The organism is Paraburkholderia sp. RL17-373-BIF-A (genome assembly GCF_046030175.1).
Lineage (GTDB): Bacteria > Pseudomonadota > Gammaproteobacteria > Burkholderiales > Burkholderiaceae > Paraburkholderia.
Map to the genome: position 1 here is coordinate 1 of NZ_JARESO010000047.1, position 56,799 is coordinate 56,799.

The 56,799-nt window shown below is 63.5% G+C and carries 52 protein-coding genes, 2 tRNA genes and 1 pseudogene (1 of these 55 only partly in view); 33 read left to right on the top strand and 22 right to left on the bottom strand.

Translation table 11 applies throughout. The annotated features are described in order from the left end of the window. Window positions 1–3 precede the first annotated feature (3 nt). A complete protein-coding gene (gene iolB / locus P0D80_RS36585) occupies window positions 4–804 on the top strand; it encodes a 5-deoxy-glucuronate isomerase (protein ID WP_408180630.1) in 801 nt (266 codons plus the stop codon). A 41-nt stretch (window positions 805–845) separates the two neighbouring features. On the opposite strand, the pseudogene P0D80_RS36590 reads toward iolB, so the two are convergent. From P0D80_RS36590 to P0D80_RS36630, 9 genes and pseudogenes are all read right to left on the bottom strand, one after another. Next, window positions 846–1,055 (bottom strand): annotated as a pseudogene (locus P0D80_RS36590) (hypothetical protein); the annotation flags it as partial. Between the two features lie 191 nt (window positions 1,056–1,246). After that, complete coding sequence (locus tag P0D80_RS36595) at window positions 1,247–1,960, bottom strand: ABC transporter ATP-binding protein (RefSeq protein ID WP_408291107.1); 714 nt, start codon at window positions 1,958–1,960, stop codon at window positions 1,247–1,249. Continuing rightward, the gene (locus tag P0D80_RS36600) at window positions 1,957–2,709 is read right to left on the bottom strand and encodes an ABC transporter ATP-binding protein (protein WP_408291109.1); all 753 of its coding nucleotides are present in this window, start codon (window positions 2,707–2,709) and stop codon (window positions 1,957–1,959) included. Before P0D80_RS36600 ends, P0D80_RS36595 begins: the two co-directional genes overlap by 4 nt. Before the next feature lie 79 nt (window positions 2,710–2,788). Then, window positions 2,789–4,081: a branched-chain amino acid ABC transporter permease gene (locus tag P0D80_RS36605; RefSeq protein ID WP_408291111.1), complete on the bottom strand. Its 1,293-nt coding sequence runs from the start codon at window positions 4,079–4,081 to the stop codon at window positions 2,789–2,791. Then, window positions 4,074–5,012, bottom strand: coding sequence for a branched-chain amino acid ABC transporter permease (locus P0D80_RS36610; RefSeq protein WP_132373659.1), 939 nt, complete (start codon window positions 5,010–5,012; stop codon window positions 4,074–4,076). The genes P0D80_RS36605 and P0D80_RS36610 overlap by 8 nt, the downstream gene beginning before the upstream one ends. Window positions 5,013–5,016: 4 nt before the next feature. Next, a complete protein-coding gene (locus P0D80_RS36615) occupies window positions 5,017–5,466 on the bottom strand; it encodes an acyl-CoA thioesterase (RefSeq protein WP_132373658.1) in 450 nt (149 codons plus the stop codon). A 206-nt stretch (window positions 5,467–5,672) separates the two neighbouring features. Continuing rightward, window positions 5,673–6,203 (bottom strand): NUDIX domain-containing protein, encoded by a 531-nt coding sequence (locus tag P0D80_RS36620; protein ID WP_408291114.1) that lies wholly within the window; start codon window positions 6,201–6,203, stop codon window positions 5,673–5,675. Between the two features lie 202 nt (window positions 6,204–6,405). Beyond that, entirely contained in the window at window positions 6,406–7,437 is a 1,032-nt protein-coding gene (locus P0D80_RS36625; protein ID WP_408291116.1) for a threonine aldolase family protein, read from the bottom strand. A 122-nt stretch (window positions 7,438–7,559) separates the two neighbouring features. Further along, on the bottom strand, window positions 7,560–9,104 hold the full coding sequence (locus P0D80_RS36630; protein ID WP_408291118.1) for a YbfB/YjiJ family MFS transporter: 1,545 nt from the start codon (window positions 9,102–9,104) through the stop codon (window positions 7,560–7,562). Window positions 9,105–9,219: 115 nt separating this feature from the next. Here P0D80_RS36630 and P0D80_RS36635 point away from each other — a divergent pair, with 115 nt between their 5' ends. Further along, on the top strand, window positions 9,220–10,137 hold the full coding sequence (locus P0D80_RS36635) for a LysR family transcriptional regulator (protein ID WP_408291120.1): 918 nt from the start codon (window positions 9,220–9,222) through the stop codon (window positions 10,135–10,137). Window positions 10,138–10,244: 107 nt separating this feature from the next. Here the strand turns inward: P0D80_RS36635 and alaS are convergent, their stop codons facing one another. After that, window positions 10,245–12,869, bottom strand: coding sequence for an alanine--tRNA ligase (gene alaS / locus P0D80_RS36640; RefSeq protein WP_408291122.1), 2,625 nt, complete (start codon window positions 12,867–12,869; stop codon window positions 10,245–10,247). 305 nt (window positions 12,870–13,174) lie between these two features. Here alaS and P0D80_RS36645 point away from each other — a divergent pair, with 305 nt between their 5' ends. After that, on the top strand, window positions 13,175–14,395 hold the full coding sequence (locus P0D80_RS36645; RefSeq protein WP_408180639.1) for a CaiB/BaiF CoA transferase family protein: 1,221 nt from the start codon (window positions 13,175–13,177) through the stop codon (window positions 14,393–14,395). A 42-nt stretch (window positions 14,396–14,437) separates the two neighbouring features. Here P0D80_RS36645 and P0D80_RS36650 read toward each other — a convergent pair whose 3' ends face one another. Together P0D80_RS36650 and ggt are read right to left on the bottom strand one after the other, a co-directional pair. Beyond that, entirely contained in the window at window positions 14,438–15,007 is a 570-nt protein-coding gene (locus P0D80_RS36650; RefSeq protein WP_408291125.1) for an RBBP9/YdeN family alpha/beta hydrolase, read from the bottom strand. A 66-nt stretch (window positions 15,008–15,073) separates the two neighbouring features. Further along, entirely contained in the window at window positions 15,074–16,828 is a 1,755-nt protein-coding gene (gene ggt / locus P0D80_RS36655; RefSeq protein ID WP_408291127.1) for a gamma-glutamyltransferase, read from the bottom strand. A 553-nt stretch (window positions 16,829–17,381) separates the two neighbouring features. On the opposite strand from ggt, the gene P0D80_RS36660 reads away from it, so the two are divergent. Together P0D80_RS36660 and P0D80_RS36665 are read left to right on the top strand one after the other, a co-directional pair. Then, complete coding sequence (locus P0D80_RS36660; RefSeq protein WP_408291129.1) at window positions 17,382–19,091, top strand: glutamine--tRNA ligase/YqeY domain fusion protein; 1,710 nt, start codon at window positions 17,382–17,384, stop codon at window positions 19,089–19,091. A gap of 139 nt (window positions 19,092–19,230) precedes the next feature. Further along, the gene (locus tag P0D80_RS36665; RefSeq protein WP_408291131.1) at window positions 19,231–20,205 is read left to right on the top strand and encodes a transporter substrate-binding domain-containing protein; all 975 of its coding nucleotides are present in this window, start codon (window positions 19,231–19,233) and stop codon (window positions 20,203–20,205) included. A gap of 35 nt (window positions 20,206–20,240) precedes the next feature. Here P0D80_RS36665 and P0D80_RS36670 read toward each other — a convergent pair whose 3' ends face one another. Further along, window positions 20,241–20,690, bottom strand: coding sequence for an NUDIX hydrolase (locus P0D80_RS36670; RefSeq protein ID WP_408180644.1), 450 nt, complete (start codon window positions 20,688–20,690; stop codon window positions 20,241–20,243). A gap of 106 nt (window positions 20,691–20,796) precedes the next feature. Continuing rightward, window positions 20,797–21,186, bottom strand: a complete 390-nt coding sequence (locus P0D80_RS36675) for an RT0821/Lpp0805 family surface protein (RefSeq protein ID WP_408180645.1) — start codon at window positions 21,184–21,186, stop codon at window positions 20,797–20,799. Window positions 21,187–21,481: 295 nt separating this feature from the next. Between P0D80_RS36675 and P0D80_RS36680 the strand changes: the two genes are divergently transcribed. Continuing rightward, a complete protein-coding gene (locus P0D80_RS36680) occupies window positions 21,482–21,721 on the top strand; it encodes a hypothetical protein (protein ID WP_408291134.1) in 240 nt (79 codons plus the stop codon). Window positions 21,722–21,769: 48 nt separating this feature from the next. Here the strand turns inward: P0D80_RS36680 and P0D80_RS36685 are convergent, their stop codons facing one another. Beyond that, complete coding sequence (locus P0D80_RS36685; RefSeq protein WP_408180646.1) at window positions 21,770–23,164, bottom strand: cytochrome-c peroxidase; 1,395 nt, start codon at window positions 23,162–23,164, stop codon at window positions 21,770–21,772. A gap of 248 nt (window positions 23,165–23,412) precedes the next feature. Between P0D80_RS36685 and P0D80_RS36690 the strand changes: the two genes are divergently transcribed. From P0D80_RS36690 to P0D80_RS36760, 15 genes are all read left to right on the top strand, one after another. Then, window positions 23,413–24,990: an acid phosphatase gene (locus P0D80_RS36690; RefSeq protein WP_408291137.1), complete on the top strand. Its 1,578-nt coding sequence runs from the start codon at window positions 23,413–23,415 to the stop codon at window positions 24,988–24,990. Window positions 24,991–25,231: 241 nt separating this feature from the next. Beyond that, window positions 25,232–25,615 (top strand): DUF427 domain-containing protein, encoded by a 384-nt coding sequence (locus P0D80_RS36695; protein ID WP_408291139.1) that lies wholly within the window; start codon window positions 25,232–25,234, stop codon window positions 25,613–25,615. Between the two features lie 266 nt (window positions 25,616–25,881). Continuing rightward, the gene (locus P0D80_RS36700; protein ID WP_408291141.1) at window positions 25,882–27,153 is read left to right on the top strand and encodes a tyrosine-type recombinase/integrase; all 1,272 of its coding nucleotides are present in this window, start codon (window positions 25,882–25,884) and stop codon (window positions 27,151–27,153) included. A 107-nt stretch (window positions 27,154–27,260) separates the two neighbouring features. Then, a complete protein-coding gene (locus tag P0D80_RS36705; RefSeq protein ID WP_408291143.1) occupies window positions 27,261–27,458 on the top strand; it encodes a helix-turn-helix domain-containing protein in 198 nt (65 codons plus the stop codon). Continuing rightward, window positions 27,455–27,829, top strand: coding sequence for a hypothetical protein (locus P0D80_RS36710; protein ID WP_408291145.1), 375 nt, complete (start codon window positions 27,455–27,457; stop codon window positions 27,827–27,829). Before P0D80_RS36705 ends, P0D80_RS36710 begins: the two co-directional genes overlap by 4 nt. Beyond that, window positions 27,826–28,251: a hypothetical protein gene (locus P0D80_RS36715; protein ID WP_408291147.1), complete on the top strand. Its 426-nt coding sequence runs from the start codon at window positions 27,826–27,828 to the stop codon at window positions 28,249–28,251. The genes P0D80_RS36710 and P0D80_RS36715 overlap by 4 nt, the downstream gene beginning before the upstream one ends. A 72-nt stretch (window positions 28,252–28,323) precedes the next feature. Beyond that, on the top strand, window positions 28,324–30,360 hold the full coding sequence (locus tag P0D80_RS36720; RefSeq protein WP_408291149.1) for an AAA family ATPase: 2,037 nt from the start codon (window positions 28,324–28,326) through the stop codon (window positions 30,358–30,360). A gap of 197 nt (window positions 30,361–30,557) precedes the next feature. Next, window positions 30,558–30,833: a hypothetical protein gene (locus P0D80_RS36725; RefSeq protein ID WP_408291151.1), complete on the top strand. Its 276-nt coding sequence runs from the start codon at window positions 30,558–30,560 to the stop codon at window positions 30,831–30,833. Between the two features lie 23 nt (window positions 30,834–30,856). Beyond that, on the top strand, window positions 30,857–31,114 hold the full coding sequence (locus P0D80_RS36730; protein WP_408291153.1) for a hypothetical protein: 258 nt from the start codon (window positions 30,857–30,859) through the stop codon (window positions 31,112–31,114). Window positions 31,115–31,177: 63 nt separating this feature from the next. Then, window positions 31,178–32,011 (top strand): hypothetical protein, encoded by an 834-nt coding sequence (locus P0D80_RS36735; RefSeq protein ID WP_408291155.1) that lies wholly within the window; start codon window positions 31,178–31,180, stop codon window positions 32,009–32,011. Then, window positions 32,004–32,651 carry a hypothetical protein gene (locus P0D80_RS36740; protein ID WP_408291157.1) on the top strand — a complete coding sequence of 216 codons (648 nt, stop codon included), beginning with the start codon at window positions 32,004–32,006 and terminating at the stop codon, window positions 32,649–32,651. The genes P0D80_RS36735 and P0D80_RS36740 overlap by 8 nt, the downstream gene beginning before the upstream one ends. 11 nt (window positions 32,652–32,662) lie before the next feature. Continuing rightward, a complete protein-coding gene (locus P0D80_RS36745) occupies window positions 32,663–33,112 on the top strand; it encodes a Bbp16 family capsid cement protein (RefSeq protein WP_408291159.1) in 450 nt (149 codons plus the stop codon). Continuing rightward, window positions 33,109–35,100 (top strand): putative phage tail protein, encoded by a 1,992-nt coding sequence (locus tag P0D80_RS36750; RefSeq protein ID WP_408291161.1) that lies wholly within the window; start codon window positions 33,109–33,111, stop codon window positions 35,098–35,100. The genes P0D80_RS36745 and P0D80_RS36750 overlap by 4 nt, the downstream gene beginning before the upstream one ends. A 24-nt stretch (window positions 35,101–35,124) precedes the next feature. Continuing rightward, the gene (locus P0D80_RS36755) at window positions 35,125–35,946 is read left to right on the top strand and encodes a complement C1q domain-containing protein (protein ID WP_408291163.1); all 822 of its coding nucleotides are present in this window, start codon (window positions 35,125–35,127) and stop codon (window positions 35,944–35,946) included. A 3-nt stretch (window positions 35,947–35,949) separates the two neighbouring features. Further along, window positions 35,950–41,745, top strand: a complete 5,796-nt coding sequence (locus P0D80_RS36760) for an LPD22 domain-containing protein (protein WP_408291165.1) — start codon at window positions 35,950–35,952, stop codon at window positions 41,743–41,745. On the opposite strand, the gene P0D80_RS36765 is transcribed toward P0D80_RS36760, so the two are convergent. After that, window positions 41,742–41,972 (bottom strand): DUF4224 domain-containing protein, encoded by a 231-nt coding sequence (locus tag P0D80_RS36765; protein ID WP_408291167.1) that lies wholly within the window; start codon window positions 41,970–41,972, stop codon window positions 41,742–41,744. The genes P0D80_RS36760 and P0D80_RS36765 overlap by 4 nt on opposite strands. Before the next feature lie 316 nt (window positions 41,973–42,288). Here P0D80_RS36765 and P0D80_RS36770 point away from each other — a divergent pair, with 316 nt between their 5' ends. Further along, on the top strand, window positions 42,289–42,456 hold the full coding sequence (locus P0D80_RS36770) for a hypothetical protein (protein ID WP_408291169.1): 168 nt from the start codon (window positions 42,289–42,291) through the stop codon (window positions 42,454–42,456). 52 nt (window positions 42,457–42,508) lie between these two features. Here P0D80_RS36770 and P0D80_RS36775 read toward each other — a convergent pair. Continuing rightward, window positions 42,509–42,585: transfer RNA gene (locus tag P0D80_RS36775), tRNA-Arg, on the bottom strand. 288 nt (window positions 42,586–42,873) lie between these two features. Further along, window positions 42,874–43,704: an undecaprenyl-diphosphate phosphatase gene (locus P0D80_RS36780; RefSeq protein ID WP_132373630.1), complete on the bottom strand. Its 831-nt coding sequence runs from the start codon at window positions 43,702–43,704 to the stop codon at window positions 42,874–42,876. Between the two features lie 651 nt (window positions 43,705–44,355). Here P0D80_RS36780 and P0D80_RS36785 point away from each other — a divergent pair. The 3 genes from P0D80_RS36785 to P0D80_RS36795 all read left to right on the top strand — a co-directional run bounded on the left by P0D80_RS36785 (window position 44,356) and on the right by P0D80_RS36795 (window position 46,736). Further along, the gene (locus tag P0D80_RS36785) at window positions 44,356–45,264 is read left to right on the top strand and encodes an aldose epimerase family protein (protein WP_408180649.1); all 909 of its coding nucleotides are present in this window, start codon (window positions 44,356–44,358) and stop codon (window positions 45,262–45,264) included. Window positions 45,265–45,485: 221 nt separating this feature from the next. Then, the gene (locus P0D80_RS36790) at window positions 45,486–46,196 is read left to right on the top strand and encodes a peptidoglycan DD-metalloendopeptidase family protein (RefSeq protein WP_408180650.1); all 711 of its coding nucleotides are present in this window, start codon (window positions 45,486–45,488) and stop codon (window positions 46,194–46,196) included. A 213-nt stretch (window positions 46,197–46,409) separates the two neighbouring features. Further along, window positions 46,410–46,736 carry a hypothetical protein gene (locus tag P0D80_RS36795; protein ID WP_132373627.1) on the top strand — a complete coding sequence of 109 codons (327 nt, stop codon included), beginning with the start codon at window positions 46,410–46,412 and terminating at the stop codon, window positions 46,734–46,736. A gap of 466 nt (window positions 46,737–47,202) precedes the next feature. Here P0D80_RS36795 and P0D80_RS36800 read toward each other — a convergent pair whose 3' ends face one another. Both P0D80_RS36800 and P0D80_RS36805 read right to left on the bottom strand, forming a co-directional pair. Continuing rightward, window positions 47,203–47,526: a hypothetical protein gene (locus P0D80_RS36800; RefSeq protein WP_408180651.1), complete on the bottom strand. Its 324-nt coding sequence runs from the start codon at window positions 47,524–47,526 to the stop codon at window positions 47,203–47,205. A gap of 49 nt (window positions 47,527–47,575) precedes the next feature. Beyond that, a complete protein-coding gene (locus P0D80_RS36805) occupies window positions 47,576–48,304 on the bottom strand; it encodes a pentapeptide repeat-containing protein (RefSeq protein ID WP_408291173.1) in 729 nt (242 codons plus the stop codon). A gap of 108 nt (window positions 48,305–48,412) precedes the next feature. Between P0D80_RS36805 and P0D80_RS36810 the strand changes: the two genes are divergently transcribed. Both P0D80_RS36810 and P0D80_RS36815 read left to right on the top strand, forming a co-directional pair. Continuing rightward, on the top strand, window positions 48,413–48,721 hold the full coding sequence (locus P0D80_RS36810) for a DUF2288 domain-containing protein (protein WP_310814376.1): 309 nt from the start codon (window positions 48,413–48,415) through the stop codon (window positions 48,719–48,721). After that, the gene (locus P0D80_RS36815) at window positions 48,718–50,085 is read left to right on the top strand and encodes an MATE family efflux transporter (protein WP_408291176.1); all 1,368 of its coding nucleotides are present in this window, start codon (window positions 48,718–48,720) and stop codon (window positions 50,083–50,085) included. The genes P0D80_RS36810 and P0D80_RS36815 overlap by 4 nt, the downstream gene beginning before the upstream one ends. Window positions 50,086–50,407: 322 nt before the next feature. Here the strand turns inward: P0D80_RS36815 and P0D80_RS36820 are convergent, their stop codons facing one another. Then, window positions 50,408–50,578, bottom strand: a complete 171-nt coding sequence (locus P0D80_RS36820) for a hypothetical protein (RefSeq protein ID WP_168794759.1) — start codon at window positions 50,576–50,578, stop codon at window positions 50,408–50,410. A 183-nt stretch (window positions 50,579–50,761) separates the two neighbouring features. On the opposite strand from P0D80_RS36820, the gene P0D80_RS36825 reads away from it, so the two are divergent. The 5 genes from P0D80_RS36825 to P0D80_RS36845 all read left to right on the top strand — a co-directional run bounded on the left by P0D80_RS36825 (window position 50,762) and on the right by P0D80_RS36845 (window position 53,426). Then, a complete protein-coding gene (locus tag P0D80_RS36825; protein WP_165923803.1) occupies window positions 50,762–50,935 on the top strand; it encodes a hypothetical protein in 174 nt (57 codons plus the stop codon). Window positions 50,936–51,292: 357 nt separating this feature from the next. Further along, a complete protein-coding gene (locus tag P0D80_RS36830) occupies window positions 51,293–51,451 on the top strand; it encodes a DUF3309 family protein (protein ID WP_007181032.1) in 159 nt (52 codons plus the stop codon). Window positions 51,452–51,544: 93 nt separating this feature from the next. Next, window positions 51,545–51,621 (top strand) — tRNA-Pro (locus P0D80_RS36835). Between the two features lie 210 nt (window positions 51,622–51,831). Beyond that, the gene (gene sixA, locus P0D80_RS36840) at window positions 51,832–52,290 is read left to right on the top strand and encodes a phosphohistidine phosphatase SixA (RefSeq protein WP_132373622.1); all 459 of its coding nucleotides are present in this window, start codon (window positions 51,832–51,834) and stop codon (window positions 52,288–52,290) included. A gap of 323 nt (window positions 52,291–52,613) precedes the next feature. After that, window positions 52,614–53,426 (top strand): GNAT family N-acetyltransferase, encoded by an 813-nt coding sequence (locus tag P0D80_RS36845; protein WP_132373621.1) that lies wholly within the window; start codon window positions 52,614–52,616, stop codon window positions 53,424–53,426. 117 nt (window positions 53,427–53,543) lie between these two features. Here the strand turns inward: P0D80_RS36845 and ppx are convergent, their stop codons facing one another. Continuing rightward, window positions 53,544–55,169 carry an exopolyphosphatase gene (ppx, locus tag P0D80_RS36850; protein WP_408291179.1) on the bottom strand — a complete coding sequence of 542 codons (1,626 nt, stop codon included), beginning with the start codon at window positions 55,167–55,169 and terminating at the stop codon, window positions 53,544–53,546. Between the two features lie 202 nt (window positions 55,170–55,371). On the opposite strand from ppx, the gene ppk1 reads away from it, so the two are divergent. After that, a protein-coding gene (gene ppk1 / locus P0D80_RS36855; RefSeq protein WP_408291183.1) for a polyphosphate kinase 1 crosses the window boundary here: on the top strand, window positions 55,372–56,799 show its 5' portion. Its footprint extends 636 nt past the window's final position; the window shows 1,428 of its 2,064 coding nt (coding positions 1–1,428); it begins with the start codon at window positions 55,372–55,374; the stop codon falls past the right edge of the window.

A 56,799-nucleotide genomic window follows, 5' to 3' on the forward strand; every position in this document is an offset into this window, starting at 1 on the left:
AGCATGAGTTTATTGGTGAAGGCGCAGCGCGAAGGCCAGACGATCGCGCGAGTGACACCCGAGTCGGCGTGCTGGCGGTACGTCGGTTTTGCCGCTTACCGGCTGGGAGAGAACGAGGTCGTGCACGTGTTCGAACCGTCGCGTGAAGTGTGCATCGTCGTGCTCACGGGTGCGGTGGATATCGAAACCGCGGACACTAAATGGAGTTCGCTGGGTTCGCGCGACAGCGTGTTCGAGGACGCCGCACCGTACGCGGTGTATTTGCCGCCGAACGTGCGGGTGACGGTTCGCGCTTGCCGCGACGCCGAAATCGGCGTGGCGAGTGCACCGGCCAAAGGCGAATTCCCGGCGAGGTTGATCGAGCCTGGTTCGATGAAGCGCTCGACCCGCGGCAAAGGACTGAATACGCGATACGTCTGCGATATTCTTCCTCAGACCGAGCCTGCGGAGTCACTGTTGGTGGTGGAAGTCAGGACGCCTGGTGGACACGCTTCGAGCTACCCGCCGCACAAGCACGACACCGACAATGTCCCGCACGAGAGTTCGCTCGAAGAGACTTACTATCACCGGCTCGATCCGCCGCAAGGGTTTGCGTTTCAGCGCGTGTACACCGACATGCGCGACATCGACGAATCGATGGCCGTCGAGAATCACGACGTCGTGATGGTGCCGCGTGGCTATCATCCCGTGATCGTGCCGTACGGGTATGACTCGTATTATCTGAACGTGATGGCAGGTGGGCAACGAGTCTGGCATTTCCGCAATGATCCGGCGCACGAGTGGATCATCAATAAGGACGCTTGATCTTGCAGCCTGCGCGGCGCTTTCCAAAAGCACCGCGCAGGCTACTGTCTAACGGCCAGATCGACCTCCAGGCCGCCGTCCTCGCCCATCTTCACCGTTCCCTTCGCCACGTCCTTGCGATAGCCGTACAGATCGAACTTCATCACGCCGGGGTTCGAACTGTCCCTGATGAACGTGCGCGTATTCGTCACCAGCGAGTTGAACATCTTCACGTCGCCGGGCTCGATCCAGACGAAGCTCTTCGCTGCGGCAAGTGAGTGGAAAGCCGCGTGCGCGGGGCGTGAGCGGCGTGTCGACAAATGAGATTCAAACGCCATGATTGGCGCGATCTGGGCACAGAGCGCGGGGCACGCGACTCTGCCGACGCGTGAGGGATTTACCTCGACAGCAAATCGATCACCAGGCCGCCACGTCGCACCTCAATAGAGCACCGCGCGTAGGCTCAACCGACGCCGAGCCATTCCCGCATCACGTCGGTCCGCAGCAAGAACGACGCGAGCGCACCGTCGAACACGATTTCGCCGTGCCCCATCACCGCGACGCGGCTGGCGATGTCCTGCGCGATCACCAGACGCTGCTCGATCAGCAGCATCGCCACGCCGCGATCGCGCAGCGTCCGTAAGCATCGGGCGACCTGCTCCATCACCAGACTCGCGAGACCCTCGCCGGGTTCGTCGATGACGAGCAGATCGGGGTCGCCGAGCAGCGCGCGGGCAAGCGTCAACATCTGCTGCTCGCCGCCCGACAGCGCACCCGCGCGCGTGCGCTTCCGTTCGCTCAGCACGGGGAAAAGCGCGTATGCATCGTCGATGGTGAAGCGCGGCGAGCGGCCGCGATCCTGTGGCGCGACACCGAGTTGCAGATTCTCGTGCACGCTCAGCGTCGGAAAAACGTCGCGATGCTCGGGCACATAGCCGAGGCCGAGGCGCGCGATCTCGAAGGTGCGCAGGCCACCGAGCGCGTGTCCCGCGAACCGCAACTCGCCTTCGCTCCGTACAAGACCCATGATCGCCCGCGCGAGCGTGGAGCGGCCCGAACCGTTACGGCCGACCAGTGCCAGCACTTCGCCCGCCTGGATGCTCAGCGTGACGCCGTGCAGCGCCTGGCTCGCGCCGTACCACGCGTTCAGCGCGCGAATCTCGAGCAAGGCGCTCATGAGCCGAACCCTTCGCCGAGATACGCGGCGCGCACCGCCGCGTCCGCGCGAATCGCCGCCGGCGTGCCGCTCGCGATGATGCGTCCTTGCACGAGCACTGAAATGCGATCGGCGATCGCGAAGACCGCGTCCATGTCGTGCTCGACCATTAGCAGCGTGCGGCCCGCCGTGGTCTCGCGAATCAGTTCGATGGCGCGCGCCGCTTCCGCGCGATTCATGCCGGCCGTCGGCTCGTCGAGCAGCAAGGTATGCGCGCCGCCCGCGAGCGCGATGCCGAGGTCGAGCGCGCGCTGCTCGGCATAGCTGAGCGTGCCGGCCTGAACGTGGCGACGCGCGCTCAAGCCCACCGCGTCGAGCACTTGTGAGGCGCGCGCGTCGACCGTACGCGAGCCGCTGAAACGCTGCCACCAGCGCGTGCGGTCACGCTCGGCCAGCATCGCCGCACAGCGGAGGTTGTCGAACACGGAGAGCCGCGTGAACACGCTGGTGCTCTGGAAGCTGCGCGCGAGGCCGCGACGCGTGATCGCGGCCGGCGCGAGGCGCGTGATCTCCGCGCCGAACAGATCGATGCGCCCCGCGTTCGGCCGCGTGCCGCCAGCGATCAGATTGAAGAGCGTCGATTTGCCCGCGCCGTTCGGACCGATCAGCGCGTGACGCTCGCCGGGTTGAATCGCAAGATCGACGCCGCGCAGAATCTGCGTGGCGCCGAAGCGTTTTTCGACGCCGTAGAGCGCGAGCGCGGGGATCATTGCGAGGCTCCGGTGGTGTGCGTGGTGTTCGAGCGTGTGGCCGCGAGAAGCGTTTGCGCGCGAATCACAAGCGTCGGGATCATTGCGAGGCTCCGGTGGTGTGCGTGGTGTTCGAGCGCATGGCTGCAAGAAGCGTTTGCGCGCGAATAGCGTAATGCGCGGAGAGTCCTCCCAACACGGCCAACACAAAGATTGTGGCGCCGAAGTAAAGCGGAGACGCGTTGATCCATGAGGGCACGCCGGGCACGTTGAACACCGCGCCGTCGTCCGCACCGAATTGCGCCGCGTAGGCCCATTGCACGGCGAGCACAGCGGCCACAGTCCACAACAATGCGGCAGCCATGCCCCACACGTACGCCGCGCGGCACCGGCGCCAGCCGTGCGCGGCCACACTCGCCGTAAAACGCCCCATGAAGCCCGCCAATCCATCTGGCGAAATCACCACGACCACGATGAAGAACAGCCCCAGATAGAACAGCCAGGCCCGAGTCACGCTCGCCACCGCGACACTGAAAAACGTCAGAACGACCGCGCCCGCGACCGGCCCGAAGAACGCCGCCGTCCCGCCTATCACCGTGGCGATCAACACCGCGCCCGAGCGCATCATGCCGACGCTCTCCGTCGACACCAGTTCCACATTGATCAGCGCCAACGTCCCCGCGATACCCGCGAAAAACGCCGACATCACCACTACGCCACAGCGAATGCGACGCGGGTAGCAACCGATCGCTGCAGCCCGCACCGGGTTGTCGCGTACGGCGTTGGCAAGGCGCATGAATGGCGTACGCGAAAGCACGAACATCGCCGCGCACGCGAGCAGGCACCACACGGCGATCAGCGCATAAGCCTCGCGCGCCGGGCCGAAGGTCCAGCTTCCCAGCAACGGTCCGCTCGCGCGATCGATCGCCACGCCCGCTTCGCCGCCGAACCAGTCCGGCAGCGTCCACGCGGCGGCCGCCACGAGTTCGCCGAGACCGAGCGTGATCATCGCGAAGGCCGTGCCGGCGCGCCGCGTCGAGATGAAACCGAACAGCACGCCGCACAGCGCGCCGCCGATCCCGCCGACCAGCGGCAGCAGCACGAGCGGTACGCCGATCCGGTTGAACACCTGCGCGGCCAGCAGCGCGCCGAGGCCGGAGTAAGCGGCATGGCCGAACGACAGCAGTCCCGTCTCGCCGAGCAGCAGGTTGTATGAAAGGGCGAACACGATCATCGTCGCGGTCTGCGCGAGGTAGGCGAGCAACCAGCTTTGCGGCCAGATGAAAGGCGGCACCGCGAGCAACAGAATGAGCGCAAGCCACGGCGCAAGCATGCGCCACAGCGCGCGCGGCGCGGTCACGGACGGCGCTGGCGATTCGTCGGCCTCACGCATGGTCGTCGCGCCGCCCGAAAAGCCCGCGCGGGCGCAGCGCCAGCATCGCCACCAGCAGCAGATACGGAATCAGCGGCGCGAGTTGCGCGAGCGTCAGTGCGTCCCATTCGACGGGCAGCGTGGCGTCGAATATCGACAGCACGTCGCCCAGCGACACGCTGCTCGCCACGGCCAGCGTCTGCACGCAACCGACCAGCAGCGACGCCACCAGCGCTCCGCTCAGCGAACCCAGTCCGCCGATCACGACCACCACGAACACGATCGAGCCGAGCGACTCCGCCATCCCCGGTTCGATCACGAAGAGCGGCGCGCCGATCACGCCGGCCAGCGCGGCGAGCGCCGTGCCCGCCGCGAATACGCCGGTGAACACGCGCGGCACGTTGTGGCCGAGCGCTTCGACGGCGCTCGCGTGCGTCAGCGCGGCGCGCACGATCAGGCCCGCCTTCGACACGCGCAACACCGCGAACAGCACGCCCAGCATGGCGAGCGACACCGCCATCATGAACGCCCGGTAGCGTGCGAACGCCGCGCCGTAGACGGTGAAGAGCGGCCCGTCGAGCACGGCGGGCACGGTCGCGGACAGCGGGTTCAAGCCCCACCCGAGCTTGACCAGTTCGCCGAGCAGATACGCGGCGCCGAACGTCAGCAGCAACTCGGCAAGATGGCCGTGCCCACGCACGCGCCGCAACAGCCACCGCTCCAGGGCCGCACCGATCAGTCCGACGACAAGCGGCGCCACGACCAGCGCGCTCCAGAACCCCGCGCGCGCCGCCACCGAAAACCCGACGTAAGCGCCGAGCATGTAGAAGCTCGCGTGCGCGAAATTCAGCACCCCGAGCATGCTGAAAATCAGCGTCAAGCCCGCCGACAGCATGAACAGCAGCAGGCCGTAACTGATGCCGTTCAGCAGGTTGATGACGAACGACTGCACGCGCCTAGTCCGGCTGTTCTGCGACGCTCAACGGTTCGAGCGCCGCGCGCAATTCGGCGGGCAGATTCACCGGGCGCCTTGTGACACGATTCACATACACGTGCACGAAGTGTCCTTGCGCGGCGGGTTGATCCTCGCCTTCCTTGAAGAGACCGACCTGATAGCGCACGCTCGACGTGCCGAGCCGTATGACGCGCAGACCCGCGTCGATCCGGTCGGGAAACACCAGCGGCGCGAAGTAGTTGCATTGCGTCTCGACCACGAGACCGATCGTCTCGCCCTGCTCGAAATCGAGCACGCCGGTGCGGATCAGATACTCGTTCACCACGGTGTCGAAGTAGCTGTAGTAGACGACGTTGTTCACGTGACCGTAGACGTCGTTGTCCATCCAGCGGGTGGGAATCGTCAGGAAATGCGGGTAGGCGCTGCGCAAGGCGGATGCGGGTTTGTTCATGCTGGTGTGGTTGTCTCGGGCGTGGTTGTCTCGGGCGTTATCGTGAACGTTGTGTGGCCGGTTGTTTTGGTCAATGCCACTCGGTCAGCATGCGGCACGAGCGCCTTTGCTACCGGCGCACGGTCGGACAGGAAATATAAGCCATGCCGCGCTCCTCGCTGAGCGTGGGTTCATCGCACCGCTCATCGACGTGTTTGTCGGCTGGCTCACTGCCCCGGTCTTTCGACGAACTCGAACGGCAGGCCGCGCCGCCGCATCCATTCGCCGAGCGCCTGGCCGGTGCCCGCGCGCCAAGGCCGCAGCTTGGCCGGCTCGACCAGCCGGTACTCCAGCAATTCCGGCGACAACGCAATCGTTCCGTAAGCCTTCACGTGATACGCAATGATCAGTTCGTTCTTGCGGATGAATTCGTACACGCCGATCAACTCGACCGTCTCCGCGTGCAACGAGGTTTCCTCGAGCACCTCGCGGGCAATGCCCTCTTCCGGCGTCTCGCCGTTTTCGAGGAAGCCCGTGATCAGCGCGAACATGCCCTCCGCCCAGGCGGCATTGCGCGCCAGCAGAATCTTGCCTTCGTACTCGACGATCGCCGCCACGACCGGCAGCGGGTTGTTCCAGTGGACGTAGCCGCACGCCGGATCGGGACAGGTCTGGCGGATGCGGCCGCCTTCGTGTTCGGCGTCGGCGCGCTGGGTCAAAGGCGTGGCGCAACGTGGGCAAAATCGGTATTCGGTCATGGCGAAGGGGACGTTCCGTTTGTCTTGTGTGATGGCTTGTAGCTTATGGGCGTGACGCTCGGTTTGCGGTGCCGTTTTAGTCGGCGCGCCCAATGGTGCTCAGGGTCGCGTTCAGGCCGGTGCTCGGGTTGGCGCTCAGGTTAGGGCGCGATCTCGACGCGCTCATGGCCCGGCACTTCAGCGCCTCCGGTCCAACACGGCCTCACGCCGCGCACAACTCACGCACCTCGGCGGCGAACCGCTCGACCGTTTCCGGTTGCGTATCCCACGCGCACATCAGCCGGCATCCGCCCGCGCCGATGAATTCGTAAAACTTCCAGCCGCGCGCGCGCATGGCCTTGGCGGCCTGCGCGGGCAATTGCGCGAAGACCGCGTTCGATTCTCCGGGAAACATGATGCTCACGCCCGGAATTTCCTGCAACCGCGTTTGCAACAGTTGCGCCATCGCGTTCGCGTGACGTGCGTTGCGCAACCACACGTCGTTATCGAGCAGGCCGAGCCACGGTGCTGAAATGAAGCGCATCTTCGAAGCCAGTTGGCCGGCCTGCTTCAGGCGGTAGGCGAAATCGTCGGCCAGCGCGCGGTCGAAGAACACTACCGCTTCACCGACCGGCAAGCCGTTCTTGGTGCCGCCGAAGCACAGCACGTCGACGCCCGCGCGCCACGTGATCTCCGACGGATGCACGTCCAGCGCCGCGACCGCGTTGGCGAAACGCGCGCCGTCCATATGCACTTTCAGATGACGCCGTTTGGCGATCGCCGCGATCGCCCGCACTTCCTCGACGCTGTAGACCGTGCCGACTTCCGTCGATTGGGTCAGCGTGACGACTTTCGGCTTCGGGTAATGGATGTCGGCGCGGCGCGTAACCACCGCTTCGATCGCGTCCGGCGTGAGCTTGCCGCCAACGCCCGGCGCCGTCAGCAGCTTCGAACCGTTCGAGAAGAACTCCGGGCCGCCGCATTCGTCGGCTTCGATGTGCGCGAGTTCGTGGCAAATCACCGAGTGATACGACTGGCACAGCGACGCGAGCGCCAGCGAATTGGCCGCCGTGCCGTTGAACACGGAGAACACTTCGCAGTCGGTCTGGAACAGTTCGCGCAGACGGTCGCACACCTGGTTGGTCCAGGAATCGTCGCCGTAGGCCGGCTCGTGGCCGCTGTTGTTGGCGGCGATCAGCGCGTCGAGCGCTTCGGGACAGATGCCGGCGTAGTTGTCGGACGCGAAATGTTGCATGGCTGGCGGCGCGTCCGGCGATGGGCGCGCTGGGATGACGGGAAAGCGGTCATTTTAGTGCGCCCTTCGGTTATTTGTTTTCCGGCTATGGGATTGGCTGGGACGCCTGCATCCACGCGCTTTCAATGGCAGCCGCATTCGGGCATGCGGCCCCGGCCACGCGGCATGCGCGCGACGACGATCAGCCCGGCCGCGCCCAGCAGCAACACGCCCGCTGCCAGCCACAAGGCCGGCGAAAACGATCCGGTCTGCTCGGCGATCGGCGCGGCGACGAGTGGGCCGATGATCTGACCGACGCCATAGGCCGCCGTCGCGTAGCCCATCAGACCGGCAGCGTCGTCGCCGCGCAGACGCCGCGCCTCGCGCATCGCGAACAGCGTGATCGCGGTGAACGGCAAGCCGATCAGGATGCTGCCGAATGAGAAGCCGCCCGCCGTCGGCCAGACGATACCGAGGGCGATGCCGCACGCCTGCAGCACATAGCAGCCGGCAAGCAGCGTGCGGTTGTCCCAATGCACCGGCAAACGCGCCGCCAGCAGTGCGCCGACGATCAGCGCCGCGCCGAACATCGGCCAGAACAGGTCGGGCCATGCTGAGCCAGGCAATGCGTGACGCGCGATGACGGGCAGGAACGTCGCGGTGATGATGTAGCCGAAACCGGGGACGCCGTAGAGAAGGATGAGCCAGAGGGCGTCGGCGTGGTGATGGGTGGCGTGGTGATGGGTGGCGTGGTGGGCGGTGCTGGTCGTGGTGGGTTGGGCGACGGGGCGTTGGATTGGCGTGGCTTGGGTTGCTGCGCGTTGAGCTGCTGCGCGTTGGAATTCAGCGCCGAAGGTTCCGGCGCTTTGAGCTGCAGCGCCGTGAACTGCCGCGCGTTGAGTTCCAGCGCCCTGAAGTTGAGCGCCATAGGTTCCAACGCCATCGATTCCCGCGCCTTGACCTGCGGCGCGTTCCGTCGCGCCGAATTCACCGGTGACACGTTGGCTCATCGCGCCAACACTAGCCTGATCGCCACGACCAGAACCAACCATGCGAGCGCGCAGATTTTTTTCTCCACTGCCGGACGCCGCGCCAAACACCGGCCAAACCACAACCGACAGAGCCGCCGCAATCAACCCGAACCCGAGCCACCCCACCGTGGCCCCATACCCACCCGCCACGCTGACCAGCAGGCCCGTACCGACGATGCCCATGCCCGGCCCCGTGTAGATTACCCCGCCCCATCCATGCGCACCGAGCTCGGCGAGCCGCCGCAAGCCCCACTGGGACGCGAATACGAACGTCCAGGCGCTAACCGCGCCCGCGATGAACCGCACCACCGCCCATATCCAGAACTGGCTCGCCACACCCATCGTCAGCGTCAGCAGCACCGTCGCGACGAGCCCCCAACGCACCATGCGCGCCGGCTCGATCCGCAGCGCCGCGCACGTGACCGCGCCGAGGAAATACCCCGCGTAATTGAACGACGCCAGCCAGCCGCCATGCTGAATATCGAGCTGCGGCTGACCGAACGCGTCGCCGTGAAGCATCAGCGGCAAGAGCGGCGTGAATGCAAATCGCCCGATACCGAGCGCGACGGCCAGCGTGACCATGCAGGCAAGAGCCGCGCGGCGGGCGGGGTGGCGTCCGGCGAAGCTGCCGTGCGTGGTGGAGGCGAGATTGTTCATGAGCGGGCGACGATACGTGCGGTCAATCGATCAGATGGCTTACGTCCATAGTAGCTTGACCTTTTAATCACGAAAAATGAATAATTCGGATACCACCCATCGCCTAGAGAGAATCATGGATCTGGCCGCTTTGACCATTTTTCGTGCCGTCGTGCGGGAAAACGGCGTGACGCGCGCTGCTGCCAAGCTCAATCGCGTGCAATCGAACGTCACTACGCGCATCAAGCAGCTCGAAGAGCAACTGGGCACCGACCTGTTCATCCGCGACGGCCGCCGTCTCGTCCTGACGCCCGCCGGCGAGACGCTGCTGCCCTACGCCGAACGCCTGCTCGCGCTCGCCGACGAGGCGCGTCATGCGGTGCGCGAGGACCGTCCGAGCGGGCGGCTGCGTTTGGGCACGATGGAAAGTGTCGCCGCGACGCGTCTCCCCGCGCTGCTCGCGCGTTATCACCAGCAGTGGCCCGCCGTCGCGCTGGAACTCGAGATCGGCACGACCGGCAAGCTGATCGAGCGGGTGCGTGAATTCGAAGTGGATGCCGCGTTGGTGGCGACGCCGTTGGACCCTGCTGCGCTCGGCGAATTATTCGAGTCGGTGCCGGTGTTCAGGGAAGAACTGGTGATGCTGACGCCGCGCGGGCATCGACCGATTCGGGACGTCCGGGACATTGCGCTGTCGACGCTGATTGCGTTCGAGCGTGGCTGTGCTTACCGGTCTTATATCGAGAAGTGGTATCTGGAGCACGGCGTGAGGCCGGCGCGCGTGCTGGAGCTGGGCTCCTACCACGCGATCGTGGCATGCGTGGCCGCTGGTGCAGGGGTGGCGGTGGCCCCGCGGTCGGTGCTGAATTTGCAGACCGATGCCAGCAATATCGCGGTGCATGAGCTGCCCGACATCGGAGTGATCGAGACACTGCTGGTGTGGCGACGCGGGCATTTTTCGTCCGCACTGAATGCGTTGAAACAGGCGCTGGTGATGCGGCAGGATGCGGTGAGCTTGCCCGAGACTGTGACTGCTGCGGAAGGGGCGTCCTGATTTTTTGACTGCACGGTTGCGGCGCTTCGCGCCAGACGCTCAAAAAAACTTAGGCCACGCGACACGCCCAACCTCCCGGCGCTCCGCGTGGCCCAATCACATCAGAATCAAAGCTGGCCTTCGACCCAACCCTTCACGCCGGCCAGTGCCGCCGGCAGATTCGCCGGCTCGGTGCCGCCAGCCTGTGCCATATCCGGACGGCCGCCGCCCTTACCGCCGACTTGCTGCGCCACGAAGTTGACCAGCTCGCCCGCCTTGACCTTCTTGCTGGCGTCCGCCGTGACGCCGGCGATCAGGCTCACCTTGCCACCTTCGACCGAAGCCAGCACGATCGCCGCGCTCTTCAGCTTGTCCTTCAGCTTGTCGACGGTTTCGCGCAGCGTCTTGACATCCGCGCCTTCGAGCGTAGCCGCCAGCACGTGCACGCCGCCGACTTCGATCGCCTGACCGGCCAGTTCGTCGCCCTGGCTCGACGCCATCTTCGACTTCAGCGCGCTCAGTTCCTTCTCCAGCGACTTCACCTGGTCCTGCACCTGCGTGATCCGCTGCGTCAGTTCCGACGGTTGCGCCTTCAACACAGCCGCAGCCGCATTGATGCGCGCGTCGAGATCCTGCACGAAGCGCACGGCGTTGTCGCCCGTAATCGCTTCCACGCGACGGATGCCCGCCGCCACGCCGCCTTCCATGACGATCTTGAAGAAGCCGATGTCGCCGGTGCGATGCACGTGCGTGCCGCCGCACAATTCACGCGAGAAGCCCAGGTCGAGCACGCGCACTTCGTCGCCGTACTTTTCGCCGAACAGCGCCATCGCGCCGCCTTTCACCGCTTCGTCGAACGGCATGACGCGCACGATGCCCGGCGCGTTCGCCAGCACCTCGGCGTTGACGATTTCCTCGACACGGCGGATCTGCTCGTCCGTCATCGGCGCGTTGTGCGCGAAGTCGAAACGGGTCTTGTCGGCGTCGACGAGCGAGCCCTTCTGCTGCACGTGCGAACCGAGCACTTCACGCAGCGCCTTGTGCATCAGGTGCGTGGCCGAGTGGTTGCGTTGCGTGCGGGCGCGGCGCACCGCGTCGATTTCCGCCTTGACGACGTCGCCCACCTTCAGCGTGCCCTGCTCGAGCGTGCCGTGATGACCGACCACGTCGGCCTGCACCTTCAGCGTATCGCTCACCGCGAAGCGCACGCTCGCGTTGGCCAGCACGCCCTGGTCGCCGACCTGGCCGCCCGATTCCGCGTAGAACGGCGTGTGGTCCAGCACGACGACAGCCTGCTGGCCGTGGCTCACTTGCTGCACCGAGGCGCCGTCCACATACAACGCGACGACCTTCGCGTCGTCGAAGACGATTTCTTCGTAACCGTGGAACGTGGTTTTCGCGCCCGAGTATTCGAGGCCTTGCGCCATCTTGAACTTGCCCGCCGCGCGAGCCTGCTCGCGTTGACGCGCCATGGCTTCGTCGAAGGCGGCTTCGTCGACCGTCACTTCGCGCTCGCGGCACACGTCCGCCGTCAGATCGAGCGGGAAGCCGTACGTGTCGTGCAGCTTGAATGCGAGTTCCCCGTCGAGCGTCTTGCCGCCCTTGGCTTCGAGGTCGGCCAGCGCGCCCTCGAGAATCGACATGCCGTGCTCGATGGTCTCGAAGAAGCGCTCTTCTTCCTGACGCAGCACGTCGGTGACGCGTTGTTCCGCTTCCTTCAGTTCCGGGTACGCGCCGCCCATCTGCGCGACGAGGTCCGCCACCATGCGATGGAAGAACGAACCCTTCTTACCCAGCTTGTAGCCGTGGCGGATCGCACGGCGCACGATCCGGCGCAGCACGTAGCCGCGGCCCTCGTTGCCCGGAATCACGCCGTCGACGATCAGGAACGAGCACGCGCGGATGTGGTCGGCGATCACCTTCAGCGAATTGTTGGTCAGATCGCTCACGCCGGTTTCACGCGCAGCGGCCTGGATGAGCGCCTGGAACAGGTCGATCTCATAGTTGCTGTGCACGTGCTGCAGCACGGCGGCGATACGCTCCAGACCCATGCCGGTATCGACGCACTGCTTGGGCAGCGGCGTCATGTTGCCTTGCGCGTCGCGGCTGAATTGCATGAACACGAGATTCCAGATCTCGATGTAGCGGTCGCCGTCTTCCTCGGGCGATCCCGGCGGGCCACCCCACACGTCCGGGCCGTGGTCGTAGAAAATTTCCGAGCACGGGCCGCACGGACCGACGTCGGCCATTTGCCAGAAGTTGTCCGACGCGTAACGCGCGCCCTTGTTGTCGCCGATGCGGATGATGCGCTCGACCGGCACGCCCACTTCCTTCGCCCAGATGTCGTGCGCTTCGTCGTCTTCGTGATAGACGGTGACCCACAGCTTGTCTTTCGGCAACTGGTACACGCCTGTCAGCAGTTCCCACGCGTAGTGGATCGCGTCGCGCTTGAAGTAGTCGCCGAACGAGAAGTTGCCCAGCATTTCGAAGAACGTGTGGTGACGCGCGGTGTAGCCGACGTTTTCCAGGTCGTTGTGCTTGCCGCCGGCGCGCACGCTGCGCTGCGCGGTCGTGGCGCGCGAATACGGGCGCGATTCCGCGCCGAGGAACACATCTTTGAACTGCACCATTCCCGAATTGGTGAAGAGCAGTGTCGGGTCGTTGCCGGGCACAAGGCTCGACGAGCGAACGATCGTATGGCCCTTCGATTCGAAGAACTTGAGGAATTTCTCGCGGATTTCGGCGGCTTTCATAGCGGGCGGGGGACGGGTTTGCCAGTTCCCTGGCTGTTACCGGCGGCATCGTGGGATGCGCCAACTGTTTGTTTCTTAAACGACTGATTATACGGGATCGGCGCCCGTGCGCGGCAGCGCGGCCTGCATGGTTGGCCGTTCGGCCAGGTTTGAGCGGGCAACGTAGGACATCGCGGGACTTTGTGGCGCGTGTCATTCGTCCTATGCCGTTCGGCCGACTGCGCCTGCGCGCGGGAATCGCTTAAGATTGCCCCCATTCGCGGCGCCTTGCGCGCCGCTTGGCCACAAAGGAGACATTGACCAATATGGGCGCTCTCAGTCATATCCGCGTGCTGGATCTCACACGCGTGCTCGCCGGACCCTGGTGCGCGCAGACTCTCGCCGATTTCGGCGCCGACGTGATCAAGATCGAACGCCCCGAAGTCGGCGACGACACCCGCCACTGGGGGCCGCCGTACCTCAAGACGCCGGAAGGCGAAGACACGCGCGAGGCCGCGTATTACCTCGCGGCGAACCGCAACAAGCGCTCGGTCACCGTCGACATCGCCTCGCCCGAAGGCCAGCGGATCATCCGTGAATTAGCCGCGCAGAGCGACGTGGTGCTGGAGAACTACAAGGTCGGCCAGTTGAAGAAGTACGGTCTGGACTACGCGTCGCTCAAGGAAGTGAAGCCCGACCTCATCTACTGCTCGGTGACCGGCTTCGGGCAGACCGGCCCGTATGCGCAGCGCGCCGGCTACGATTTCATCGTGCAAGGCATCGGCGGCTTCATGAGCATCACCGGCGAACGCGACGGCCAGCCGGGCGGCGGCCCGCAGAAGGCCGGCGTCGCGATTGCCGACCTCATGACCGGCATGTACTCGACCATTGCTGTGCTCACCGCCCTCACCCACCGTGACCGGACGGGCGAAGGCCAGTACATCGACATGGCGCTGCTCGACGTGCAGGTGGCGATGCTCGCCAACATGAATTCGAACTACCTGGCAAGCGGCCAGCCGCCGGTGCGCTGGGGCAATGCGCATCCGAACATCGTGCCGTACCAGACCTTCCAGACGAGCGACGGCTGGATCATCGTCGCGGTCGGCAACGACGGGCAGTTCCGCAAGTTCGTCGAAGCGGGCGGCCGCCCGGAACTGGCGGACGACGAACGTTTTGCCACCAACCCGGCGCGTGTGCGCAACCGCGAGATCCTCGTGCCGATTCTCGCGGACATGGTCCGCCTGCAAGGCAAGCAGCAATGGATCGCCACCCTCGAAGCCACTGGTGTGCCATGTGGGCCCATCAACGATCTTGGCGAGGTGTTCGAGAATGAGCAGGTGGTGGCGCGCGGGCTACAGGTGGATCTGCCGCATCCGTCGGGCGGCACGGTCAAGCTGGTGCGCAATCCGATCAATATGACCGGTACGCCGCCTGAAGCGCTTGCGCATCCGCCTACGCTCGGGGAACACACCGAGACCATTTTGCGCGACGTGCTCGGGTATGACGAAGCGAGGATTGCGGCGTTGCGGGGGCAGTCGGTGATTTGATTCTGGTGGGCGCGCGGTGGGCGCGTTCAGCGCGGGCGTTACTTAGCGACAGTTTGGCGCGCCAAACGACCCCAGCCACTCGCGCCCTTCGTTCCAATCGCCGAGCCCGCTGTCCGCGTTGATATGGCCGCGCGGGCCGATGTCGATCCAGCGGCTGCCCCACGCGTTCGCACAGGTCTTCGAAAACGGCACGCCGCCGTAGGGATCATCGCTGCTGGCCACGACGATCGACGGAAACGGCAACCGCTTGAGCGGCACCGGTGCGAAACCGGTCGCGTCCCGCGGAAAATGCGCCTCGGCGGGATCGGGCAGCGCGACCAGCAGTGCGCCCGCCACCTTCGCTAGCTGCGCGGCGCTCGCGTATTGCGACGCCCAGAAAGCCGTCGTCAGGCAACCGAGGCTGTGCGCGGCGAACACCACGGGCGCGTCGGCGGCGGCCACCGCGGCGTCGAGCGTGCGGCACCAGGCGTCGCGCTGAGGGTGCTCCCAATCCGGCATCTGTACGCGCACAAATGCCGGGCTCAATGCTTCCCAGCGTGTCTGCCAGTGGCCGGCGCCGGAGTTCTGGTAGCCTGGCAGCACCAGCGTGTCAGGTTGTTTTTGTCCGCTCATCGCGTTCCCCGTCGTTGATCGTTGTTCGCAGTTTATTGTTTTTGCCCGCGCCGCCGCCAGGCCGCGTCAATGCATCACGCGCCCCACACCCACGCCGCGCGGATCTGCCGCCGGCTCGGGCGTCGTGCCCTCGATGCGGATCAACTGCACGTCGCCGTTGAACGACTGCCCTTCGAGCGTGTAGCCCTTGGCTTGCAATTGCTCGGCCAGCTCACCTGTGATCGGACGATACGGCTCGAAATAGATCGTCTTCTGCGGCAGCAACTGATGGTGGAAACGCATGGCGGCGAGCGCGTCGGTGGGTGACATGTTGAAGTCGTACAGATCGGTCATCACCTGGAAAATCGACGTCAGAATGCGCGAGCCGCCGGGCGTGCCGATCACCAGCGACACCTTGTTGTCCTTCAGCAGAATGGTCGGCGTCATCGACGACAGCGGCCGACGTCCGGGCGCCACCGTATTCACTTCGGCGCTGCTTGCGCCGGACGCGCTTGCGGCAGCGGGCTTGGTGACGAAGTCATCCATGGCGTCGTTCAGCAGGAAGCCGCTGCCGTCCACCACCACGCCTGAACCGAAGTCCCCGTTCAGCGTGTAGGTGTTCGACACGGCATTGCCCCACTTGTCGACCACCGAGAAATGCGTGGTTTGCGCTTTCTCCGGGGCCGTGTCGCCGAGGCCCGGCTTCACCGGCGCCGCGCCCGGCACTTCGTCGGGCTTGACTTCGTCGGCGCGCTGCGCGAGGTAGGCGTCGTCGATCAATTTGCCGGTCGGCACCTTGTACGCATCCGGATCGCCCAGGTATTGCTGGCGATCAGCGAACACGCGGTCCTCGATCTGCGCGATCAGATGGATATACGGCACGGAGTTCAGCTCGAGGCCGTCGAACGCCTGCTTCAGATCGGCTTTCATCTTCAGCATCTGGATCAGCCCAATGCCGCCTGAACTCGGCGGCGGCGCGGTCACGACCTGATAGCCGTTCCAGTCGGCGGTAAGCGGCTGGCGCCACACGGCCTTGTATTGAATCAGATCCTGTTTCGTGACCAGACCGTGGCCGTACATCTGCTGGGCGATCAGATCCGCGGTGCGGCCCTCGTAGAACTCGCGCCCGCCGTCGCTCGCAATGCGCGACAGCGTCTGCGCAAGTTCCGGCTGGCGGTACGTCACGCCCGCCTTGAGATTCGAAAAGTAGGCGTCGAAATTGGTCTTGCCGGCGAAGGTCTTCGCCGCCGCGTCGTGGCGTTGCTGCAACCACGGCTCGACCTGGAAACCGTCGGTGGCGTAGCGGATCGCGGGCGCCAGCACCTGCTTCCACTTTAGCTTGCCGAAACGCTGCTGCGCCTCCCACATCCCCTCGACCGTGCCCGGCACGCCCACTGCGCGATGCCCGACGGCGCTCATGCCAGGCAGCAGGTTGCCCTTGTCGTCGAGGTACATTTCGCGGGTCGCCTGTTGCGGCGCGCGCTCGCGATAGTCGAGAAAGTACGGCTTGCCGTCCATGAACACGGTCATGAACCCGCCGCCGCCGAGGTTGCCCGCATCCGGCGCGGTCACGGCCAGCGTGAAGGCGATGGCGACGGCGGCATCCACCGCGTTGCCGCCGGCGGCGAAGATCTGCTGCGCCGTGTCCGCGCTGTAGCGGTCCGGCACGGCCACCGCCGATGCGTCGAACACGGCCTTCGGCGGCGGCGTTTTTGCCAGCGCGGGCACGGGCGCGACGACGCCGCCGGTGAACGCGGCGAGCATGGCCGACACCGTCAGGATCCGGGCCAGAGAAAGCGAGGTGAAAGGCGCGCGAGGCGCGCCGTGCGTCGGGACAGACATCCGAGAAACTCCGGCAACTAAGGGCGCCATGGTGCACGAACGGCAAGAATTCGTGCAAGGCGACAAAGGGCGGTGCGGCCTGCGTGGACGGCTGCGACGAGTGCACGCGCTGCGCGTCATGGCGCAAGCTGCACTGCCCCGGGAAATGATCGGGCGGCGGGCATGTGGGGCGAGGCGGGACGGCTGATGCGCCTTGCTATACGCGGTGATTTCCCGCCCGCGCGCTCAGGTTGCGAGAAAAGCGGCCTGATGCTGCGCGATGCGGCCTGAACGCGGGCGCACAACGCCTATTGCGGCGTCCGGAAAACCCACGCGGACCTACCATGCGGCCCTCGCGGACGAACCCGCGCCGCTGGCATCCTAAGGCGGCGGCGGGCGCGCGAACAAAACGTTTTACCTCCTGTTACAGCGCCGGCCTGCCCCCTGAATTGCCGCCAAAACCGCTCAAACGTTGGCTGCACGCCGCACTCGCCTGCTGCGACGGGACTCGTCAGGTAGAATTGTCGGATAAGTGGACGCATTGCGCGCCCCCGACAGACTTTCACCTTCTCGCATGAATACCGAACGCAACGACGCGCCAGCGGCATCCAATTTCATCCGCAACATCATTGACGACGACAACCGCACCGGCAAGTGGGGGCAGCGTGTCGAAACGCGCTTTCCGCCCGAGCCGAACGGCTATCTGCATATCGGTCACGCCAAGAGCATCTGCCTGAACTTCGGCGTGGCGCGCAGCTACGGCGGCGTGTGCCATCTGCGCTTTGACGATACCAATCCGGAAAAGGAAAGCGTCGAATACGTCGACTCGATCATCGACGCCGTGCGCTGGCTCGGCTTCGAGTGGGAAAAAGGCGGCAAGGAAGAGCTCTACTACGCGAGCGACTACTACGACAAGCTGTACGAATTCGCCGAACTGCTGATCGAACGCGGCAAGGCCTACGTGGACAGCCAGTCGGCAGAAGAAATGCGCGCGAACCGCGGCTCGGCCACGGAAGTCGGCACGCCGTCGCCCTTCCGCGAGCGTTCGGTGCAGGAGAATCTCGACCTGTTTCGCCGCATGAAGGCCGGCGAGTTCCAGGAAGGCGAGCACGTGCTGCGCGCGAAGATCGACATGTCGTCGCCGAACTTTAATATGCGCGATCCGGTGATCTACCGGATTCGCTTCGCGCATCACTACCGCACCGGCGACAAATGGTGCGTGTACCCGATGTACGACTACACGCACTGCATCTCGGACGCGTTGGAAAACATCACGCATTCGCTGTGCACGCTGGAGTTCGAGGACCATCGTCCGCTGTATGACTGGATCCTGAACGAACTCGCCGAGGCCGGCATTTTCACGCGCCCGCTGCCGCAACAAATCGAATTTTCGCGCCTGAACCTGACCTACGCGATCACCAGCAAGCGCAAGCTGCTGCAACTCGTGACCGAAGGCCATGTGGACGGCTGGGACGATCCGCGTATGCCGACCATTGTCGGCGTGCGCCGGCGCGGCTTCACGCCAGAAGCGATCCAGTTGTTCTGCGAGCGCATCGGCGTGACCAAGGTCGATTCGTGGATCGACATGAGCGTGTTCGAAGGCGCGCTGCGCGACGATCTGGACGATAAGGCGCCGCGCACGGCCGCCGTGCTCGATCCGGTGAAGCTGATCATCGACAACTTCCCCGAAGGCGTGACCGAGCCATGCAATGCGCCGGTCCATCCGCATCACCCGGAAATGGGCGTGCGCGAGTTTCCGATTTCACGCGAGCTGTGGATCGAACGCGACGACTACAACGAAACGCCGCCGAAGGGCTACTTCCGCCTGTTCCCGGGCAACAAGGTACGTCTGCGCTACGGCTACGTGATCGAATGCGTCGGCGCGGACAAGGATGAGAACGGCAACATCGTCGCGGTCCATTGCAACTACTTCCCGGACAGCAAATCGGGCACCGAAGGCGCGAACAACTACAAGGTCAAGGGCAACATTCACTGGGTCAGCGCGGCAGCCGCGTGCCCGGCCGAAGTGCGTATCTACGACCGCCTGTTCAAGGAACCGCAACCGGACGCCGGCGGCCGCGATTTCCTCGAAGCGCTGAATCCGGATTCGAAGCGCGTGGTCAACGCCTACCTGGAACCGGGCGCGCGCGAAGCGCTGCCGGAGCAACGCTATCAGTTCGAGCGTCATGGCTATTTCGTCGCCGACCGCGTCGATTCCAAGCCGGGTAAGCCAGTATTCAATCGCATCGTCAGTCTGCGCGACAGTTGGGGCAAGCCGGCGTAAGCTGGAACGCACCCTTTTGCAGCGCATCTGAAGTTGGATATGGCGTGCGTCTTGATAGAAAGATGCACGCCGTTTTGTTGCATCATGTTCCATCGACAGCGACGGCGCGGCATCCGCCAACGCCAGTCCGGGAGGTCCGATGAAAGTTGCAGCCCGCCGCAGGGCGAGTACCCGGCGCACAACGGGAAGCACGGCGCGCGCGGCGCGTTTCGTTCAGGTCGCGCGTTGCGCGCTCATGGCGCTGACCACGTTCGGCGCGGCGTCGCTCGCCTGCTCCGCTCAAACGGACGAACTCACCGGCACGCTGAAAAAAATTCACGACGACGGCGTGGTCGTGCTCGGCGTGCGTGAAGCGTCGATTCCTTTCTCCTACTTCGACGGCAAAGGCACGGTCGGCTATTCGCAGACCATCGCACTGCAGATCGTCGACGAGATCAAGAAGACGTTGGGCATGCCGCAACTGAAGGTGCACGAGATCACCGTGACCTCGTCGAACCGCACGCCGATGCTGCTGAACAACCAGATCGATCTGGAATGCGGCTCGACCACGCACACGGTGGAACGCGAAAACGTGGCCGCGTTCTCGAACAGTTTCTTCCAGTACGCCGTGCGCATGATCGCGCGCAAGAACAGCGGCATCACGGATTTTCCCGACCTGGCCGGCAAAGCGGTCGTGACGACCGCGGGCACCTCGGACGAACGCCTGCTGCGCCGCCTGAACACCGACAAGCACCTGAACATGCGCATCACCAGCGCGCGCGATCATTCCGAGGCCTTTTCCGCGCTCAAGGACGACCACGCCGTGGCCTTCGTGATGGACGAGCCGATCGTGTACGGATTCAAATCGACCGATCCGCGTCCCGACGATTTCGTGGTGACCGGCACGCCGCTTGGCTATGAAGTCTACGCGTGCATGTTCCGCAAAGGCGATGAACCGTTCCGCACGCTCGTCAATGGCGTGATCACGCGCAGCCAGACTTCCGGCGAAGCGGAGCGTCTGTACAAGCAGTGGTTCACGCAACCTATTCCGCCGCACGGCATCAATCTGAACTATCCGCTGTCGGAGCAGAACCGCGCTTTGTTCGCGCATCCGAACGACCGCGCGCTCGACTGAGCGTCGGGCGGTCCACGCAGTCGCTGGCTTCGCCGCTATAGCGACCGATGCAATTCCGCGAGCGACAGCGTGGTCTGAAAGAGCCGCGTGAGACTGCGGCTCGCATACTTGTCCACTTCGTCAGGCGCGGCCCAGCGGTAGGCATCCATTTCGGGAATCAGCGTGCCGTCGGAGCGGCGCGGAAAGAGCGACGTGCAGATGCACACGCTCAGATCGAGTTCGTCGACGGTGGCACGCGCGCCGAACAGATGCAGGTCCTTGTCGCGCCGATAGACGAATAGGCCGAGGTCTTTCAGACGCTCGGGCTCGATGGCGATACCGGTCTCCTCGACCATCTCGCGCAGCGCCGTGACGTGCGGCGCCTCGCCTTCTTCGCCATGTCCTTTGGGAATATCCCAGTGCGACGTTTCAGTAGCGTGCGCGAGCAGCACGCGGCCGTCCGGGTCGAGCAAGACGATGCCGCACGAGACAATCCGTGTGCTCATTGCCGCACCATTTCAAGCGAACGCAACGATCCATCGACACGCACATGCATGGCTTCGAGCCGCGCCGGCTGCCAACCCGCGCGCGCCGCCATCAAGGCCCGCATGCTCAGTGCTTTTTCTGCAATTGCCAGTTGCCGCTGCCGTGCTTGCAGAACTGCGGGCGCAGGTTCATCGATTGCCCTTTGGCGCTCAGCACGACGCCGACGTCGCGGCAAGTACGGTCGCCGTCCTTGGCCGTGCTGGCCATCGTGATCGCGGCGTCGATCTTCACGCTGTTGCCCGTGCCTTCGTTGACCCAGTTCATGGTTTCGCCGTCCTGCTTGTCGTTCAGTGCGGAGAAGACCGCCTTCTTGACGGAGTCGATGTCGCGTTGCTTCATGTAGCTGATCGGCGTGTCGTTCAGAAAACCAAGATTCGCAGCTTGCGCGCCGATCGCAGCACCCAGCAACAGGCTACCGGCAGTCAGTTGAGACAGGACACGGGTTCGCATCGACATGAAGGGTTCTCCTCGAAAGTGTTCGGCGGTCTCGAGCGCGCGGGGCGCATCGTGATCTGGACCCCAAAAGCATAGCATGTCCCCCTCGAAGGGACCGCGAGAAACGGCCGGGCTCTCAGCCGAACAGGGCGGCCGCCAGCGGAATATGCGGCGCGATCTATTGCTTGAATCACGCGCCACCGGACACAACGAGCGCCGCTAATTTTAGGACAGCTCCCATTCCTAGCAGTAGGACGACTTCTTAAGATTGATTGATTGCGCATCCGCGCCAATCAGAATCTGAAGACGCTCCGCCATGCACACCCTCTCCGCCCTCAAAACTTTTGCTATCGCACTTGCGCTGCTGTGTGTCGCGCTCGTACCGGTTGCGATCAGACGCGATCCCGGACTCGCGCGGCGCGTCGTGCGGATGGACGCGTTGCCTCGCGCTCGCTGGCCGAATCTGCTGACGCGCGTTGGCGTCGCCTGCCTGTTGCTGTCCTTCGCCATGCTGGTCGTCGGCTGCTATTACATGCTGGCGAGCGTCGGCAACTAATCCTGGTCTGAGCGGCCGGCTACGCCAGCAGCCATCGCGTCACCTTCCTCACTTCGCGGCCACTGAGTCGGCCGCCCCGCTTCCCGCCTTGTACCCGTCTGTCAGCGTATTCAAAAACGCGACGACGTCCTTGATGTCAGCCTCGTCGAGCGCCGGCTTGTCACCTGGCTTGCGATCGAATGGTGGATCAGTATTCAGATTGGCCCAGTACTGCTGGGGCAGATCGTCGAACTTCCGCACTTTGCCTTTCGCGACCGGATAGAACTTCTCCGGGTTCGTGTCGCGCTCGGCATAGAAGCGCACCACCTGATCGAGCGAATGATAGATGCCGTTGTGGAAGAAGCTCTTCTTCAGCGCCACATTGCGCAGCGTCGGCGTGCGGAAGATGCCGCAAAACTCGGCGCGACCCTTCAGATCGGTGCGCTCCGGGCCGCAGGCGCCGAGGTCATAGAAATGCGGATCGCGATTCACCGACAGCGCGCGATTGCGCGGCACGCCGATCGCGATCAGACCGAAATCGCTGAACTGCGGCGGCGCACCGTCCATGGTGCGCTGGCTGATGTGGCAGCTCGCGCAATTGCCTTTTTTCTCGTCGTTGAACAGTTGCAGGCCGCGCAGTTCGGCTTGCGTCAACTGAGCCTTACCCGCCAGATAGGCGTCGTACTTGCTGGTGTACGGATAGAAAGTTTCCGGCGTCTGCTCGAAGGTTTCGAGCGCTTGCAACACGGCTTTGAAGGTGGCGTCGTCGCTATCGAAAATATGTGCGCCGAAGGCCGCGCGGAAAGCGTCGGCGTAGGGCGCAGCCTTGAGCGCCGCAGTGACTTTGGCCGGCGTGCTGCCCATTTCAAACGACGACAGCAGCGGAATGCGCGCCTGGTCGCCACCGCGGTCGACGCGGCCATCCCAGGTCAAGCCGCCGGTCGGGCCGGCATCAACGCTTTCGTCGCCTTCGTCGTCCGACTCGTGGTAGTGCTCGGCGAATGCGGGCACCGATTGCAGATACTTCAGCGTCGGCGCGGCGCGCATACCGGTGCGGTGCATGTCGTTGCCGCCGAGTTGCACCGACAACGCATTGGCCGGCGAAAACCCATGGTCCGGACTGTGGCACGACGCGCAAGCGAGCTTGCCCGAGCCGGAGAGCGACGCGTCGAAAAATAACTGCTTGCCGAGCGCCGTCATCTGCCGCACGGATTCGTAGACTTGCGCACGGGACTGCCCCGCTTCATGGGCGGCCACCTGCACGGCCGACGCCGCCACCGGCGCGGACGAAGCCGAACCGCCCGCGACCGTGCTCGCCGCGGCACTCGCGACGGCAGCCGTCCCCGGCGCACCCGCATCGCACGCGGCAAGCATCAAGGTCATGGCTGTCAGCGCGAACGCCGTCGCTTGCCGCACGCGCATCGTCGCGAGACCGGCGCCACGCCGCGCCTCGACCCGAGCCATTATTTTCCGAATCCCCGTCAGACCTGGCCGCATAAGAAAGATGTGAGTTTGCGATAGTGAAGTCCGCGAGCGTATTTCATTCCCATGTCTTTTAAATGACATACAGCCGACGGTATTTTCATATCAGAAGCAATTAGTAATTAATTACATCTTTCTGTCAAATTGCCTTGCCAAACTTTCGCCCGCGGTCATCCGTGTAAGGAGTGCAGGTGACCCGTCCCCAACGCGAGAGAGAGAAACCACATCAAATGAACAAGAAACTGATCTGCGCGACGCCTATCGCGATCGCAGCAGCGTTGAGCCTGTATGCGTGCGGCGGTGACAAAGTCAACGAACCGGACATCACCTCGATCAAGAATGTCGTGGTGATCTACGCGGAAAACCGCAGCTTCGACAACCTGTACGGCAACTTTCCGGGCGCCAACGGTTTGCAGAACGTGACGGCGGCGAGCGCCACGCAGGTGGACCGCAACGGCACGACGCTCGCGACGCTGCCGCAGGTGTGGAACGGCCTGACGCAAACCGGCGTCACGCCGGTGGTCACGCAGGCCATGACGGCAAACCTGCCGAACAGCCCGTTCGCCATCGACGACCCGAAGGGTTTCAACACGCCGATCACGGCGACGACGCGTGACCTGTATCACCGCTTCTACGAGAACCAGATGCAGATCAACGGCGGCAAGAACGACAAGTTCGCCGCGTGGGCGGATTCGGGCGGCCTCGTGATGGGCCACTACACGCTCAACGCCGACAAGCTGCCGCTGTGGAAAATCGCCCAGCAGTACACGCTCGCCGACAACTTTTTCATGGGCGCGTTCGGCGGTTCGTTCCTGAACCACCAGTGGCTGATCTGCGCGTGCACGCCGACCTATCCGAACGCGGACAAGAGCGTGGCGGCCAGCTCGATCTCGTCGGTGGAAAGCGACGGCGTCACGCTGAAGCTCGCGTCCAACTCGCCCGCTTCGGCGTTGAGCGGTCCGCCCAAATACGTGAACTCGGGCAACCTCACGCCTGACTTCTTCGCGATCAACACGATGCAGCCGCCATATCAGCCGAGCGGCAACAAGCCGGCGACCGGCGGCGACGCGAACTTCGCCGATCCGACCCAGGCGACCACGCTGCCGGCACAGTCGCAGCAGCACATCGGCGATCTGCTGAACAACGCGAAGGTGTCGTGGGCTTGGTACGGCGGCGCGTGGGGCGCGGCGGTGTCGGCGGCGCAAAACGGCACGTCGAATGTGATTTACGGCGCGAATCTGACGGCGCCGAACTTCCAGCCGCATCATCAGCCGTTCAACTACTTCGCCGACCTCGCACCGGGCACCGCGAACCGTTCGCAGCATTTGCTCGACGGTGGTCTCGCCGGCTCGGAGTTCATCAAGGCGATCGACAACGGCACGCTGCCGCAAGTGTCGTTCTACAAGCCGCAGGGCAACCTGAACGAACACGCGGGCTACACCGATGTCGCATCGGGCGATCAACACATCGCGGACGTGATCTCGCATCTGCAGAAGAGCCCGCAGTGGAACAACATGGTGGTGGTCGTGACCTACGACGAAAACGGCGGCTTCTGGGATCACGTGTCGCCGCCGAAGGCCGACCGCTGGGGTCCGGGCACGCGTATTCCGGCACTGATCATCTCGCCGTACGCGAAGAAGGGTTTCGTCGATCACACGCAGTACGACACCACGTCGATCCTGCGCTTCATCGCGCACCGCTTCTCGCTGCCGACGCTGCCGGGCATCGCGGCGCGCGACGCGGCGCTGGTGAGCAATGGCAGCAAGCCGATGGGCGATCTCACGGCTGCGCTGAACATCAAGCAATGAGCGCAGGGCGAAAGGCGTTCGATTTCAGACGGACGACGTTAAGCGGTAAGCAACAGTCCGCCTGAGGGTGAGACTTTGACAGGGCAGCTTCGGCTGCCCTTTTTTATGGCTGCCGTGGAGTCCGACGCATTTTCACGAGCGGCGTATGCTTCGACCCAGGACGCGATCGTCTCGTCGATGGCGGCTCGATAGCCTCCGCAACACGTTGCAGGCTTGACCACTCATTCAGGAGTTCGACAACATGACTGAAAAAACCATCAAGGTGCCCGGTCCCGATCATCCGATCACGGTCGAGCCGGCCAAAGCGCGCGTGGTCGTGACGGTAGCCGGCAAGGTGATCGCCGATTCGAAGAAAGCCCTCGTGCTGCGCGAAGCATCGTATCCGGAGGTGTATTACATTCCGCGCAATGACGTGGAAATGACGCTGCTGGAGCGCACCGATCACGCGACCTACTGCCCGTACAAGGGCGATTGCGCGTACTACAGCATTCCGCTTGGCGGCGAGCGGACGGTGAACGCGGTGTGGACTTACGAGTCGCCGTATGCGGCGGTGAAGGAGATCGCGCAACATCTGGCGTTCTATCCGAACCGCGTGGACTCGATCGAAGTGAAACCGGCGGGGTGACAAGCGAACGTGGCGCGGCGCAAGCTATGCGCGACTCTGGCCGCGTGGTGCCGCGAGCGCGCGCGCCAACATGAGAAGTACGGCAGGAGGGACTCGAACCCCCCACCCTCGGCTTAGAAGGCCTAGTGTTTTCACTTGACCTAGATTGATAGAAATGGATAGCCCTTTCAATTCAATCGCTTAGCCGATATGATCGATGGACGAAAACTGATCGGGGTTACACAGAATGGATGCTCTGCGTAACCCCGGCGTAACCCCATCGAGCAATGGACAACGTATTCACCTTCACCGAAGCCAAGCTTCGTGCACTCCCGCTGCCCGCTGCAGGGCAACGCGCCACATACCGAGATACGAAGCAACCGGGGTTACAGTTGCGGGTATCTGCTGGCGGCGCCAAAACCTTCAACGTATTTCGCCGTGTGCGCAACGGCGCGCCTGAGCGGATCACAATCGGCCGGTGGCCCGACATTACTGTCGAAGAAGCGCGGCGTCTCGCAGCTGGCTTCGTGGCAAAACTCGCGTCCGCAGAAAGCCCCGCGGCAGCACGCCGCGCCGTGCGCGGTGAGATGACGTTCGGCGAACTGTACGAAGCCTACCTGGCCGACCGAGTGACTGCGGGCAAGAAACGGCCGGATCTCATTCGAGGGTTGTGGGAGCTTTACCTCGGCCCACTCCCTGACGAACCCCGCAAGGCGCATGCGGCCGAGCGCAAGAAGCCCACCGAAGGCGTCGACTGGTCCGGTAAGCGCGTATCCGAAATTACCGTCACGACGCTCGCCCAGTTGCATCGTCGTATCTGCGCGGCGGGCAAAGAGCGCACGGGCAACAAGGTGATCGCGCTCGTCCGCGCGATCTACGGCTACGGGCTCAACCACCGGATCGTCACGGAAAACCCCGCCATCGGCGTCACGCTGGCGCCGGAAGGCGAGCGCTCGCGTTTCGTTAAGGGGGAGGAGCTGCCGCGCTTTCTAGCAGCGCTCGAAGCCGAGACGCAACCCTGGCGCGACTATTTCACAGTGCTGTTGTATGTCGGCTACCGCCGTGCAGCTGTCGCCGCGATGCGGTGGACGGATCTCGACCTTAAGGCCGGCGTGTGGCGGGTGCCCGGTGAAAAGGCAAAGAACGGCGACCCGATCATTCTGCCGATTGCTGGGCCGGCGCTGACGACGTTGGTCGCCCGCAACAATGGCCGGGAAAGCGAGCAATGGGTGTTCCCCGGTGGCGGCCGTGCCGGCCATATCACGAGCCCACGCGACGCGTGGAGTCGCCTGCTCGCTCGCGCAGGTATCGACAATCTGTGGCTGCACGACCTGCGTCGCACGCTCGGCTCATGGCTCGCCATGTCCGGTGTGTCGCTGCCGGCGATCGGTCGCGCGCTCGGGCACAAAGATTCGCGGTCGACCGAAGTCTATGCGCGGCTGCAAACCGAAGCAGTGGCGGGTGTAGTACGGATCGCGCACGATGCCATCGCCGCAGCCGCAGCAGATCCGCAACACGTGCCTACACCCCGCACCAGCAAAGGATCAAACCAGGCGTAACCATACCTCGACTGTCAGTGATTAAAGTTGCTGACAGGTGAGGTACGCATACCGACGATGACTTGGTAGACCATCCTCACTGACGCATCTACAACAGTGAGGGATAAATGGAATCTACAACCGTCGCCCCGGCGCACATGACGCAGGAGCAGGCCGCCGAATATCTCGGCGTTAAGAGCGAGACGCTCAATACGTGGCGCTGCAAGCGGCAGCACGCAATCCCCTATTACAAGGTCGGCCGCTTGATTCGCTACCGTAAAGCGGATCTCGACGCGTGGCTCGAACAGCGTCGGGTGGCGGCGTGAACGGCGCTCAACTCGCCACCACGTGGCTGTCCGACTTCGAAACCCAACTGGTCAACGCGTCCCTGAGCGAGGGGCCTATCGAAGATATTCTGGACGCGCCTCGCTTGACGCTCACGCGCGTTATCAAGGTCGTGAACGGGATTGTTCTCGTGAATAACGCGACAGGTATCACCCACATCGGCGAACTGCAGAAGCGGCTGGGCGAGATGTTGCACACCATCGATAGCATTCTGCCCCGCCAGTCGCGCGAGATGACTATCGCGCAGGCGCGCCCACTGCTGGCGCCACTGGTGGCCGACGTGCCGCAACTGCAGGAATGGCTTCGCCTGGTTGAGCCGTTCATCAGCCCTTTCGGAGATCTGTGGAAATGAATATTGAGACGCTTCTGGCGAACGATTTGGCAGCGATGGCGCACATTGGGTCGGATGCGTCCAACGCCGTATGGCGCCGCGATGATATCGAGTGGTTCGTGGCACATCCGGATCGCAGCTACCGACTTCGGAGAACCCTGGAAGGGGAACCGCTACAGGGCGTGTGTCGCTTTGTCCTTGTGAAGCAGACCGCGCCCGGCGTTTGGCTTTGCGCCCCCGCCTATCGAGCCGGCTTCATGGTCAATAAGGCGTCGATGACTGAGCTGCTGGAATCTTCCGATGCCGATGATCGGCCCGCGTATTTTGATCTCGTGCTTCAACTTCTCTGGCGCGACCTTCAAACCCGTAAGTTCCGACCGCTCGGCGTAATCTATGCGCAGGCAAACGCGCTGCAGGCTATAGCGCCCACGACTCGGCAATAAAAAAGCCGCCAGACCAAGGCGGCTTGAAAATCTAACCCCTTGTTCCAGCAAGGGATTTTAGGACTGCGAATCATGAACCATTGTAGCACTGAAGGTAGTCCTGTCAAGGACTGCCTTACGCAAATCGCTGTCGCCTTCGGGCAGCGGGATCTCGGCGCCGTCACGCAGCAGGCAATGGGCTGGGATCAGATGGTTGATGTCCTGACCGAGCCGGCCGCCGCGCCGATCAATCACGTCGAGTACCTCGCGCTCCCCAAAGACCAGCGCAACGCGCTGAAGAAGCGCGACCGTTTCATGCTGCCGGGCACATGCCGCGACGGCAAGCGCGACGACGCGCATCTTGAGTCTCGATCGGCGGCGACGCTCGACGTCGACGAAGACGCGGCCACGCTATACAGCGCCCTGTGCCTTGGTTGCCTCGACGTGCCCTTCGCATACGCCTGGCACACCACTCGCAGCCACACGGAAGAAGCGCCGCGCCTGCGCATCGTGGTGCCGTTCAACCGGCCCGTGTCGGCGGCCGAATACCGGCGCATCGTGCCTGCCCTCGGCGCTGCGTTTGGCGTTGCCTACGACCCGGCGTCGATCAAGCCGTCGCAAATGATGTTCTTGCCGGTGCGCAATTCCGGCGCGCCGTTCGAAAGCGGCAGTTCGTTCGGTTCGGGCTTCGTCGAGCCCGACACCCTGATCAGTTCGGCGGATGTTGTCGAGCGCGCGAGCGCGCCGACGCCGGAAATCGCGGACTTCGGCGATCTGGACCCCGACCTCGAAGAGATGCTGCGCAATCCGGTGAAGCAGGCCGAACTCATGGACGCGGCTCTGTTTCTCGCGCCGCGCGAGCGCGGTTATCACGACTGGGTGCGGCGCGCGCACAACACCAGGGCGCTGGGCGAATTCGGATTTACGGTGTTCGAGGCGTACTCGCGCGCGATGCCCGACTTTGATCCGGCGTGCGATCTGCGCGCGAAGTGGGAAGCCTGTCCGGGCGAGCGATCTGGTTACAAGGCGATTTTCAAGGATGCGAACTCGGCCCACTGGACAAAGCCGACGCCCGCCGAGCCGGTCGAGACTGACGACGACGGCAATCGCATCAACTCGTTCCAGCTCGCGCTCAAACGCGCCGAAGCGCCGATCCGTTCCGACCTGATCAAGGGCGTTATCCCTGACGCCGAGTTCGGGATCATCTTCGGCAAGTCGGGCAGCGGCAAGTCGTTCGCCGCAATCGATCTCGGCTATCACCTTGCACGTGGCGCCGCGTGGCGCGGCCGGAAGGTCAAGCAGCGGAATGTCTACTACATCGCTGCCGAAGGCGCGCACGGGGTTCGGCGCCGTGCCAAGGCCTACGCCCTGCACCACGGTGTCGACGTGCTCACGCCCTTCTACACCCGCGAGCGCGCGATCAACATGCACGCGAAGAACGGCTGGGTGCGGGCTGCTGAAGACATCACGGAAATCGCGGCCGGTGAGCCAGGCGTGATCTTCATCGACACCCTGTCGCGCTCGATCCCTGGCGTCGAAGAGAACTCGGCCAAGGACATGAGCCAGGTTATCGAAAACTGCCAGATGCTTGGCCGGGCGACGGGCTGCATGGTGATCGTGATTGCTCACGCCGGCAAGGATGACGACAAGGGTGTGCGCGGCTCGTCCACGCTGCGCGCCGCGGCTGACTTCGAACTGGCCGTGAGCCGCCATCTGGAAACACAGTGGCGCTGTCTGAAGCTCACCAAGTCGAAAGACGACATCGACGGCACCGAGTTCGGCTTCACGCTCACGTCGGTCGAAGTCGGGATCGACGAAGACGGCGACACGGTTTTCTCGGCCGTGGCAGTGCCGTCGGATGAAAAACCCATTGTTGTAAATAGGCCACAGAGCAAAGACGCCGCGCGCGCACTCGATGCTGTTATCGAGCTTGCTGACTTCTCCCCCGACGGGTGGGTCGACGTCGAGCAGGTGATCGATCGGGTGCTTGAGGTTTATCCGAACGAGGCAAAAAACGCACGTTCCAACATCCGGCGTTGGGTCAGCGGTAGCAGCAAACTCGAAATTTTCGACGTGTTCGACGGGAAAGTACGTTCCTCAAGTCCTCAACTGTCCTCAGATGACATCTGAGGAACTGAGGAAAAAGCCGCGATCCTTCCTCAAATTCCTCAAATGCCTATAGGCATGAGGAATTGAGGAACGCGGATTCGGGTTTGGTGAATCGAAACTGAAATTTTTTACACGTGCGTGCGTCATTCGGCACGCTTCGCGACGCGCATGTGCGCGCGTACGTGAGAGGTGGTTTCCCGACGCTTCGCGACGCGCACGTGCGCGCACGCGAGGGGAAGCCGGAGCAGTACGCGCGATCGTACGTGCGCGCACGCGAGGAACACATGAAACCAGAAACGAAACGCAAGACCTTTGCCGAACGGCTCGACCGGGCATGCAAGCGCGACCGCGTGATGAACACATTGGTGTTCGGTGACGCGCTGCCGACGACGATCAATCGCCTGAAGCTTTTCGAACGGTGCCGGTACTGGTGTTTCGACGCCGCCGAGACTGCGACACTCTTCGAGGTGCTCGAAGCGCGCGACCTAACTTGACACCTGAAAAAGGGGGAAAACCTATGCGCGATCTCGACTTCGGCGGCATCAAGGTGACATACAGCCACGCAAACATGGTGCTGTGGCTGCTGAACGAACGCCCCGGCGAATGGCACCACGTTTGCCGCATCCTTCAATGCTCGCGCACTGCGGGCCACAATCGCCTGAAGCGTGCGGCGGAAAGCATTCGTGCCACTCACCCACTGTTAGGCGCGACCCTACGCGATGTGACGTTTCGTGGTGAATGGGCAATGTTAAGCACTGCCTATCGCAAAATGTGACTGGGGGTTACGCGCCACAATTGCGGCGCTGATACTGGCTCCATGACTTACGGAGCCACCCACATGAAACGCGTCACGGTACTGAAGGCACGCATCAACGAATTGCAAGGTGAGCTAGAACGCGCCACGCGCGAGCGCACCGATGCGCTCAAGGCCGTCGCGGCGGATCCCACGAGCGAGCCGGCACACGAGCGCCTCAACGCCGCAGTGCTCGGCTGCAAGCAGATATCCGGCATCATCGCCCAGCTCGAAGAAGCGATCGAGGATGCGAAGACCGCCGACGATGCCGACGTGCTCGACTCACACCGCACAGATATGCTCGCGGCACGCGACCGCGCACAGACGGCCGTCATCGCCCGCGTACAGATCGGCGCGAAGATCGACAAGATTCTCTCCACGCTGCAGGCTGCGCTCACCGAGTGGCACACGGCGACGAACGAAGCCCGCCGAGAACTCAGCCTCGCGACGATCGGCGCGCTTGACCACGAGCGGCTTGCGCAAGGGCTGTTCGACAACCGCGTAATGCAGCTAGGCGCGGTGACACAGCAACTCGAACACGCCAGCCAGGTTCCCCTTGCTTTTGCCCAAGCCCTGCGCCGCGCAGGAGTTTGCGGCCCCGTTGGATCGCAGAGCGTGACGCCGGGTGAAGGCCCGATCCCATTGGGCGCTTTCATCGACTTCAAGGAACAGGCGGCCGGGCCGATGGTGTTGCACACGCCGGGCACAGTGCGCGAAGCCGCGCAGCAAGCAGCCGATAGCTTCCTGTGCAGCCTGGACAACTGGCATGCACGGTGCAACGTCATCGACATGCCCGCGCCGACTGAAACCACACCCGACGACGACGACGATCCGATGCCGTCGGCCGACGACGAGTCGCGGGAAAACTACGATGAGTGACATCGAAACCGCGAGCGCCGCGCCGGCTGATTCCGGTCCCGATCTGTTCGCGATCGCCGATCGCCTCTACGGCAAGTCCAGCACACCGGCCGAGTCTTCGACACCTGTCGAGCCTGCGAAGCCCGCAGAAGCCACGCAAACACCGGCAGAAGCCGAACCCGCAACTGAGACGTCGTCCGCAGCCGGCGAACTGCCGCCTGCAATCGCAGAACTGCGCGACGATCCGCTGCGCCGGATGTTTGGCGCGCAGGGCACGTACGCCAGCGTCCAGCTCGAAGAAAGCATGAAGGATGTCGCGCTCGATCCGGCTATCAAGACCGCAGCCGCGACGGAGTTTCGCGAGATATTCGCCGACCTCGGCGCGAGCCCCCAGGACGCGCGCGAGCTTGTCGACGCAGCCGCTCGCTGTACGGCCGAGCCCATGACGACCGAGCGCGACGCATCGAACAAGAACGCCGCCATTGAACTGCTCAGTCAGCATTTCGGTAATGACGCGAAAAGCGCGCTTGCTGACGCGGTGCAGATGATTGCGCGTGACCCCCGCCTCTCACGAATGCTCGACCAAACACGCCTCGGCAACGATCCGCAGACCGTGCTTAAGGTTGCTCAACTGGCTCGCAGCGCAAAGATGCGCGGCTAAAAGGAAAAATCATGATCCTCGATCAGCAACTCGTCTTCTCCGACACCCAAGCCATTACGGTCACCGCGAACTCATCCAACGTGATCGACACGATGCCGTCGGGCGGCCCGAACACCAAGGCGGGACTCGGTGACGGGCAGGACATCACCCTGTTCGCGCTGGTCATGCAGGCGTTCGCGGGCGGCACGTCGGTTCAGATTCAGCTCATCTCTGCAGATACGGCCGACCTGGCGACGAACCCGGTGGTGCATTACGACACGGGCGCAATTGTCCTAGCGGCGCTGACTGCCAAGGCGCGACTGATTGGGGTCGACTTGCCCTATGGGAAATACCGCCGCTACCTCGGGTTGAAGTACACGGTAGTCGGAACGATGACCGCGGGCACAGTTCTCGCCGCCCTGATCGAAGACTTGCAAACGTTCAGCGGCACGACCGACTATGCGAAGGGGTTCAGCGTATGACGATTTCCAACGCAACGCGTAAAGCCGGACCGTTTGTCGGTAACGGCGCCTCAACGGTGTTTCCGTTCACCTTCAAGGTCTTCGACAAGACCGACATCAAGGTGCTGAAGCTCGACAGCAACGGCATTTCGACGCCGCTGGTTCTCGACTCCGATTACTCGGTCCTGCTGAACCCGAATCAGGACAGCAGCCCGGGCGGCCAGATCACCTACCCGGTAATCGGCCTTCCGCTCGCCGCGGGTTATCAACTGGTCATGCTCGGCGATCTGCCGTACGACCAGGAAACGGATATCACGAATGCCGGCGGCTTTTACCCGCAAGTGATCGAAGATATGGTCGACCGCGCGACCATCCAGATCCAGCAGCTTGAAGAGATCACGTCACGCGCGATCGTTGTTTCCGAATCGGAAAGCCTGAATCCCGTACTGCCGACCGCACAGGCGCGCGCCGGCACGGTGCTCGGCTTCGACTCGCAAGGCGGTGTCACGCTCCTGCCGCAGCCGTCCACGCTCGGCGGTGGCAACATGCGTACCGACGTGTTCCGTTCGGCAAACGGTGACTTCGTGCCGGGCACTACTCGCGCCTTCACGCTGTCGCGCGATCCGGGCTCAGCCGATAACGTATGGGCGTGGTGGGATGGCGCGCAGCAGTTCGACTTCGTGCTCACCGGCACCACCCTCACGTTCAACGATCCGGTCGATCCAAACGTAACGGTCGTGCGTCTGCGAACCGGTACGGTGCTGTCGACCTTCACGCCGTCGGCCGGTAGCGTCGGCGACGCGGCTCTGCAGTGGGGCACAAGCCTTCGCAAGAACTTCACGTCGATAGCCAAACTTCGATCGAACACGGACCCGCGCTTTCAGTCCTTTTTCGTGACCGGTTACTACAACCCGCTTGACGGCGGTGGCGGCCCATACGAAGTGGACCCCTTGGACACGACCAGCGCCGATAACGGCGGGTCGATCCTCGTTGATGCGCTCGGCCGCCGCTGCAAGCTGGTCGGTAACCCCGACTGGTATGTCGAGCAGTTCGGCGCGAAGGGTGACGGCGTTGCGGACGACACTGCGGCCATCAATGCCGCGATTGCCGCGCTTCCGGATAACGGGGGTACCGTGCGCCTGCGCGGAAAAACATACGTGATCAGCAACTCGATCATCATCGGCAACGGCAACGGCCTTAACACACCGTCGACCAAGAATGGCGTCAAGCTGATCGGCCAGGGCGCGGGCCTCGGCCAGTACTCCAATCCGACGCTGATTCAGGCAAAGGACAACGGGTCGGCCACGCCTTACATCGACACCATGCTGTTGATCCGTGGCCCTATCGAAGGACTGCACATTGAAGGGTTCAAGCTGTACGGACACGGTGCGAATAGCTCCGCGAACGGTTCGCTTGTGAACACCGGCATCTTTCTGAATGGTGGCGTAACAGGGTCGACCTTTAGCAAGATCACGATCGTCTTTTATACCCTGGTTGGCATGTGGGTGCTGGCCGGTGGTGCGCCGACGGGCAATTACAACATCTTCAACGAGTTCCACCAGGTCAACGGTATCAGCAACGTCGACGGGCACATTGGCCTGTTGATGAACGGTGTCTATGCCGTATCGAACGACACGTGGATTAGCAGTTTCTACAACTGCCGGTTCGATACCAACAGTGCCAACAACGCTTTCGCCGGCTACTTCCAGTTCGTCGACAGCATCAACTTCCACCGCTGTCACTTTGGCGGCAACAACGTCGGTGGCGTAGGCCAACCGGGGACGATCGGCTGTTACTTCAATGCTGTCGGAAACCCCGGCTTTCCATGCGGCATGCACTTCGACTTCTGCTCGATCCTCAACACCTTCGTGAACGAGAACTCGACGGACAAAATCCGCAAGATCACGTTCATAGGTTACGGCACCTACGACAACGAGACGATCCCGACACACCCGTTTCTGATCGGTATCACGGATCAGGGCGTGCGATTCAACGGTTGGGGCGCGTAAGCCAAACTTTTATAGGGCAATGAAATGAAAAAACTATTTGTCATCGCGCTCCTGGCGCTTTCATCCATCGCGCAAGCGGTCACGCTCTCGCCGATTACGCTCCTGAATCCGGTCGGTTCGACCGCCGGCCAGGTCATTGCTTCCACCGGCGCGAGCACGGCCCCCGCGTGGACGACAGTAACGCTGTCGGGCCTGGGCGGCCTCGCCAAGGCGAGCAACCTGTCGGATCTCACGAACGCCGCTACGGCGCGCAGCAACCTCGGCTTGGGGACCATTGCGACGCAGAGTTCGACGTCCGTCTCGATCACCGGGGGCGCGATGACCGGCGTGTCGATTGCGGGCGGCACGCTCTCCGGCACGGCCATCACCAACTCGCCTATCAGCGGGAATGCCGGCACGTTCACGACGCTCAAGGCTGCATCGCATGCCCGGCTGTCCTACACCAACGCGAATACGCAGAGCTTCGCGGCGTCGACCGCGGCAACCGTGACGGGCTGGGTATCGCTATTCGACGCCAACAGCAACTTCAACGGGTCAACTGGCGTTTTCACGGCGCCGAGTACCGGCTACTACCTCGTCAGCGGGCAACTGATGCTGTCAGTGAGCACGGCAACCGTCGGCACGACGTTTCAGGTGTCGGTGCGCAAGAACGGTGCGGTGGTTGTGAACGGGTGGGGCTCAGTTGCGGCCGCAGGTCAGAACCAGTTGCCGGTACCTTTCTCGATCCTGCTGAGCCTGACGGCCGGCGACACGGTCGACGTGCAGGGCAAGCAAACCAGTTCCGGCTCGCTGACGTTGGTGGGCGGCGCTTCGACGAACTTCCTGAGCATCACGCAGGCGCCCTAACTTATGGCTGACATGATCGTTCCGAATTCCGACACTTCGTTCGCTGGCCCGGTCACTCCGCAAGCGCCAGCGACCGCAGCGCCGGCAGTCGTACCTGCAGCGTCAAGCCCTGCAGCCGCGTATCTCGCCGGCACGGCGCAGACGGCGCAGGGCAATGTCGCACTCGCGATGGGCGCGGATCCCGATTACGAAGCCGCGATGCAACAGCTCGCGAAGCAGACGGGCGTGCCGGTCGAGAGCGTGAAAGCGTTCCCCGATCAGGTGAAGCAGAAAGCCGCGATCGCCGGCACCGACTGGCAGGCACTTGCAAAGCAGTTCCCGACCACGGCCGCGTTCTATCAGTCGCAAGGCAATGCTCTGATCGCGCACGACGACGTGCACAACCTCGCGAACGTTGAGGCCGCGACGAATGGCAATGGCGTGCCGCTTGCGGAAGGCACCACCGGCTATTTCAAGCCCGACAACTCGCCGCTGCCTTTTCGCGCCCGTATGGCTGACTGGATGCGCGGGTTGATCGGTCCCGACGCGACTAGCCTGCTTGGGCTCGATCAGACGGGCAACGCACAGGGCGCGGGCGCCGCGCAGGCATCGGCACAGGTCTACGCGAACCAGACCGGCACAACGCTCGACGACCAGCGAGAAGCGGTCGGCGGCATGAATCCCGCGCCCGTATCGTTCGCACGTGGTTTCTTTCATTCGTTCCTCGCTGGCGCCACGCCGGATGCGACACCGAGCGGAAACACGGGCGCCGACGTAGCAGCTGGCGCCGGCAACCTCGCCGGCTTCATCATGGGCGCGCCGCTCAAGATCGCCGAAGGTGCAGTCGAGCGTGTGGGCAGCACTCTGCTCGAGCACGCTGCGGGTGAGTCTTTTGCGAAAGCCGCGGTCAAAGATGTTGCGGCCCAGTCGGCAACGCTCGGCCTTGCCAGCGGTATCACCGCGACCGGCGACGCGCTGGATCAGAACAGCGCCACCGGCTTCTTTAACTCGATCGGCCGTGCAACTGCGGGCGGTGCGGAAATGGGCGCGGTGTTCGGTGCAGCTGGCCGCGTTCTTCCTGACAACACGATTGTGCAGGGCATTGCGCGTGTGCTAGGCGTCAATGCCGCAATGGACGTGCTACAAGGCTCGAACCCGTTCGACAACCGCCCGACGGCGCAGAAGGCGTTCGACTACGCATTGAATTCGCTGTTCGCGATGCACGGCGCGGGCCGCACTGGCGGCGGATGGCTGCAGGACGCAGCACGGGCCGATCTCGCCACACAGGATCATGCAACGCTGTCGACCCTCACGGGCATGGCGGCCGCGTCGAAACTGCGTGAGCGCGACCCCGATGCATTCAGCCAGTTCGTTCAGCAGGCCAGCGAGAACGGCCCGATCCAGAACGTGTATGTCGACGGCTCGACGCTCGTGAACGCCCTGGCGCAATCGGGCATCGACGGCGCGGAGCTGTCCAGCAAATTGCCCGACGTGGCGGCGCAACTTCCGACGGCGATCGCCTCAAACGGACAGGTGAGCATTCCCGTCGAAGACTTCGCGACGCACTTCGCCGACCCGAAGCTGGCCGGCGCGCTGCTGCCTCACTTGCGCACCGATCCGGAAGGCATGACGCAAGCCGAGGCGCAGGAGTTCTACCAGTCGCACGCGGACGAGTTCCGGCAGCAGGCGCAGCAGATCTGGAACGAAGACGAACTGCGCACGTCGCACGAACTCTCTGCGCAGCAGGTAGGCGACAACGTGCTCGCCCAGCTCAACGAAGCTAACCGCTTCCCCGCCGAGACAAACGATTCGTACGCGAAGCTGATCCAGTCGTTCTACAGCACGACGGCGGAACGGCTCGGCATGACGCCGGAACAAATGTTCTCGACCTACCCCCTGCGCATCGCCGCCGAAGGCGTGCCAGGTGAGAACGCACTCGACCAGGGCGAGCGCGGCAAGCTGTCGTTTGCTGACGACATTTCCAGCGCACCCAGCACGATCACGCTGCTGAAGGGCGCCGATCTGTCGACCTTCCTGCACGAGAGCGGGCACCACTTCCTCAATGTGCTCGATCACGTGTCGCGCGGCGACGGTCCCGATCTGCTGAAATCCGATATGCAGGCCGTGGCCGACTGGTTCGGCACCACGCCGGAACAGTGGCGCGCGATGTCGCTTGAGGAAAAACGGCCGCTCCACGAACAGTTTGCGCGCGGCTTCGAGTCTTATCTGCGCGAGGGCAAAGCGCCGTCGCTCGAAATGCAGGGCGTATTTCAGCGTTTCCGTGCGTGGCTCGTGAATGTCTACCGGTCGATCCGGGATCTGCACGTCGACCTGACGCCCGAAGTGCGCGGCGTATTTGACCGTCTGCTCGCCACGAACGAAGACATCAAGGCCGCCGAAGCAGCGCGCGCCTATATGCCGATGTTCAACACGCCCGAAGAGGCCGGCATGTCGCCGGAAGACTTCGGCAAGTATCGCGCGCTCGGCAATGAGGCGACGCTCGACGCGGTGCAGAAGCTCGGCGCCCGCACACTGCGCGACATGAAGTGGCTGGAAAACCGTAAGGCCGACGCGTTGCGCAACGTGCAAAGCGACGTTGCCGCGAAGCGCGATTCGGCCGAAGCTGAAGTCGAGCGCGAGATCGCTTCCGAACCGATCTACCAAGCCGATCAGTTCATCCGTAACGGCTCGCTGGTCGACGCCGATCGCACCAACGCCCAGCGCCGCATTCTTGAAGACGCCAGCATGGGCAGCACGAAGCTGTCACTGCCCGACCTGAAGGAAATGTATGGCGAAGGCGAAGCGGCGATCTGGCGTTACCTGCCGACGGGCACGCACGGGCTGGCCGCGACCGACGGCATCCATCCGGACACCCTAGCCGACCTGTTCGGCTTCGGGTCGGGTGACGAACTGGTGCGCAGCCTGCTCGCCGCTGAACCGTTCCGTGACGCCGTGCAGGCTGTGACCGATCGCCGGATGCTGGAAAAGCACGGCGACATCACTTCGCCCGACGCCATGAGCCGCGCGGCCGATGCTGCGATCCACAACGAGGCACGCGCGCGCTTTATCGCGACCGAGTTCCGCGCCCTGAACAAGGCGACCGGGCCGATCCGCGAACTGACACGCGCCGCGAAGGATGCCGCCGAGCGCACGATCGCAGCGTCGAAGGTCCGGAACCTGCGGCCGGCGCAGTACACGGCGGCCGAGACGCGATCGGGCAAACAAGCCGAACGCGCGCGGGTTGCCGGCGACATTCCGGCCGCGGCGAAGGCCAAGCGTGACCAGTTGCTCAATAACCAGCTCGCGAAGGTCGCGACCGATGCCGCCGACGAAGTGCAGCGCAATCTCGAGTATCTGAAACGGTTCGGCAGCAAGACCACGCGGGCGGCGATCGGCGCCGAATACATGGAGCAGATCGACGCCCTGCTCGACCGCTACGATCTGCGGACCGGCATCACGGCGAAGGAACGCGCCCGCCGCGTGTCGCTCATGGATTGGGTCGACTCGCAGCGCGAACAGGGATTGGAACCTGCGATCCCCGACGCGCTGCTCAACGAGGCACTGCGCGGCCATTACAAGGATATGACGCTCGAAGCGTTCCGCGGGCTGGTCGACTCGGTGCGCTCGATCGACCACCTGGGCCGGCTCAAGCAGACACTGCTCGACAACAAGGACGCGCGCGAATTCGAGGCGATCCGCGACGAAGCTGTCGCGCAGATGAAACAGCTTAAGCAGCGCGAGCCCGATGACGTGCTCAACCCGGGCGAAGGCGGGAAAGGCGCCGATGCGATCCGTGCGGCAAGCATGCGATTCAAAAGCGCTGTCAGAAGCGGCGACGCCTCACTGCTCAAGATGGAACAGGTCATGGACTGGCTGGACAACCATGACAGCAAGGGGGTGTTCAACCGTATCGTGTTCCGGCGCATCGCCGATGCCGAGGCGCGCGAAAACGACCTGCGCAAAACCATCACCGCGAAATTCAAGGAAGCGTTCGACGCCGCGCCCGCCGAGGTAACGCGCGACTTTTCGACCCGCTACACGATGCCCGAACTTCCGGACGACAAGACCGGCAAACCGACGTCGATGCTGAAAAGCGAAGTGATCGCGATGGCGCTGAACACTGGCAACGAATCGAATTACTCGAAGCTGCTCGAAGGTAAAGGATGGGCCGATCACGCGGTACAGCGCGTGCTCAACCGTCACATGACCAAGGGCGACTGGGATCTTGTGCAACGGGTATGGGACACGATCGACACGCTGTGGCCGGAAATCGAAGCGCTCGAAAAGCGCGTGTCAGGCGTTGCGCCACCGAAGGTGCAGGCACGTGAAGTGGTGACGCCGCACGGTCGATATTCGGGCGGCTACTACCCCGTCGTCTACGACCCGTTGCGCAGTTTCACGGCTGACCGCAACAAGGGACGCGAAACCGATCTGTTCGCATCCAATTACACGCGGGCAACCACGCGCCACGGCTTCACTAACGAACGGATCGACCAATACGCGGCGCCGCTCTATCTGAGCATGGACGTGCTGCCGCGCCACGTCGGCCAGGTGATCCACGACATCGCATACCGCGAGGCGATCATCGACGCTCACCGGTTCCTGTCCGACTCGAAGGTGCGCGAAGGCATCGAGAACACGCTCGGCCGCGAGTACTACGCGCAGCTCACGCCGTGGCTCAAGGCAATAGCCAACGACCGCAACGTCGACAATCGCGAAGTCGCCTTTTGGGAGCGATTCATCAAGACGGCCCGCACGAACGCGACGATGGTCGGGCTCGGCTACCGGCTTACGACGATCCTGAAGCACGGCGGCGCCGCGGCGCTGAACTCCGTCGGCGAGATCGGGCCGCGCTGGATGGCGTCGGGCGTGAACGCGTTCCGGCAGGATATGGCCGGCACGCGCGATTTCGTCTTCGAGCGCAGCGGCGAGATGCGTCACCGTATGGAGCAGGTCGACCGCGACGTGCGCGACCTGATCCGCAACGTGCAGATCGAGAGCCAGTCAGGCCCGGTCAGCGCGGCGACGAAGACGCTCAACGGCGCCCGCCGCTTCGGTTATTACGGGATCTCGATGATCGACATGGCGTCGGCCATGCCTACCTGGATGGGCGCCTATAACAAGGGGTTGCACGAAGGGCTGACCGAACAGGACGCGATCTACTACGCCGACAAGGCGGTGCGCAACGCGCACGGCGGCGGTGGTGTGAAAGATCAGGCAGCGATCCAGCGCGGCAGCGAGTTCCAGAAAGCGATCACGATGTTTTACTCGTTCTTCAACCACTTCTATAACCGGCAGCGCGACATTGGGCGTACGGCTGCGAGCGGCTTCGGCAATCTCGCGCAGGGTAACGTGCGCGCGGCTGGCGGTGACTTCTCGCGCGTGCTTGCGAAATCGTTCTGGTACTTCGCGGCGGTGGCCGCGTGGGATGCGCTGATCAAGGGCACGCCGCACGACGAGAGCTACGTCGGGCACTTCGCAAAGGAACTGGCGGGGCTCGGCCTGGCCGGCGTGCCGATCATTCGGGACATCGCGCCGACGTTGCTGCATGACCGGCAGTTTGCCGCGACTCCGCTCGCTCAGGCCGCGCAGGCGATCACCAACGTCGTGAAAGACGGCGAGCACGCAGCGGGCGGGCAACCGGTGCAGCACCCCATTGCGCACGCCGTGCAGGCGGCCGGCTACGCGTTTGGCTTACCCGTGGGCCAAGCCACGACGACCGGGCGTTTCCTGTGGGATGCTGGCGACGGTCAGCAACGTCCGCAGGATCTGAGCGACTGGTTCCGCGGCCTGGTGTTCGGGCGCGCTGAGCCGCACTAGTCGTAGAAGAGTTCAAAGTCTTTCGGTTCAGGCGCGCTCGTGCGCGTAAGGTTCCACTTCTTCAGCACGAGCGCGTCGAAGACTGACCACAGCATGATCACTTCGCCGCGCCCGTTGCAGACGACGTCTATACCGAATTCCTGCTTGAACCAGCGCCGCTGCTTGGAGTAACGCCGCGCGCTGGTGATCCGGACCAGGTCTTCCGGCGACAGCAGTCGTTCATTCATGTTCGGTATCCCCCGACAAAGTTCGGCATTGCCTAACTTATTGATTTAAATACGATTTTCCTTGTAGTATGCCGCAACTCTGCCTATGATTGAACCCATCGATGACACAACATCGATCGGGTTTAGCAGCCCGAATGCACGTGGCGGATTACCGCCAATGGCGGTATTTTTTCGTCTGTATTTGCGCGCCTTCAATGGGCGGCGATGGTGGGGAGGCTTCGGCCTGCTGGGTTCCATGTGCCCAGTCTGCTAACCCTGTCGTCGTCGCCCACCCCGTTTAGCAGCGGGCGAAGGACAAACGCACATGGAGATCCAGATGAACACTTCCCTTTCAGCCGGCCGCTCGTTGCCTGGCGTCAATGACCAATTCGTGCCGGTTACGCCCGCACTTCTCCAACAACTCGATGACAATGAGCTGCGTGTCGGCGATATCTTGACGTGCGCAGAAGATGGGCGCGTGACGGGGTTCTGGCGAGAAATGTAAGGCTACAGCCGTAACCCCGGCGTAACCCCGCGGAACGGCAAACCCTTGGAGATGGTACGGCAGGAGGGACTCGAACCCCCCACCCTCGGCTTAGAAGGCCGATGCTCTATCCAGCTGAGCTACTGCCGTATTGAAGTGAGGCGATGCAACCACGCACGCGCGCATCGCCCGCAATGAGAACCCGCTTTCGGGCATTGGAACCTGTGCACCTGCAAGCCACAGGGTTCGTCGAATACCGAAATTCTAACTGACCGTGCGGTAGACGGGAAATCCACTCCGGCGCCTTGCAGACATTCCGCGCGCCACAGCGGCCGTTGCCAGTCACAAACAAACGGGCCCGGCAGGTTGAGCCGGGCCCGGATTATAACCGATCGCTCCCTGCCCGCCAGCACGCGCTAGCGGACATGGCGAACTCAATCACACCGGCTGCGGATGCAGCATGAACCAGCCGAGGAACACGATGCCGGCGATCACGCAATACACGCCGAACGAAGCCAGACGTCCGCGGCCTTCGAAATAGCGCATCAGGAAACGCACGCTGAGATAGGCGGCGATCGCGGTCAGCACGCCGCCGAGCAACGCGTCGGCGAGTTGGCCCGGCGCATGAAACAGCTTCGGCAACTCGAGCACGCCGGCCGCGAAGATGATCGGCGTGCCGAGCAGGAACGAGAACTCCGCCGACTTCTCCGCCGTCAGGCCCGCCGCATTGCCGGCGATCATCGTCAGACCGCTGCGCGAGAAACCCGGAATCAACGCGCCGATCTGCGCGAGACCGACGAAAAACGCCTGGCCGAAAGTCAGCTTCTCCGGCGCCTGATGCGCACGCGTACGCTGCAGGCGATCACCGAACCACAGCAGCACGCCGTTGACGATCAGCGCGATCGCGACGATCCGCAGGTCGTGAAAAAGCCGTTCGAGCCGCTTTTCCAGCAGCAGTCCGACCAGACCCGCCGGAATCGTGCCGATGATGAGCGCCCACATCATGTGCGCGTCGTCGTTGCGGCGGCCGCCGAACGACGCGAAGAAGCCGCGCACCAGCGCGCACCAGCGCTTACGGAAGTACCACAACAGCGCGAGCGCCGTGCCGAGATGCAACGCGACGAGGAACGGCAGCAATTGCGGCGCGTGTTTGTCGATATGCATGCCGAACAGTGCGGGCACGAGCAACGTATGGCCGAGGCTGCTCACCGGAAACAGTTCGGTGACGCCTTGCAGCACGCTCAGGAAAATGAGAAACGACAGGTTCACGCGGGGCGTCCTTGTAAGGAAAATGTCGGGGAAAGGCGCACCGGATAAGGAATCCACGGCCGCCTCAAAGCGCACCGATTATGCCTGGCTGCAATGTCAGCGCCAAGCGTTTGGACCGCATTCAGGGAAATTTTGTGCGTTGCGTCACAACTCGAAACCGTTGTTACGGCGCAGAAAAAGAAACGGGCCGCCGTGAATGGCCGCCCTGTGGATCAGCAGAATGACGTGAAGCGAACTACGTGGTGCCCGGCAGAAGAATCATCCACGGGACCGGATGCCCTTTGACGAGCTGAGCAAGACGATGCGAATGCCCGGATCAGCGTTCGAGCTTGTAAAAGAAGTAGACCGTGCTTGCCGCGAACATGCCGAACAAAGTCACAGCCATTGCCATTGCGAGATCCATACAGCCTCCTGAGGCAGTCTCGCCCGGTCGTCGAAGTTACCGAGCAGTCAGACGAATTATCAGCAAGGATGGCCTTGCGGCGACACCCGCAATTTCCCGAGAAGGGTTTCCCCGTAGCGGAAAGCAGCGCAAAATCATTCTCTCGCGCGGCGCCGCGCGGCAAATTCCGACGCTCGCACGCGAGGATTGCGCCGCTTCCGGGCCGCCTCGCTTCTGCCTTCAACCTCTTACTCATCAGTCCATCGACCATGCCCCTCTCCCCGCAACCGGACATTCTCGAGATCGCCCAGGATGCCTCCGTGCTCCGTTTCGCGCCGCAAGCCGGCGGCCGTCTGATGTCGTGGACGATCGACGGCGAAGAAGTCATCCATTGGCCGGAGCATGCCGACTGGAGCCAGCCCGCGCGGATTCGCGGCGGCAATCCGTTGCTGTTCCCGTTTCTCGGCCGGCATCGCGTCGACGGCAAGATCGGTTACTGGCGTGACCCCCAGGGCAAGGTGCGCGAGCTGCCGATGCACGGCTTCGCCCGCGACCTGCCGTTCGAAGCCCACGCGGACGTGCATGGCGCCGGCCTGCGCATGGTCCTGACCGACAGCGAGGCGACCCGTGGCGGCTATCCGTTCGGCTTCCGTTTCGAGGCCGCCTACGACCTCGCGGATGCGCACACGCTCGACGTCACATTCACCACCACCAATACCGGCAACGCGCGGCTGCCCTACTACGCCGGCCATCACTTCTATTTCACGCTGCCGCACACGCAGCGTGGCGAGACCTCGCTGGAGTTGCCACGCACGCAGCGGTGCTATCAGCAGGAGGACGGTTCGATCAGCGCCGCCGAGCCGGGCGAAGCGCGCTACACACTCGACGAGGCGCGCATCCATGACCGCTTCCATTGCCTCGTCGGCACGCCGGATCAACCGGTGCGGCTCGTCGCGCCGGGTCTCGACCGGCTCGTCACGATCGACCTGCAACGGCCGGGCTCGGTGCCCTGGTACGCCGTCACCACGTGGACCGAAGCCGCGGAGTCGGACTTCTACTGTGTCGAACCGTGGCTCGGTCTGCCGGACGCGATTCACAACGGCAGGGGTCTGCGCTGGCTCGAACCGGGGCAGACCGAAGTCGCCGCGCTGCGAATCAGCGTCGCCAAGCTAGGTTGATTGCGGGGATTGCGGACCGAATCGCGCGGTCGGCTTTGAGGCGGGATTTGGAGCGAGGTTTCGCCAAAAATTTCGCTGCATTTTGTCGCATTGCGCACCGCACGAACCTGCCGCGCTGCCCGCTTTTCGCGTGTTGCAGCGCAAAACCGTTAGAATCGAGCGCTTTGTATCCACCTGCCGCGTGATCGGGATCGGCGCGCGGCAGCGCTTTGCGAGGTCCAATGCGTAACACAACAAGAATGATGAAACGGCTCGCCTGCGCGTCGTTGGTGGCACTGCTCGCCGCGTGCGGGTCGGCGCCGGTGGGGCCGGGGTTTTATCGGGTGGAACGGGGCGATACGCTGTCGAAGATCGCACGCAGTAGCCGGCAATCGGTGCAAAGCATCGTGCGCTGGAACAATCTGACCAATGCGGACAGCATCGAGGTCGGCCAGGTGCTGCGCGTCGCGCCGCCGGGCGGCACGGCATCGACCAGTGGCGCGGTACGCAGCAGCGGAAGCGGCAGCGCTGCGGCCACGCCGCGTCCGGCGCCCGCCGATAGCGCGCCGTCCGCCGCGCCGGCTTCGACGATCTCGCTGGTATGGCCGGCCGACGGCACGGTCATCCGGCGTTTTGACGGCGGTAATTCGAAGGGCATCGATATTTCGTCGGCGGCGGGCACGCCCGTCATCGCTGCGGCGCCCGGCACGGTGGTGTACGCCGGCAACGGCTTGCGCGGCTACGGCAATCTGCTGATTCTCAAACACAACGCCGAGTATCTGACCGCCTATGCCCACAATCGCGTGCTGCTGGTGAAGGAAGGCCAGTCGGTCACGCGCGGCGAGAAAATTGCCGAGATGGGCGACACGGATACCGACCGTGTGATGCTGCACTTCGAACTGCGCTATCAGGGCCGTTCAATCGATCCGTCGCGGGCGCTGCCGCCCCGTTAGGGCTGGCCTGGGGCACGGGCACTGGCTGCCGTCAGCGGGCGCTCTCGGTTCGCCCTGCGCGGTCCGTGTGCTTTCCCGCCGCTCGCGCCGCCTGTCACCGGGCACGCGCCCTGCAACCGCAGCCGAGGGAACCCGGCGTGTTATAAAACGCTCAATCAGGACACGACGTGGCTTCGCGTCACGTCTTCCTCCGTCAATCTGTAAGGAATTTGTATGAAGAGCGCATTTGCGTCCGTCGCAACGGCCGCGGCGATCGGTCTCGGCCTGCTGGCACTCGGCAGCCTCGGCGGCTGCTCCAGCACCACCACCATGACCTACCTGCCGAACGGCGACACCGGCTTTGCAATCAACTGCAGTGGCAGCGACGCAAGCTCGAGCTGGGCCGAGTGCTACAAACGTGCGGGCGAAGTCTGCGGTAACTACGGCTACGACGTGGTGTCGAAAGACGTCGACAACGGCGCGACCTCGGGTGGAACGGTCGGCGGTATTTTCGGCGCGAACGTGAAGAACCGGTCGATGGTGGTTCGCTGCAAGCAATAACGACGACGCCCGCGCACCGCCGCTCGGACTAGCGGCGGCGCCAGCGTCCCGAGCGCGGATCGATGCGCGCGGAGAAGGCGATCAGCACGCCGAGCGCAACCGGGCAGATGCCGAGAAAAATGATTAACGCGCTCATGCTCTGGAAAGGGGAAGTAAGTTTTCATGATCCACTACACATGTGAATCCGCAGTGACTCGGACGTGACTCGGCGATGAGCGCGGCGAAAAAAAAGCCCGGCACGAGGCCGGGCTAACGGGGGTTCGGCGCATATCGGCAAAGGACCGGTTCACCATGCGCCAGAACGAAATCTAACAACCCCCTTTTACAAGCGCAATATATTAATTTCGCAGTCAATGTGATGCGGCGTACTGATTCCGCGTTACGTGAAGCGGAAAAGTCGGAAATAAACAGGCTAAATTCGCCCACCGCTTCACATTAAGCGCTTCAAAATGGCCCGGCTCGAAACTTAGATATTGCCCGCCGGACCGCGCAACGCAAGGGTCCGCCTGAAATCACCCGGAAAAGGCCTGAGGAAAGGGCGCTGGCCGATTTCGGCTAACCCATCCAGCATGATTCGGACGCTTTGCGTCCTGCGTAGCTTTAGTGCGCCACCGCACTCTTTCGCATTATTAACCGATATTGACGGCTCAATTAAAAGCAGTGATTTCTTCACAAGAAATTCGCGAATAGCGAAAATATTAAAGAGATTCAAATCCGCCGACAAATTCCTGCACTGAAAATCGAGCGGCTTATTGATTCGACCAATCGAATGATAAACATCGGCATCCAATCGTTCAAGCTGGGCGAATCGCTAAAAATCGGCCAGCCTGAAGCCGCGCTCACATGACCCGCAAACCGAGTTCGGTGACGAGCACGGCCGCCTGGGCATGGGAGATCGTCGCGCCCTTGAAGAGCGCCGCGTCCACCAGCCGCACGCCGCTCAGGTCGGCTTCGCGCAGATCCGCGCCGTCGAAGCGCGCGCCCTTCAGATGGGCGTCCTTCAGGCTGCCGCCGTCGAAGATTGCTTCACGGAAGTCGACACCGGCGAGATCGGCGTCGGAGAAGTCCAGTTGTTGCAGCGTGGCCTTGCGAAACGACAGGCCGCGCAAGTGCGCGCCGACCAGCAGCGTTTCGACGAAGCTCAAACCCAGCGCCGTGCACGCTTCGAAATTGGCACCGGTCAGCTTGCAGCTATGAAACGACGCCGAAGCCAGCTTGGCGCGCCGCCAGCTGGTGTTGTTCAGATCGCTCGACTGAAACGCCGCGTCGACCAGGTCGGCCGATGCGAAATCCGCCTCGCGGCCACGGCAACGGACCCAGCGGGTATGCGAGAGCGTCGCGCCGAAAAACGAGGTCTCGACGATCGTGCAGCGATGAAACTCGGCGCCACGCAGATCGAGTCGCGACAGGTCGGCGCCTTCGAAATCGCAGTCGGTGAAATGAAGCGGCGCTTTATTGCCGGCGAGGCTCGCCGCGATGAGTCGCTCCACCTCGGCGCGCGTGAGCGCGGCATCGGTCACGACGTGAGCTTGCGCGCCCGAAGCCGGCGCCGTTGAATCCAGTGACATGAAGGTTCAGAATGATTTTCGAAGGACCCATAGCCTACCGGAACGCGCGCCGCGCTGGCGGGCCGCGCCGATGGTTTATAGTAACGGCCCCGTCAGAACCCGCTTACGATGACTTCCAACGACGCCACCCATAGCCCGCTGTACGCCAAGCTGCTCGCCGAAACCGCCAAGATCGGCTGGCCCGAACTCGAACGCTTCTTCGCACGCGGGATGCTGCTGCGCGTCGCGCGCGACCTCGATCTGGTGAGCGTCGCCGAAGCGATCGCCAGCGACGACACCACGCAGGTCACGCAATGGCTGTCCTCGGGGCTTGTCGAGCGCGTGCAGGCGGAAACCGCCGCCGACTTCGCCGCGCGCGACCCGGATCTCTGGGCCGTCGTCGTCTCGCCCTGGGTGTGCGTGCAGGAACGCAATTGAGCGAAGCCGCGCGCGACGCGGACCCGTCGGCCGCGGCATCCGCCGTCCCTGTGCACTGGCACCGCCGGGTGCTCGCGCTGGCGTTTCCCATCGTTCTCGCCAATCTGACGCAGCCGATTCTCGGCGCGGTCGACACCGCCGTCGCCGGCCATCTGGATGGCGCGTCGTATCTCGGCGGCGTGGCGCTCGGCGGCCTGTTCTTCAACTTCGTGTTCTGGGGCTTCGGCTTCCTGCGCATGGGCACGACGGGTCTCGTCGCGCAATCGCACGGCGCGGACGACCACGCCGAGTTGCGCAACAACGTCGTACGCGCGCTGTTGCTGGCGGCCGCGATCGGCGCCGTAGTGCTGGCGCTGCAAATGCCATTGATCGATTACGCACTGCGCGTGATCGGCGGCAGCGACGCGGTGCAACGCAACGCGCGGCTTTACTGTCATGCGCGCATCTGGGCCGCCCCGCTCGCCCTCGGCAACTATGTCGTGCTCGGCTGGCTGCTCGGCACGCAGCAGGTGCGGCTCGCGCTGCTCTCGCAGGTGTTCATCAACAGCGTGAACATCGCGGCCGTGCTGCTGTATGTGTACGGATTCAATTGGGGCGTGGCCGGCATCGGCGCGGCTACGGCCACCGCCGATGCGCTCGGCTTCGTGCTCGGCGCCGCCCTGCTATGGCAGGGCAGGCCACGTGGCCTGCCCACGCTGAACCGCGCCGCTTTGTTCGACGCGGCGGCGCTCAAGCGGCTCGTCGTACTCAATCGCGACATCTTCGTGCGCACCTTGTGCCTGCTCTCGTCGTTCGGCTGGTTCGCGCATCTGGGCGCGAAGCAAGGCGACGCCACGCTCGCCGCCAACGCGCTGCTGCTCAATTTTCAGACCTTCATGGCCTACGGACTCGACGGCTTCGCGCACGCCGCCGAAGCGCTGGTCGGCGCGGCGATCGGCGCGCGCGACCGGCACGCGTTCACGCAGGCGATCAAGGTGACGGCATTGTGGTCCACGCTCGGTGCGCTGGGGTTCTCGCTGGTGTATTGGGGCGCGGGCTCGTGGATCGTCGAACGTTTGACGGATCAGGCCGCGGTGCGCGCCACCGCTGAAATGTATCTGCCGTGGGCCGCGCTCTCGCCGGTGGTTTCCGTGTGGGGCTTTCTGCTCGACGGCGTCTTCATTGGCGCGACCCGCACGCGCGAACTCATGGTGTCGATGGTGGTGTCGTTCGCGCTGTTCGTGGCGGCGTCGTGGGCTTTGCTGGCGCTGTACGGCAATCACGGCTTGTGGGCCGCGATGCTGCTCTTCATGGCGCTGCGTGGTCTCACGCTCGCGCGCTATTTGCCGGGCGTCGTGCGCGGCATGGCGGGCGCGGCTGCTTAGGCGCCGTTTCTCCATGCGCGTGTACTACTTATCCCGCCCAGCGCACCTATTGCACCAAACCTCTAAGCGCGCCGACGTATCTGGTGCACCGCGCTTCCCAGGGCAACCCGGGCACGAACCACCGCGCATCCATTTCGCATCGCGGCACCCGGTTACGGCTTGAAACAAGCGCACACATATCGCACGCGGCGCTCGCCCTAGAATGATCTCAGCCCGCGCTTTCCGCGCCAAAAGTCTGCGCGGGTCAGAAGCGCCGGCGTGCCCGCGCCGGCGCTTCGCTTTTGCTGTTCACCCCGTTGCCGAATGCGTTATCAGCCGACGCTCAGGGCGTGACCGGCGCAGGCACCATGGCGGGCGGACGGCTGTCGGTGGGCACGCCGTGATAGTCGGCGGGATCTTGCGGCGGCGGGCCGCCGTGATGGCCGGACGGACCATTCGCGCAACCGGCAACGCCGGCAACCAGCAGCAACGCAAGCATCGAAACGCGGATCATAAACAGGAGTCTCTCGGAGCAGAATGAAAGAGCGGCTGCCCGGCGGTGACCGGGCAAGCGCGAGCGCCGAGAGTCTACCTGCAAAGCGCATTCCACGACGCCGCTGCGAGCAGTGGGCCCCCCTCCCATTTCGTTACGCGTGAGCTACTATGAAGTCACAGCCGCATCTCACAGGAGACTGCCATGGACGCTGAAACGATCGCGGGTCTGATCGGACTCGGAATAGGTCTGCTCGTGCTGCTCGTGTTGTCGATTTACGAATCGAGAACCTATCGGCGCGAACACAACGGCGAAGGCATGGTGCATCACTGGCTGACTCATCAGCACATGCCGCACTGGATGCGTCGCCGGCACTGAACGGAAAACCGGCTGCCGGCTGCGCCTGCGGCGGTTCCGGCTGATTCAACGGTTGATACGCTGCACCGCACGTGCGAGCCCGCGCTCGCACGTCGACTGCTGGCGCGGCGATGGCGGTCGCGCACCCGCCATCAGCGCGCAAGTTTTTCCTGCCTGCCATTTCCCCTGACGCATCACCGCGCCACGGCTAAAGCACGCAGCCGCCCGCCCTCTCCCCTCTGAACTTGCTTTCCGTTCAGGCACATGCCTTGCTGCATGTAAGCCTGCAAGGAGCGCGCAGATTGCGCGTCGAGCGTCCCGGCGCGAATGCGCCGAACCAACAGACCAAATGGCTCAGGCCAGACAGGGAGAACTCGAATGACCATCGGAACCATACTGCTTATCGTGCTCATTCTTCTGCTGATCGGCGCATTGCCGAGCTGGCCGTACAGCAGCGGCTGGGGCTATCGGCCGACCGGCGTGCTCGGGGTCGTGCTGATCATCGTGATCGTCTTGCTGCTGATGGGACGCATATAACGCGGCCGAATCGCGCATTCGAGCCTCCGTTTCGCACCGGCGCAATTCGTGATTGACTCTGGCACCCAATGCCACGTAGAATCTCGGATTCGTCGGAGCGTAGCGCAGCCTGGTAGCGCATCTGATTTGGGATCAGAGGGTCGAAGGTTCGAATCCTTTCGCTCCGACCACGAAAAGCAGCACGAAACCCGCGTAGCCTCCGGCTTCGCGGGTTTTTGCTTTTTGGGTTTTCAGGCTCGTGCTTGCGATATACCGGAACGCTTATACGGTCAGCCTGAGCCATCGCCTTGCGGCCTGGCGAGCCCGCGTGCGACAGTGACTGAAACCTGGCGCACGCCTGATCAGGCTCAAGCGCCGCAACCAGAGTCAAGGAGACACCCATGGATCTGATTCTCTGGCGTCACGCCGAAGCCGAAGACATCGCCAGCACCGACCTCGCGCGCGCGCTCACCACCCGCGGCCGCAAGCAGGCGCAAAACGTCGCCAAATGGCTGCGCACGCGGCTGCCCGACGACGCCGTGGTGCTCGCAAGCCCTGCCGTACGCACCATCCAGACCGCCGAGACCCTGAGCGATCAATATCGCGTCGTGCGCGAACTCGCGCCCAACGCGAGCGCGGACGACGTGCTCAACGCCGCCGGTTGGCCCAAGGGCATTGCGCAGACGGTGGTGATCGTCGGCCATCAACCGACGCTCGGTCACGTCGCCGCGCGTCTGCTCGGCAATAGCGCCGCGAGTTGGCCGCTGAAGAAAGCCGGCGTGTGGTGGATTGCGAGCCGTGAGCGCGACGGCGACGACCAGGCCGTGCTGCGAGCCGCCATGAGTCCTGATCTGGTCTGATTCGGATTCGCGTCCCAACCAAACCAGCGGTCCATAAAACCCACGCGGCGCACGAGCGCCGCCGCTCTGCCCGCATCGATCACACACTTCACCCACATCGCCGGGATCGCACCGTCCCGGCGCTCGAAGCGCTCCCACCGTTTCCTCGATCCCACGTTTCGCACGGAAACAACACTCGCCGCTCCCCCTCGCGACATTACAAGCCGCGGGCAAGCAGCTTACGGGCAGTCATCCAATCGTCATGGGTTTGCCATGCGAGCGTCACCAGACGTTACTACATTGGCGAAAAAAGAAATCTCCCTTTTTTCGACCAGGACCCCCCAATGCGAGAACTGCCGACGCCTACCCTGCCCCTCGCTTCGATCTTCGAGTCGCGCCGTCTGCCGCGCGCCGAGGAGACGGTCACTGCCCAGCATCGCCTGCAAGTCACATGGGCTCGCACCGACGAAGAGCTGCGCGAAGCCCAGCGTCTGCGCTACCGCGTATTCGCCGACGAAATGGGTGCACGCCTGACGGGCCCCGCGGGTCTCGACGTCGATTCGTTCGACTCCTACTGCGATCACTTGCTGGTGCGCGATCTCGACACGTTGAAAGTGGTCGGCACGTATCGCGCGTTGCCGCCGCATCAGGCCGCGCGTATCGGCCGCCTGTATGCGGAAAGCGAATTCGACGTGTCGCGTCTGACGCACCTGCGCGCCAAGATGGTCGAAGTGGGCCGTTCGTGCGTGCATCCCGACTATCGCAGCGGCTCGGTGATCATGTCACTGTGGGCGGGTCTCGCCGCCTACATGAAGCACAACGGCTACGAGACGATGCTCGGCTGCGCGAGCGTGGCGATGGTCGACGGCGGCCACTACGCGGCGAATCTGTATTGCTCGCTGCGCGACAACGCGCTGACCGCGCCGGAATATCGCGCGTTTCCGCACACGCCGCTGCCGGTCGATGAACTGCAGACGGGCGCCGAGGTAGCGCCGCCGCCGCTGGTGAAGGGTTATCTGCGTCTTGGCGCGAAGATTTGCGGCGCGCCGGCATGGGATCCCGATTTCAATACCGCGGATTTTCTGACGCTGTTCCGTTTGTCCGATATCAACGCGCGTTACGCTCGCCACTTCCTCGGCGATGCGCTGCCGCGCTGAGCGGACTCGTTCGCGCGACGCGCTTTGATGCGCGTCGGCGAAACAAAACACGCTGCGACAAAAAAAGCCCGGCAATTGCCGGGCTTTCTCATTCATGCGCAGTGCGCGGGCAAGACCTCAATCGTCCGTATAGACCACGCGATACGGAATGCCGACCTTCTCCCACTCCGCGGCCTCCTGAATCAGGCTGTAGTCGGTCAACGGATTGTTCGCAACCCACTCGTTCGGCAAGCGCACCTCATAACCACCGTTGACCTGCGCCACCGAGATGCCCGGCAAGCCGACATCCGCACGCCGCCGGCACAACAGCGCCGCGAGCCGCAGACAGAACAGCAGCGGCCACTCCACTTCGCGTGTTTGCGACAGCTTGCCGAGCTTGCCCGCGTGACCGAGCACGAGCGCGGCGAGCCGCGCCTGATCGGTGCGCGAAAAGCCCGGCATGTCCGCGTTGCTCGCGATATAGGCCGAATGCTTGTGATACGCGCTGTGCGAGATGGACAGCCCGATTTCGTGCAGCGCAGCGGCCCAACCAAGGAACATGCGGTTTTCCGCGCGGCGTTCTTCGTCGGGTTCCGCGAACTGGTCGTAGAAGCGCACCGCGAGTTCGCCGATGCGCCCAGCCTGCGCGCGATCCACGCCATAGCGGCGCATGAAGCCTTCCACCGTCACCGTGCGCATGTCCTCGTGCTGCGAACGGCCCAGCAGGTCGTACAGCACGCCGAGGCGCAGCGCGCCGTCCGTGGTATCGACATAGTCGACGCCGAGTTCGTCGAACACCGCGATCATGATCGACAGGCCACCGGCCAGCACCGGAACGCGATCGCCCTTCAACGCGACGAGCTTCAGCCGATTGACGTTCTCCGCCTTGATCAGCGCGCGCTTGAGCCGTTCGAGCCCACCGCGCGAGATGCCATGCGTGACGCCCGGATCGTTGAAGCCGTTCGCCTCGACCAGTTCGGCCAATGCGCGCGCGGTGCCCGACGAGCCGATCGCCTGCTCCCAGCCGGTTTTCTTGTACTCGGCGGAAATGATCTGGATTTCGCGGCCCGCGGCGAGTTCGGCCTGGCGCATCGTGTATTCGTCGACGTTGCCAGCCGGAAAAAACGCACGGCTATGGCTCACGCAACCGATATACAGGCTCTCCATCTTGATCGGCGTGTAATGCGAGCCGATGATGAATTCCGTCGAGCCGCCGCCGATGTCGACCACAAGACGTTTGCCCGGGCTCGCGGGCACGGAGTGTGCTGCCCCCGCGTAGATCAGGCGCGCTTCTTCGCGCCCGGCAATCACTTCGATCGGGAAACCGAGCGCGGCTTGCGCCTCGCCGAGAAATTCGCCGGCATTCTTGGCGATGCGCAACGTGTTGGTGGCGACCGCGCGAACGTGATCGGGATGGAAATCGCGAAGACGCTCGCCGAAACGCTTGAGTGCGTCCCAGCCGCGCACCTGCGAAGCACGGTCGAGCATCTTGTCGCGCGACAGACCGGCGGCAAGGCGCACCGGCTCGCGCAAGGCATCGACCTGATAAATCTGGCTGCCCGCGTCGGTTTCCTCGACCCGGCCCACGATCAGCCGGAAGCTGTTCGAGCCGAGATCGACGGCAGCGAGGAGTTGCGGAGTATTGACCATCGGGTAAGCGTGCTCCATGCGCGCGAGCGCGGCAGCGTTGGATGCAGAGGGCGCCGCATATCCATTGGGTGCCTTGGGCGCCTTATGGCCGGCCGCGCTGTTCAAAGACGCCATTCTAAGCGTACCGGGCCTCACGATGTCACCTCGCAGCAATGGGGGTGCCCCATGGTCCCATACACACTGCGTCATATTGACGACACGCGGCGAATACGGCGTAGAATTTAAAACATCGAGAATGTCATAACAACGTCATCATACTGTGAGAATTTCCGAGCGTCTTTCCGCCTCCCTTCCTGACATTCCATTCTCGCTGCCGATGTCCATCCGCTACCCCTTATTGAATCGCGAGCTGGGCATTCTGGGTTTCAACGAGCGTGTGTTGGCACAAGCTGCCGACCCAGCCGTCCCTTTGCTCGAACGCCTGCGTTTCATCTGCATCACCAGTAGCAATCTCGACGAATTCTTCGAAGTCCGCATGGCCGGGCTACAGGAACAGATGCGCGACAACCCCGGCGCACTGTCGCCGGACGGCATGTCGCTGCAGCACGTGTACGACCTCGTGGTCGAACGCGCGCAGAAGCTCGTACATCGTCAATACACCATGCTGCACGACACGGTGCTCACCGCGCTCGAAACAGAAGGCATCTATTTTCACGGCACGGAAGCGTGGAACGAAGCGCAGACCGAATGGGCGCGCAACTACTTCTTCGACGAACTTTTGCCCGTGCTCACGCCGATCGGACTCGATCCGGCGCACCCGTTTCCACGCGTGCTCAACAAGAGCCTGAACTTCGTTGTCGAACTGGAAGGCAAGGACGCGTTCGGCCGTCAGGCGATGATGGGCATCGTGCAGGCGCCCCGCGCGCTGCCGCGGCTCGTGCGCATGCCGCAAGACCTGTCGGGCTATCCGCATGGCTTCGTGCTGCTGAGCTCGCTATTGCAACGCTTTGTCGGCGAGCTGTTTCCGAACCTCGTGGTGCGCAGCTGCAATCAGTTTCGCATCACGCGCAACAGCGAACTGTTCGTCGACGAAGATGAAATCACCAACCTGCGTGTCGCGTTGCAGGGCGAATTGCCGGCGCGGCATCTGGGCAATGCGGTGCGGCTCGAAGTGTCGGCGGAAACGCCCACGCATGTCGTGCGGCGCCTGCTCGACGAAAGCGGCCTGTCCAACAAGGATTGCTATTACGCCGACGGCCCCGTCAATCTCGTGCGGCTGATGCAATTGCCGGAGATGGTGGACCGCCCCGATCTGAAGTTCGTGCCGCACATTCCCGCGATTCCGCCGCAGATCGCCAACAGCGCCAACATGTTCGACGTGATCGATCAGGGCGACGTGCTGCTGCACCATCCGTATGAGAGCTTTCAGCCGGTGCTCGAACTGTTGCTGCAGGCGGCCAAAGATCCGAACGTGGTCGCGATCAAGCAGACCATCTATCGCACCGGCACCGATTCGCCGCTGATGGACGCGCTGATGCAAGCCGCGCGCAACGGTAAAGAAGTCACGGTGGTGGTCGAATTGCTCGCGCGCTTCGACGAAGAAACCAACATCAATTGGGCCTCGCAGCTCGAAGCGGTCGGCGCGCACGTGGTGTACGGCGTGGTGGGCCACAAGTGCCACGCGAAGATGATGCTGATCGTGCGGCGCGTGTCGGTGGGCGGCAAGGCCACGCTCAAGCGCTATGTGCACCTCGGCACCGGCAACTACCATCCGCGCACGGCACGCCTTTACACCGACTTCGGC

What these genes read in the sequence shown, in the direction of transcription:
- P0D80_RS36790 (WP_408180650.1), top strand. Translation starts at nt 45,486, where the DNA reads ATGCGTAACACAACAAGAATGATGAAACGGCTCGCCTGCGCGTCGTTG.
- P0D80_RS36845 (WP_132373621.1), top strand. Translation starts at nt 52,614, where the DNA reads ATGCGAGAACTGCCGACGCCTACCCTGCCCCTCGCTTCGATCTTCGAG.
- P0D80_RS36700 (WP_408291141.1), top strand. Translation starts at nt 25,882, where the DNA reads ATGGACAACGTATTCACCTTCACCGAAGCCAAGCTTCGTGCACTCCCG.
- alaS (WP_408291122.1), bottom strand. Translation starts at nt 12,869, where the DNA reads ATGAAAGCCGCCGAAATCCGCGAGAAATTCCTCAAGTTCTTCGAATCG.
- ppx (WP_408291179.1), bottom strand. Translation starts at nt 55,169, where the DNA reads ATGGCGTCTTTGAACAGCGCGGCCGGCCATAAGGCGCCCAAGGCACCC.
- P0D80_RS36630 (WP_408291118.1), bottom strand. Translation starts at nt 9,104, where the DNA reads ATGAACAATCTCGCCTCCACCACGCACGGCAGCTTCGCCGGACGCCAC.
- P0D80_RS36735 (WP_408291155.1), top strand. Translation starts at nt 31,178, where the DNA reads ATGAAACGCGTCACGGTACTGAAGGCACGCATCAACGAATTGCAAGGT.
- P0D80_RS36795 (WP_132373627.1), top strand. Translation starts at nt 46,410, where the DNA reads ATGAAGAGCGCATTTGCGTCCGTCGCAACGGCCGCGGCGATCGGTCTC.
- P0D80_RS36685 (WP_408180646.1), bottom strand. Translation starts at nt 23,164, where the DNA reads ATGGCTCGGGTCGAGGCGCGGCGTGGCGCCGGTCTCGCGACGATGCGC.
- P0D80_RS36755 (WP_408291163.1), top strand. Translation starts at nt 35,125, where the DNA reads ATGAAAAAACTATTTGTCATCGCGCTCCTGGCGCTTTCATCCATCGCG.
- P0D80_RS36760 (WP_408291165.1), top strand. Translation starts at nt 35,950, where the DNA reads ATGGCTGACATGATCGTTCCGAATTCCGACACTTCGTTCGCTGGCCCG.
- sixA (WP_132373622.1), top strand. Translation starts at nt 51,832, where the DNA reads ATGGATCTGATTCTCTGGCGTCACGCCGAAGCCGAAGACATCGCCAGC.
- P0D80_RS36660 (WP_408291129.1), top strand. Translation starts at nt 17,382, where the DNA reads ATGAATACCGAACGCAACGACGCGCCAGCGGCATCCAATTTCATCCGC.
- P0D80_RS36825 (WP_165923803.1), top strand. Translation starts at nt 50,762, where the DNA reads ATGGACGCTGAAACGATCGCGGGTCTGATCGGACTCGGAATAGGTCTG.
- P0D80_RS36830 (WP_007181032.1), top strand. Translation starts at nt 51,293, where the DNA reads ATGACCATCGGAACCATACTGCTTATCGTGCTCATTCTTCTGCTGATC.
- P0D80_RS36720 (WP_408291149.1), top strand. Translation starts at nt 28,324, where the DNA reads ATGAACCATTGTAGCACTGAAGGTAGTCCTGTCAAGGACTGCCTTACG.
- P0D80_RS36730 (WP_408291153.1), top strand. Translation starts at nt 30,857, where the DNA reads ATGCGCGATCTCGACTTCGGCGGCATCAAGGTGACATACAGCCACGCA.
- P0D80_RS36645 (WP_408180639.1), top strand. Translation starts at nt 13,175, where the DNA reads ATGGGCGCTCTCAGTCATATCCGCGTGCTGGATCTCACACGCGTGCTC.
- P0D80_RS36635 (WP_408291120.1), top strand. Translation starts at nt 9,220, where the DNA reads ATGGATCTGGCCGCTTTGACCATTTTTCGTGCCGTCGTGCGGGAAAAC.
- P0D80_RS36670 (WP_408180644.1), bottom strand. Translation starts at nt 20,690, where the DNA reads ATGAGCACACGGATTGTCTCGTGCGGCATCGTCTTGCTCGACCCGGAC.
- P0D80_RS36675 (WP_408180645.1), bottom strand. Translation starts at nt 21,186, where the DNA reads ATGTCGATGCGAACCCGTGTCCTGTCTCAACTGACTGCCGGTAGCCTG.
- P0D80_RS36750 (WP_408291161.1), top strand. Translation starts at nt 33,109, where the DNA reads ATGACGATTTCCAACGCAACGCGTAAAGCCGGACCGTTTGTCGGTAAC.
- P0D80_RS36805 (WP_408291173.1), bottom strand. Translation starts at nt 48,304, where the DNA reads ATGTCACTGGATTCAACGGCGCCGGCTTCGGGCGCGCAAGCTCACGTC.
- P0D80_RS36615 (WP_132373658.1), bottom strand. Translation starts at nt 5,466, where the DNA reads ATGAACAAACCCGCATCCGCCTTGCGCAGCGCCTACCCGCATTTCCTG.
- P0D80_RS36605 (WP_408291111.1), bottom strand. Translation starts at nt 4,081, where the DNA reads ATGCGTGAGGCCGACGAATCGCCAGCGCCGTCCGTGACCGCGCCGCGC.
- P0D80_RS36625 (WP_408291116.1), bottom strand. Translation starts at nt 7,437, where the DNA reads ATGCAACATTTCGCGTCCGACAACTACGCCGGCATCTGTCCCGAAGCG.
- P0D80_RS36715 (WP_408291147.1), top strand. Translation starts at nt 27,826, where the DNA reads ATGAATATTGAGACGCTTCTGGCGAACGATTTGGCAGCGATGGCGCAC.
- iolB (WP_408180630.1), top strand. Translation starts at nt 4, where the DNA reads ATGAGTTTATTGGTGAAGGCGCAGCGCGAAGGCCAGACGATCGCGCGA.
- P0D80_RS36740 (WP_408291157.1), top strand. Translation starts at nt 32,004, where the DNA reads ATGAGTGACATCGAAACCGCGAGCGCCGCGCCGGCTGATTCCGGTCCC.
- P0D80_RS36810 (WP_310814376.1), top strand. Translation starts at nt 48,413, where the DNA reads ATGACTTCCAACGACGCCACCCATAGCCCGCTGTACGCCAAGCTGCTC.
- P0D80_RS36765 (WP_408291167.1), bottom strand. Translation starts at nt 41,972, where the DNA reads ATGAATGAACGACTGCTGTCGCCGGAAGACCTGGTCCGGATCACCAGC.
- P0D80_RS36820 (WP_168794759.1), bottom strand. Translation starts at nt 50,578, where the DNA reads ATGATCCGCGTTTCGATGCTTGCGTTGCTGCTGGTTGCCGGCGTTGCC.
- P0D80_RS36600 (WP_408291109.1), bottom strand. Translation starts at nt 2,709, where the DNA reads ATGATCCCCGCGCTCGCGCTCTACGGCGTCGAAAAACGCTTCGGCGCC.
- P0D80_RS36695 (WP_408291139.1), top strand. Translation starts at nt 25,232, where the DNA reads ATGACTGAAAAAACCATCAAGGTGCCCGGTCCCGATCATCCGATCACG.
- P0D80_RS36665 (WP_408291131.1), top strand. Translation starts at nt 19,231, where the DNA reads ATGAAAGTTGCAGCCCGCCGCAGGGCGAGTACCCGGCGCACAACGGGA.
- P0D80_RS36650 (WP_408291125.1), bottom strand. Translation starts at nt 15,007, where the DNA reads ATGAGCGGACAAAAACAACCTGACACGCTGGTGCTGCCAGGCTACCAG.
- P0D80_RS36690 (WP_408291137.1), top strand. Translation starts at nt 23,413, where the DNA reads ATGAACAAGAAACTGATCTGCGCGACGCCTATCGCGATCGCAGCAGCG.
- P0D80_RS36785 (WP_408180649.1), top strand. Translation starts at nt 44,356, where the DNA reads ATGCCCCTCTCCCCGCAACCGGACATTCTCGAGATCGCCCAGGATGCC.
- P0D80_RS36745 (WP_408291159.1), top strand. Translation starts at nt 32,663, where the DNA reads ATGATCCTCGATCAGCAACTCGTCTTCTCCGACACCCAAGCCATTACG.
- P0D80_RS36680 (WP_408291134.1), top strand. Translation starts at nt 21,482, where the DNA reads ATGCACACCCTCTCCGCCCTCAAAACTTTTGCTATCGCACTTGCGCTG.
- P0D80_RS36770 (WP_408291169.1), top strand. Translation starts at nt 42,289, where the DNA reads ATGAACACTTCCCTTTCAGCCGGCCGCTCGTTGCCTGGCGTCAATGAC.
- ggt (WP_408291127.1), bottom strand. Translation starts at nt 16,828, where the DNA reads ATGTCTGTCCCGACGCACGGCGCGCCTCGCGCGCCTTTCACCTCGCTT.
- P0D80_RS36595 (WP_408291107.1), bottom strand. Translation starts at nt 1,960, where the DNA reads ATGAGCGCCTTGCTCGAGATTCGCGCGCTGAACGCGTGGTACGGCGCG.
- P0D80_RS36620 (WP_408291114.1), bottom strand. Translation starts at nt 6,203, where the DNA reads ATGACCGAATACCGATTTTGCCCACGTTGCGCCACGCCTTTGACCCAG.
- P0D80_RS36705 (WP_408291143.1), top strand. Translation starts at nt 27,261, where the DNA reads ATGGAATCTACAACCGTCGCCCCGGCGCACATGACGCAGGAGCAGGCC.